Source organism: Nonomuraea cavernae, from assembly GCF_014646355.1.
Lineage (GTDB): Bacteria > Actinomycetota > Actinomycetes > Streptosporangiales > Streptosporangiaceae > Nonomuraea > Nonomuraea cavernae.
Genome location: NZ_BMNH01000036.1, coordinates 1 through 57,671 on the forward strand (window position 1 = coordinate 1; position 57,671 = coordinate 57,671).

Genomic DNA, 57,671 nt, shown 5'->3' on the forward strand with positions numbered 1-57,671 from the left:
CCGCTCGAAGTCCTCGATGAATGGTTCGATAATCGCGCGGTTGCGTGATAGAGTCGACTCTATAGTTCATTTGGGACGTGTCCGGAAAACGCCGGGCTCCTCACACCGCCACCTGCACCTATCTGGCCGCGCTTGCCACCTGCACCCCGCCCGCCACCTCAGGCAACCGGCCCGCAGACCGGACCCCGCTGTCCGGCCTGGCCGTGGACGGCAAGACCCTGCGCGGCAGTCGCACCGGCCAAGGCGTGACCCACCTGCTGGCCGCCACCCACCACAACACCCAGATCGTCATAGCCCAACGACAGGTCGAGGCCAAGAGCAACGAGATCCCCGCGTTCACACCCCTGCTGTCCGGGCTCGACCTGACCGGCGTGGTAGTCACCGCCGATGCCCTGCACACCCAGCAGGAACACGCCCGGTACATCGTCACCGCCGGCGGCCACTACCTGTTCATCGTCAAGGGCAACCAGCCCACACTCCAGCGCCGGCTCAAGGCCCTGCCCTGGCGCGAAGCGATTCTCAACGACCGCACCGACGAGACCGGCCACAGCCGCCGCGAGATCCGCCGCATGAAGATCTGCACCGCCCGCCCCGGACTGCCCTTCCCCCACGCCGCCCAGGCCATCCAGGTCAAACGCCGCCGCACCGACCACCGCACCGGCAAGACCACCATCGTCACGATCTACGCCATCACCAGCCTCCCACCAGGCCGCATCACCCACGCCCAGCTCGCCACCCTGATCCGCGGCCACTGGAGCATCGAGGCCCTGCACCACATCCGCGACGTCACCTACCGCGAAGACGCCTCCCGGATCCGCACCGGCACCGCACCCCGCATCATGGCCGGCCTGCGCAACCTGGCCATCGGCCTGGCCCGCCTGATCGGCTGGACCAACATCGCCGCAGCCACCGACCACTACCGCAGTCACCCCGCCGACGGACTCCAGCTACTCGGTTTCACAACATGAGAACGCATCGGCCCTGACGATGTACCGGGTCCTGCGCGCCCGCGGCCTGGTCCGCGAGCGGCGTGCCCAGGCCCGGCACGAGGCCAAGAAGAAACCACACCTGGTCGCCAGAAATCCCAACGAGGTGTGGAGTTGGGACATAACCAGACTGCCGTCCATCGAACGAGGGAAATACTTCGACCTGTACGTGATGATCGACATCTTCTCGCGGCACGTGGTGCACTGGGAGGTTCACCTCCGCGAATCAGGAGAGCTTGCCAAGCAGTTCATCGAGAACTGCATCCGGGCCAACGGCGGGCTCGCACCACGGACAATCCATTCCGACCGCGGAACGTCGATGACGTCGAAGTCGGTAGCGAGCCTGCTGTCCGACCTGGACATCATCAAGTCGCATTCCCGGCCGAGGGTGAGCAACGACAACCCCTACAGCGAGGCTAACTTTAAAACGATCAAGTACTGCCCGAGCGAGGCGCCGTTAGCCGGCTTCTAGAACGAAGAACAGGAAGCCTAGGAACCTCGTGCCGGTGATCTCGCGGAACTCCTCGGGGAACAGTTCGCGGGCTTCCGGCACAAACGGCGGTTCGCTGATGACGCTGATGCGAAAGCCAGCCGCGGTGAAGGCCTCGGTCATCGCGTGCAGCGGCCGGTCCCAGAAGCTCATCTGGGCGGTCTGCCCACCCATGGTCCATTCATCGATCCGGATACGGGTCTCGAAGTACTTGGGCTTTTTCCCGGCCATGTGCTGCCAGAGGGTGATGGAGAAAGGATGCTCGACCGAGACGAGGAGCCGGCCGCCAGGCTTCAGCACGCGTCGAAGCTCGGCCAGTGTCGGTCCCCAGTCTTCCAGGTAGTGCAGCACCAGCGACGCGATGACGTCGTCGAAGGTGTCGTCGGGGAAGGGCAGCGGGTCGGCCAGGTCGGCGACCCGCAGGTCTGCGTCGGTGCCCAGCCGCTGTCGGGCCATCTCCAGCATCCCGGCGCTCGCGTCGATGCCGGTGACGATGGCGCCTCGATCGCGCAGCTCGGCGAACAGGGGGCCTGAGCCGCAGCCGGCGTCGAGGATGCGCTGGCCGGTCACGTTCCCGGCGAGCTCCAGCATCGCGGGACGCTCGTAGTACGCGTTCAGGAGGCTGGTCTCGTTCTCGGCCGTATACCCCTCGGCGATCATGTCGTAGGCGTTGCATTCGGACGAATGTGCGGTCTTGACATGGTTCTCGGGCATAGTCGTCATGCGGGCCATTTTGGCCCACCCATCACGGGTTGCGCAGGCAGACGGCCCCTACAGCGATCTTGCGTCAAGTCTACTGAGAAACTGTCGAATGCGTCAGACCAGCTGAGACTGTGTCGGCTCAGTTGAGACGGGACACTGGCGATCGGATCGCGCGGCAGCCCGACACGAAGATCGTTATCTCATATTCGCAATAACGTGCCCGGTCGCCCTCACCGGCCCGACCGGGCAGACCCGCACCCTCGACCGGTTGGAGACCTTCCCGGCCGAAGGGGCCCTGCCGCTGGCCTTGGAAGAGATCGCGTTCAGGCTGAACGCGACCCAGGGCCTGGCCGGCATGGACAGGCGTGACCGGGCCGGCATCCTGCTGCGAGACCTGATGGCCGACCGCTCTGCCCTGGCGGCCGTGCTGGCCGAGCACGAGGCACGACTCGACCGCATCACCTGGGCGCTGTATCAGGTGCAGCGCGCCGTCATCAGCCCCCGGCAGGTGCCGCGCCGCATCGTCGCCGTCCGGACTGGTACTCGCAGCGCCATGGAAGCCGCCGTCCTCCAGCTTGGCACCTGCTGTGAGCTGGCCGAGCAGAAGAGGGTGCGGCGGGCCTGGCGCAAGCGGCGAGGCTCCGGCCAGCCCACCGCTGAGGAGTTCTTCGTGGCCGCGCCATTCATCGCAGCGGAGAAGCACCGGCCGGGGTTCTGGGCTCGGTGGGCCGAGGTGAATCCGGCCGGCTGATCTGGTGGCCGACAGCACGCCCCGCCGTCGCCATCGCCGCCCACCCGGGGCGGGCCGGAGGCCGGCGCAGCTCCAGAGAGCATGCCGCGGACCTGGATGCGGTGGCGGTACCCGCCTCGCCGAGCCGGTTCGGCGTCCGGCGACGGGCCAGGACGGGCGGGCCTTTCCCTTCCGGCTTCACAGCCTGCGGCGCGGGGCGCCGCCCGCTCAACCGCCCTCTCGCCCCGCGTTGCGAGGCTCTGAGGGGGCGAGGTCTGGCCTGGCCAGAGATCTTTTGCTGGCGCAAAACATCTTGACCAGCCCAGACACGGGCGGTGGCGCGGACAGCTTCCCGCGCCGCTGACGGCCGCCGCCGGAAGGGGAAGTCCCCGCCGCCTCGGCCCCCGGGCCAACGCCGAGCCTTCCTCTTCCGGCAGCCCCGTCAGTCACACGCCTCAGGAGCTGCCATGATTCCGCTCGCCCACCCTCACACCGCCTCGCCTACGGCCGACGGAGAGCCCTCGATCGCCATCGTCGGCGCCTCCATCACCGGCCCCACCCTGGCCTTATTACTCCGCCAGGCCGGCCTCACCAACGTCACCGTCCTGGACGCCTCCCCTTACCTGCACGCGCAGGCCGGCGGCGTCATCGGCCTGGAGCACGCCGCCTTGGACGTCCTGGACTCCGTCGGCGTCCCGCAGCACGAGTTCGTCCCCTTCACCAGCGAGCGCGTGGTCGCGGTCAAGGTCGCCGACCGTTGCGACGCGGGCCACACCCACACCTTCTACCCGGGCCGCTCCACCGCCTGGCACCTGATCAACACCGCGCTGCTGCAGCGCCTCCCCGAGGGGTGGCTGCGCCTGGGCAGCCGCGTCCAAGGCCTGGCCACCGACGTCGACGGTCGCGCCCAGCTGCAGATCGCCGACGCCGACCCGCTCAGCGCCGACCTGGTCGTCTTCGCTGACGGCCGCCGCTCGACCGGCCGCCGCCTGCTCGACCCAGGCCGCAAGCTCCGCTACGGCGGCTACGTGGCCTGGCGCGGCCAGTCGCCGACCGTCCTGCCGGACCTACACGACTACACCAGGCTGGAGCTCCCCGGCGCGGGCTTGCACCTGTTCCCGATCCTGCAGCGCGACGGCGCCGTCGTCACCGACTGGACCTTCTACCTCAACCACTCCGAGCAGGAGTTCCGCACCCTGCTGGACGCCGACCCCGTCCGACGCACCTACGTCCTGCCGCACCAGATCCCTGCGCAGGCGCGCCGGCACATCACCGACCACGCCCGGCAGCTACTGCCCAGCCAGGCGAGCGCGATCATCGAGGCCACCCCCAGCTGGAGCGCCGCCCCCATCGTCGACATCGCGCCACCCGAGCGCATGATCTACCCGATCGGCCACCGCGCCCACGCCGTCCTGCTGGGCGACGCGCTGGCCCCGGTCCGGCCCAACACCGCCCGCGGCGCCAACAACGGCATCGAACAGGCCACCTCCCTGGCTGCCACGCTGAGGCAGCACCTGCGCTACGGAGCTGACCTGCCGGTGGCACTGGAAGGCTGGCAGCGCCGCAACCTGCCCGCCGTATACGACGCGCTGGAGCTCGGCCCCAAGCTGGGCGCCACGCTCGGGCTCGGCCATCACCCGGTGTCGCCATGACCGGTGACTACCGGCCGGCCCGGACCATCGAGCCGGGCTGGCACGTCCACCTCGCCGCCGGCACAGGCGGCGGGTGGATGCCCGTCCTGGCCCGTATCGACACCATCAGCGCGACCGGCCAGCAGCGCGTCTGGCTCCTCGGCCAGAGCCAAGCCGCCAACGCCGGCGCCGACGATCTGGTCTTCAGCCGTACCCCGGATGAGGCAGGCGCCGCAGCCCAGAACGACCGTGACCCTCGGGAGTAACCGCCAAGGAAGCACCAGGGGCCCGGCCGTCGTCGACCGCCATGACGCTCATCGGGCCGGGCATCCGTGCCACCCTGGCCAGCTTCACAGCCGGGGTGGGCGACACACCTACCGCGCCTCGCCGTCGAGCAGGTAGCGCTTCATCAGTTGATCCGCCCTCTTTTGAAAGGAAACACGCCATGCCTTCGACCAGGCATTCCATGCACCTACCCACCCCATATGACGGTGCTGAGCACCGTCGACGCCTGACTGTCCGAGGCGCCACCGAGTTGTCGGCTCAGCTCCTCTCCCAGGCGGAACCACCGGTGGGTCAGATCGTCGAAGACGGCCTGGCCCGGCTGCGTCAGGCGATCGCCCTGTATCGCGAGGGCAAGACCCTGGACGACGTCACTGCGGTCCGACTCGCCTTCGACCTACAGATCATCCGCATCCGCGACGAAGCCTGGCTGACCCTGGAGACCGACCCGGCTACAGCGGCCGCCCTGACCGCGATGCTGGTCGACCTGGCCCGGCACGTGGACGATCCCTTCCTGGCTCCCGTCGGATCGTTGCTGGCCGTCTCCGCCTGGCTCAACGGCGAGGTCGGCCTGGCACGCCGCGCGGTGGCCACGGCCTTGGCGGTGGCACCCTCCTACTCGATGGCCCATCTCGTCGGGCATGCGCTGAACCACCATCTGCCCGCGCCCCGGCTCAGCGCCCAGTTGCCGACCATCGAGGAGATCGACGCGGCCATGGGTACCCCGCACGCCGGATGGTTGAGGCCGTTGCAGTGGCTGCTGGCCGTCTATCTCGAGTCTCACGGCTGACGCGAAGGCGGTGGTGGAGCCCCCAAGAGGCCCCACCACTCTCGGCCGCAGCAGAACCGCCCGGAGGCCGCCCTGCTGGACGGGTTGCGCCCCCTCCATGAGCGGATGCCATGCGGGTCACCCGGGCGCGAGGCGGGTTCTCGCCGTAGCGGGCTTCGTCGCGGAGGTGGCAGCGTACGCGTGCGGCTGAGGTGAGGCTCATGGCCGCCCCAACCTGCCGTAAGTCCTGCTGGGCACCCGCCCCGCATTTCGGATCAGTCAGCCTCGCAGGCACGTTCCTCCAGGCAACCCAGGCTTTCGCTGCGCTCACCCCGCCCGGCCAAGATCTTTTGACGCGAAAGCAGAAACGGGCGCCAAAACATCTTGGCCGGGCGGGGCCGCCTGGGTTGCCTTCCGTCTCTTCCGCCTGCGTGTCCTCCCTCACCGAAACACGGAACGGCCGCCCAGCAGGGGCACCGTACGGAAGGGAGCCAGCCATGAGCCTCACCCTCGACACCCCCCTCTACCGCACCGACATCACCGCCTGCACCCGCTGCGGCGACGAGGTCAGCTTCGAGCACAGCTACAGGACCCTCGACGGTGGCCGGATCTGCCTGGGGTGCGTGAGCGAGGCCGTCGAGGCCTACCGCGAGTCCACGGTCGCCGACCGCGACATCCCCTTCTAGCCCCTTCGCCGGTGGCGGGGGCTCCGGCCTCCGCCACCTTCCAGCGCCCCTGTTTCGGACTCGTCCCGTTTCACCTCACTACTCCCTTGGAGGACACCATGGCCGCAGGCGACACCGTCATCACCATCGTCGGCAACCTCGTCGACGACCCCGAGTTGCGCTTCACCCCCACAGGTCAGGCGGTGGCCCGATTCCGCGTCGCGTCCACCCCGCGGTTCATGGACCGCCAGTCCAACGAGTGGAAGGACGGCGACAGCCTCTTCCTGACCTGCAACGTGTGGCGGCAGCCGGGCGAGAACGCCGCCGAGAGCCTCACCCGTGGCATGCGCGTCATCCTCCAGGGCCGGCTCCGGCAGCGGTCTTACGAGACGAAGGAAGGCGACAAGCGCACCGTCTACGAGGTCGAGGTCGACGAGATCGGCCCGTCGCTGCGCCACGCCACCGCCAAGGTCACCAAGTTCCGGCGCAACCGGCCCAACACCCCGCCCCAGGAGAACCCGTGGGACGGCATGCCCACCGAGGGCCAGGAGGCCCCCGCCGAAGGTACGCCCGCCATGGCCACGGCCGGCGCGGCTGGTGACCAGCCGGACTTCTAACCCCTGGCCGGGGCCCGCCCAGCTCTCCGGGCGGGCCCCGGTGATCCCCCGTCCCCTCTCGCTCCGCCCTGCCACCGGCCTCCCTCTCCCCGGTGGCAGGGCGGCCCCACACCGACATGGAGAACGTCCCGATGATGTCGACGTCGGCACGCGCCGACCTGACCGAACTGCTCAGCTACGTCGGCTCCGAACTCAACGACCCCCGCGCGGACCTGCGGGCCACCCTGCTGCACGTGACCGCCGAACTGGCCCGCCTGCTGACCCAGGACATCGACGACCGCGAACTCGACTCGATGTTCGACCAGCCCCCGACGCTGCCCACCCCTGACGGTCCCGTGACACCTGGTGAGATCATCTCCCTTCCCGGCCGCGGCCCCGCCCTGGTGCTGGCCGTACGGGAAGAGGGCGCCCTGCTCAAGGTCCGCGACGAGACCGGAGTGCGTCACATCCAGCGCAAGCCGGACGGATGGGCCGACCTGTGAGCCGTTACGAGTTCGGCGAGTACGAACCGCTCCCGTTCGAGGGCCACCAGCTTCTGATCACCTCCTGCTGCCGCTGCGGGCTGCAACCGCTCATCATCGATCCCGAGACCGCCCTCTCCGTCCTGATCCACCGGGCCACCGGAACCCCCGTCGACCCGGATGGCAATCCGGCGCGCCGAGGTGATCCCTTCGTGCAGCGCGAAGCCTTGTGCCCGGGCTGTATCCGGCTGTGCCAGCGGGCTATCGCAGGGGGCAAGCTCGTGTCCTGGCCCCGGCCGCTCGCCGATCCGCCACCGGCTGCAGAATCCACATGACTCGCCATGTGGTCCAATTCTCCGGCGGAATCGGCAGCTGGGCCGCCGCTCAGCGCGTAGCCGCCGAGTACGGGACCGACCGGTTGACCCTGCTGTTCGCCGACACGCATGTCGAGGACGAGGACCTGTACCGGTTCAACCGGGACGCCGCCGACCAGCTTGGCGTCGACCTCACCGTGGTCAGCGACGGCCGCACCCCGTTCGAGGTGTTCCGCGACGTCCGTTTCCTGGGCAACGCCAGGATCGCCCCCTGCTCGTACTGGCTCAAGCAAAAGCCCTGCCGCGACTGGCTCACCACCCACGCCGACCCGCAGACCGCCATCGTCTACATCGGCATCGACTGGTCCGAAACGCACCGCATCCCCGGCATCCGGCGGGGCTGGTCACCCTGGCAGGTTCGCTTCCCGATGGCCGAACCTCCCTTCCTGACCAAGGACCAGATGCTCGATGCCGCCCGCGCCCTGGGTATCGAGCCGCCCCGCCTGTACGCCGAGGGCTACCGGCACAACAACTGCGGCGGGAGCTGCGTACGGGCCGGACAGCGGCAATGGCTTCACCAGTTGCGCACGCATCCCGACCGCTTCCTGCACGCTGAGCATGAAGAGAACCGGCTGCGCGCCGAACTCGGCGACGTCGCCATCCTCAAGCAACGACGATCCGGCGTGACGCGTCCGCTGCCGCTGGCCGAGCTACGCCGGCGAGCCCAAGCCGCCTGACGCCCTCACGCCGGTGGCCGGTGCGACCCCTTCCATGGGGCAGATCGGGGGCGCTGACCTCCTCGGCAACCTCGTCGGGAAGGTGGACACCGAGGGCCGAACACAGGGATTATCCGGACGGGCTGGCCGCCGTACCGCGGCCGGCCAGTTGCGGGGCGCAGAGGCTGCGCTCTTCCCTCGTCACTCAGTCGCTTCGCTCCCTCGCTCCTCAGTCCAGAGCACAGCCCGCCCCTTGAGGCCGGCCGCTTGAAACGCGCGCCGCCGTACCCCGGCCGGCGGGCGCCGTCGTCACTACTGGCCGACCCGGTGGTACCTCGCCGTAGCGGGTGCGGGAGCCAGCCTTTCCGCACACGGGGCGCTCGCTGCGCTCGCGTCGCAAGCGATCGGCCTGCGGCCGACCCCGTGCGCGGCGCGTTCACTTCGGCTGCACGTCGGCTCCGCTGGCGCTGCGCCTCCGTTTCGCCTCAGCTCACGCGCTCAGCTCACGCGCTCAGCTCTACGCCGAGCCGCTCCAGCCGGGAGCGGATGGCGCTGCGGCTGCGGCCGAAGGCCTGTGCCAAATCTCGGATGGTGGCGCCAGGAGCTGCGGCGAGGTCCTTGAGCCGCTGGTCGTCCTCGGCCGTCCAGGGCCGGTGCGAGTTGCTGTGCGTGCGCCGCCGCTCCTGCAGCGTTGGTGCCGGCCGGTTACCGGATAGTGCGGCCATGCCGCCGGTCAGTAGCTGGGCGAGCACCGGCACGTCGGCCGCGGGGACGGGCTGCGCGGTTTGCCAGTCGACCAGCAGTTGGCCGTCGGCGTCGTTCCCGCGCATCTCGATGTGCAGCCGGTCGTCATCGACGGTCAGGGTCAGCTCGTAGCGGTGGCCGTCGTGCTCGGCCTGCAGGCGTACCTGCGACATGGAGGGGGACACAGATTCTCCTTCAAAGGGGGGCATGAGGTCACTGGTCGAAGACGCGCTTCGGTAGCTGGCCTCGATCTGCGGACTCGGTCAGGGCGGGCCGGTCGCCGGTGGTGAGCTCGGGCACGTATTTATAGATGGTGGAGCGGCTGACGCCGAGGAGCCGGGCGATGCTGGAGACGCTGTTGCCCGGGTGGGTGAGCAGGTCGCGGGCGTGGCGGATCTGCTCGGGGGTCATCGCGGGCGGGCGGCCCAGGCGCTGACCGCGCATCCGGGCGGCCTCCAGGCCCTCGCGGGTGCCCTCGACGATGAGTTCGCGGATGAACTCGGCCAGCGCGGCGAAGACGTGGAAGACCAGCCGACCGCCGGGAGTAGTGGTGTCCAGCGCCTCGTGCAGGGAGCGGAAGCCGATACCGCGCTTGCGCAGTCCAGCGACGATCGAAATGAGATCTTGCAGGGAGCGGCCGAGCCGATCCAGGGAGGGCACCACGAGGGTGTCCCCTTCGTGAAGGTAGTCCAGTGCCTTCCACAGTTCTTCGCGTTCGGCGTTCTTACCAGACTTCTTGTCGGAGAAGATCCGCATGCAGCCGACCGCCTGGAGCGCGGTGATCTGGCGGTCCAGGAGTTGGCCGGCGGTGCTGACCCGGGCGTAGCCGATGAGGGCGCCGGTCGCCTTGGCGGGCACGGAGGCCAGAGGATCCTCGACGACGAGATCGGCAGCGGGGTTTTCGACGTCCTCGGCGGCGGGCGGGGTGATCGTCACCGCATCATTGTATGAGAAACGGTGCCGTCAGAGTTGTTAGACACTCGAACTTTTCGACACGTTTTTTGGACACCCGGGCGGGGTCGATCTTGGGATTCGAGTGTCGATTTCCGGAGTCCTCTGCACGGATGTCTGAAGTCGTGTGCACACACGGTTGGCGCAGTCTGACAGGATCGTGACCCGTGATCGACGATCTCGCGAAAGACAACCTGCACGGGAGACTGCGGCGGGACCGCAAGGCTCTGCTCTGGAAACTCGACGGCTTGTCCGAATACGACGCCCGCCGACCTTTGACAGCGACCGGGACCAATCTCCTCGGCCTGGTCAAACACGTGGCCACCGTCGAGGCCAGGTACTTCGGCGAGGTCTTCGACCGTCCTTCCCCGGAACCGCTGACCCGGTGGCAGGACTCCGACGGCAGCGATCAGTGGGCGGCCGAAGACGAGACCCGCGAACAGATCATCGGGTTCTACCGGCGCACGTGGGAACACTCGGACGCGACGATCAACGAGCTTCTCCTCGACGCCCCCGGCCACGTGCCGTGGTGGCCGGAGCCTTATCCGAACACGAACCTGTTCTCCATCATGCTCCATGTCCTCAGCGAGTCCGTCCGGCATGCCGGGCACGCCGACATCCTGCGCGAGGGCCTCGACGGCCGGACCGGGTTGCGCGCCGAACACGAGAAGCCAATCGACGAGGAAGCCCGCGCCGCCTACCGCGCGAAGATCGAGCAGGTCGCCAGGGCGGCCGCACAAATCAAGGGTTAACCACAATCGCGTCACCGTGGCCCCGTCAAGGACGGGGCTGCGTTCGGTCAACTTGGCGGCCTACGTGAAAGGAGAGAGATCATCGTCCTCTGAGCTGCTGAAAGGTCCTCCAACCCTAGACAACCATCGCCTCTAGGTGTCGGGCCACGGTCAGCAGGTCGCGGGTGCGGAAGTATTCCGCTGGGTCGTCGTGGTAGAGCGCGGGTTGGAGACGGGCAGCGAACTGGTCGATGCAGTCCGCCAGCAGCCGACGTTGCCCGGGTGGTAGATGACCGCCCGTATCGAGACATGTCTGCACGCATTCACAAAGGGTGTGTGCGGGCTTGTCGTCGTTGGTGAGCAGGATCGACAGCCTTCGTTGGTGCCAGAAGGACACGGCATGCAGCGCTGCCTCCCGGCGCGCTCCGTACCAATGCAGAGGGGTGTACGGATTGATGTCGTTGGGGTGAGGGCTTCGCTGACCGCGCTGCTTGGCCTCTCGTCGGGCGGCCGCGTAGGCATGCTTGGCTTCCTGCCAGGCCGAGCGGCTGGCCTCCAGCATGGCCAGGGCCCGCAGCAGGGCGGCCTCCTCGGTGCCGAACGGCCCGGCTTTGGCGTGCAGGAAACTCAAGGTCGCCTCGAAGCCGATCGGCCGGTAGAGCTGTACGCACGAGCGAAGCGCAGCTACCCGCCGCTGGTGGGGCAGGGCAGGGTCCCGCACCCGGCGGGCGAAGGTGCCGAAGCTCATCTGGTGGTGCTCTGCGTCCGCTCCAGCACCCGGTAGACGGTGGCGCGGCCGACAGCGAACACCTCCATCAGTTCGGCGATGGTGTAGTCGCCGGTGGCGTGCATGCGGACCAGTTCGGCCTGTTGCCGTGTGGTCAGCTTGGGGGCTCGGCCCTTGAGCCGGCCGCGTGAGCGGGCTATGGCCATGCCTTCGCGGGTGCGCATCTTGAGCAGGTCGGCCTCGAATTCGGCGAAGACGGCCAGCATGTTGAAGAACATCTTCGACATCGGGTCGGACGGGTCGTAGACGCTGCCGCCGAGCGACAGCCGCACCCCGCGGGTGACCAGGGTGTCGCCGATGTCGCGGGCGTCGGGGACGGAGCGGGCTAGCCGGTCAAGTTTTGGGACGACCAGGGTGTCGCCGGAGCGGACGGCCGCCAGGGCCTGGTCGAGTCCGGGCCGTTCGCGGTTGGTGCCGGTCAGGCCCTTGTCGAGGTAGATGCGGTCGTCGGCGACGCCGAGGGAAGCAAGGATCTCGCTCTGGGCGGTGAGATCTTGGGCGACGGTCGAGCATCTGGCGTAGCCGATGAGTTCTCCCATCCGCCCACCGTACCGTTTAGCCCCCCATCACCGGACAGTTTCGCGGACTACCTATCTGAGACGCGGGGGCCATGTGTCGAGCTGCGCTTCGATGATCTCTACGGCGGCATGTCCGGGTGTCCGGTTGAGGTTCCTCTAACGGACACGTTGGGAGGGGGCGAAACGGCCGGGCTCGGGGTCGGGAAAGAAGGAGGCGGGAGATGCCCTGGCCGATTTATGAAGGCGCGTTTCCGGTCATACGCCTCAGCGCGCGAGCGGCCCCGCCGCGTCACCAGCAGCGCATGTCCGTCCAGGTGTCGTCGTACATCCCGTCCAGGTCGATGATCACTGAGTTTGTGGCAGAGGTGCCATCCACGCGGGTGCCGGGCTCGTCGAATGGCGTCCAGCCCACGACCTCGTAGTCGCCGAGGTCTCCGTCGGGGTCCTCGATCTTCGCCTGGCGATAATGGTTCAGCACCTCTTGGATAGGCCGGTCGGTGGAGAGTTCGAAGCGGATGGTGTACCAGCAGTCGCCGGAGTCACCGCTCACCTCGACCTGCAGGGCGAAGTACCCGAAGTCCGTTCCGGGCGGCAGCGGATACTCCTGGATGCGGTCCACCATGCGCGCCAGCCGGTGGTCATTGATCCACACCGGCGCCATGACGATCGCCGCGAGCAGCAGGAGCGGCATTATCGGCAAGGCCAGGCAGCCGATCCGGCGAGCGATTCGTGAACGTCTGGACTCTTGCGGTGGTGTGGGTGCGGGCGGGTCCCGGGGGATCGACATGGATCACATGATCACGTACCCGTTCCCACTCGCATAAAGTCCCGCTCTGCTCGAGATGGATATCGCACCGTCGCGAGTTCGCGTCTTCTGCGATCTCGCGACGCTCAGGGATTCAAGACACTTCCTCACGGCTGCGGCAGTAGCAGGCGCAGCCCTGAGGCTGAGGTGCGGGCCGTCCGGCCCATCATCGTTGTACGTGCCGATGTGGAGCGGGCCGCAGCGCCGAGGCGAGCGTGCCGTAGGGAGTGATCCTCCCGTCTGCGGCCAGTTGCACTGCGGTGGCCGCCGCGTGCAACATCGCTTCCTGCCGGGGGCGGGCTCAGCCGCTCGTACGGCCGCCAGAAGGACAGGCCGGCCCGGAACGGCAGATCCGCGGCGTCCCAGATCTGGTGCAGGAGGGCGGCTCGAGCGCCGGGGAAGCAGGTCCGACACGACGCCTCACCCGCACGCCACCGGCCCAGCAGCACGTACACCTGACACCGCGAGATCCCCAGTTCGGACGCCACCGCATCCGCAGTGGCCAATCCCACCCGCGGCTCGGCAGCCTAGCCGGCCGATCACCTCGGCCTGGCATACCGCCACGTCCCACGACTCGTCCCAGGCGGTCAGCACGCCCCGCTCAATAATCTGCGCCTGCCCGCCGTCCATGCCGGGACCTCCGGACGGAAGGCGAAGTGCTCGGCCGCGACTGAGTCTTGCGGGTACGTCCTACGCGGTCGAGGACCCGACGATCCACCCGAGGTACGTGACCAGGCCCGCCGCATCCCGGGATGTCGCGCGGTGCCGCGCCGCTGTCAGCCCGTGGTGTTCCGCTCCGGTCGAAGCTCGCAGGCACCGGACTTCCGCACAACCCCGGCTTTCGCTGCGCTCACCCCGCCCGCCCACAGATCTTTTGCTGGCGCAAAACATCTTGGCCGGGCCCGGCCGCCGGGGATTGCGCTCCCGCCCTCCACGCCTGCGCTCACTTCCTCCGTCGGAACACAGACGGGCACCCAGCTGAGGGCGTCCCGCACAACAAGGGAGCGGCTATGACCCCGGACACCACCCCTGACCAGCCTCGCCGAATCACCCCCGGACGCAGGTTGCGCCAGCTGATCACCTTTCTCCTGCGCGCCTGGCAGGGCCACCGCCTGCCCCGGCCCACTCCGGTCGGCGCAGCCGACCTGGCGATCATCGATCAACTCGGCCTGGCCCTCATTCAGCTGGTGCAGACCTACCCGGCCAGCTTCGCTCCCGACGTCGAGGCGGTCCTGATCGTCGAACGGCCGGAGCGTGAGCACCGCTACATCATGCCGCTGCAGGTCAGCGAGACCATGCGGCTTCACCACCTGATCACCATGGAGCTGACCACCCTGCGCAACGCGGCCCCCGGAGGCAGTAACCAGTGCGCGCACTGCCGCGGCTCCGGCCTCGCGGCCCCGTTCTAAAGAAGTGCCCTGCCCGCGCCGGGCGAGCCTGGCGCGGGCAGGGCGCTCCGGAGCAGATGTTCCGGTTCAGGTGCGAGAAGTAGGCCGAACCGGCTGGTCGCCGTACCGCGGCCGGCCAGTGTCGGGGCGCTTGAGGCTGCGCTCTTCCCTCGTCGCTCAGTCGCTTCGCTCCCTCGTTCCTCAGTCCAGAGCACAGCCCGCCCCTCCGAGGCCGGCCGCTTGGAACGCGCGCCGCCGTAGATTGGGCCGCGGGGCGCCTCGTCACTACTCGCCGACCCGGATGTACCTCGCCGTAGCGGGCGCGGGAGCCGGTTTCCGCACCCAGGCGATCCTGTGCGCGATGAGTTCACTTCGGCTTCATGTCGGCTCCGCCGCTGTTTTCGCGATGCCTGCCGTCCCCCTTGCCTCCCGGCTTGGGCATTCCTCGAGCGTGACAGCGGCCTGCTTCTTAGCGGGACGGCAACCCAACCGCGCAGCGACGCATGGCCAGGGAGGGGTACCCCGTCGCCCATGACCCACGCACCGTGATCACAAAATCGCGACGTTGTTTACCCGTCGCGAACAGGCATGTCCTGCACGATGTCGAAGGGATACGTGGTCCGACTAACGTTCCTTGCCCTGGCTTCGTTACTCTCGCTCACCGCCTGCGCCGCCGACGCGGCCGCGCAAGATGCGCGAGAGCAGGTCGACCGAGTCGCCGAGCTGCTGAAGGGCGTCGACCCGTGGGTTTCCGAAGACGTCGGCCATCGCCTCACCCAGGACGGGAACCTCGCGGTTTTCGACGTCTCCGGTGATGGTCCGGACGACCCAGGCCGGGTTCGGATCAGAGTGCGCGGGACGGATCGCGCGTTTCACCCACCCGCGCCAGGTGTTTCGTCGCCCGCGGCGGTCGCGTTCCTGTGCTTCGACGTTGAGGTGATCTACCGATCGAAACTGGACCGTTCAAGGGCGGGGATAAGGGACCGGCGAGTCACTGTCACCGAGGTCGCCTGCCCTGAGGGCAGGCCGCGCAGCTTCCGGCCACCGGCTGAGCTCCCGGACCGAACCAGTACGTGGCTGAAGAAGCATCTGCCCACGACCCTCGACGTTGACGCCGCCCGCCAAGCGGTGCGTGGCCTGGATCTGGATCCGCGGATCCGCCAGGACATCACCGAGTTCGACGACAAGATAGGCATTGCCCTGCGCGAGCCGGACGGAGACTGCCTGCTCGCCCGGGTGTGGCCTAACGTCGTGCAAGTCTGGCGCCCCTGGACTTGGACGCCCCCCGTGCTGCCCGCCGAACGAGTCTGCAGTGCCGCTCAGGCCGCAAGCGGCTACTCCAACCGAGCCCGCTGAGGCGCTGCCATCCAGACGAGCGGTCACCCCCACGGGCAAGAACCTGTCGCTCAACATCTCTGACGTACTAACAACTCAACCGCAACCGGCGCAACCTTGACGATTTGTCCACTTTCTCCGCAACCTGATCATGTCGATGGACCAAGGTATCTGCGAAATACGCGCCCTGGTCCGCGGCCGTGCTGGTGGCGAAAGGAGGTGGATCGCGTTGGCTTGGGTGAGCGTGATCGGACCCTCCATGGAACAGGTGGAGTACCGGCTGCAGGACGGCGCCGGGTGCGGTGCGCATTGCGATGATGACCGGCCTCAGGGCCTGCCGGGGCAACCGCACGAACAGATCACCTACCGGCTGGCCGACGAACGCAGGCTGATGTGGATCGGCCAGGGCCTGCGCGAGTTCGGCATCGTCCCTCAGACCCGGCTCACCCCCGACCAACACGGGACCGCGCGCGCCCTGATGGACGGCGTACATCCCTGGAGCGGAGAGGTCCTGGTGCCCGCCAAACACGTGATCGACCCGCGAGCCAAGTTGTCCGCCGCACCGCTTTTGGCGGCCATGGAAGCGGCTGCGGCCGAGCAGGGCGCCACGGTCCAGACGCTGTTATCCGCCCGTCCCGCGGTGGCCAGGCGAGTGGCTCGCATGGCACGCGGTATCGCCCGGCAGGGCGAGGCATATCTCATGACCGTCACCGACATCGAGCAAGTCGCCCGTGCCGCTGGTATTGATCCGGAGCAGGCGTACACGGCTGACGAACTCGACACCGCACGTCGCTGGCGCAAGGCCCGAGTACGCATCGGCAACCGCGGCTACGACCTGACTTTGGACGTCACCAAGAGCATGTCGGTGCTGTACGGGTTGGCCGGGCGGGAGTTCGCCGCCGAGTTGGAGGCGGTGTTCGCTGACGCGGTGGTCGAGACCGTCACCGCCGTGGAGGGCTGGGCCGCCTACGGCCTTCGCGGTCACCAGGGCGACGGCCAGCTGGCCGAGCGGGCGGAGTCGACCGGCCTGCTCGGGTGGGTGATGTGGCACCGTACCGCCCGGCCGGTGGACGGAGCGGCGCCCGACCCGCACCTGCACGCACACGTGACGATCGCGAACATGGTGCGCGGTCGGGACGACGGCCGATGGTCGGCGATCGGCGCCGGCGGGCGAGACGTCCACCGGCACGCGCACGCCGCTGATGCTCTCCTCAAGGCGCGCATCCGCCGGGTGCTGACCGAGCGGTACGGCATCGCCTGGAGCCGGGACCAGCACACCGGCGCGTGGGAGATCTCGGCCATCCCGGAGCGGGTTCGCGTCCTGTTCTCCAAGCGGGACAGCCAGGTCAAGGCGTTGCTGGCGCGGCTGGGCAAGCCCTATGACGAGGCCTCGCGCGAGGCCCGCAAAGTGGCTTCGGCGGAGAGTCGGCAGCGCAAGCAGGACGATGTCGACGAAGTGGACCTGCGCGCCGACTGGCGCCGGCAGTTGGCGGCCGACGGTATCGACGCGGACGCGCTGGTGCAAGGCGCCCGGGAGGGCGCTGGGCTACCGCCATGGCCGGGCGCGGAGCAGATCGCCGCATGGATCTGGCGCGCTGAGGGTGGTCTGACCGCGCATCGCAAGGTGATCACCCGCGCTGACGTGCTAACCGCGGTCATCGACGCGCTGCCCGACGGAGTGGCGGATGTGGCCGAGGCCGAGGCGCTCACCGACGAGGTCCTGCAGCACGCGCCCGCCGTGGAACTGCCCGAGTCCGGGGCGAGCCACCTGAGCAACGCGGAACGTTTCACCTCCCAGGATGTCCTGGCCGCCGAGAACGCGATCTTGGCCAGTGTGCGGCGCAGATACGACAGCGGTGTGGCGGTGCTCGACGGTCAGACCGTGCGCATGGCCATCGATGCCTTCCAGGTCGGCAACGCCCTGGAACTTTCGGGCGAACAGCGCGGCGCCTTGGAGCGGGTGCTGACCGGCGGGCACGGCGTGGAAGCGGTCATCGGTGTGGCCGGCGCGGGCAAGACCACGCTCATGGCGGCCGTCAAGACCGCGTTCGAGGCGCGCGGCATGGTGGTGCGCGGCGCGGCCACCGCCGCGGTGGCGGCCGCCAACCTCACCGCCGAGTCCGGCATCGCCTCGCACACCATCGCCGGCTGGCTACGACGCATCCGCGATCCCGACCGGCCGGGACTGCGCGGGGTCGACGTGCTGGTGGTCGACGAGGGCGCGATGGTGGATGATCGCGAGCTGGCCGTGCTGCTGGAGGAGGCCGAACGTACCGGCACCAAGGTCGTGCTCGTGGGCGATCCGCTGCAACTGCGCGCGGTCGGCGTCGGCGGAGGCTTTGGCGCGGTGCACCGCCAGATCGGCGGGCTGACCCTGCGGGAGAACCGCCGCCAGCGGGATCCGCTGGAACGCAAGGCGCTGGAGCTGTGGCGGGCCCACCAGCGGCAGGAGGCCTTGGACGTGTGGAGCCAGGGCGGGCGGGTGCGTTCCGGGCGCGGCGCTGATGACACCATGGCTCAGCTCATCGCCGACTGGGCGGCGGCCAGGGTGCCCTATCTCGTGGGCAGTCGCGAGGCGATGCACGACGAGCTCGCCGGGGTGCTCGTACTGGCCAGCACCAACGAAGCCGTCGAACGGCTCAACCTGGCAGCTCGAGCGGTACGGCGCGAACTCGGCGAGATCACCGGTCCGGAGCGCACCTATCGAATCGCAGGCGGCCGCAGCATCACCCTGGCGGTCGGCGACCACGTGCGAGTACGGCGCAACGACTATCGGGTCCGGCGCGGCGAGGGCGAACTCAACGTGCTCAACGGATACCGCGGCAAGGTGGCTGCCGTCGACGAGCGCGGCCGGGTGCAGGTCGAGTGGCGTCACACCGGCCCGGACGGGCCCTCCCTGGTCACCGAGTGGATAAGCTCCCGCTACATCGCCGAGGGCGGCCTGTCGTACGGCACCGCCCTGACGGTGGCCGCCGCGCAGGGCCTTACTGCCGAGCACGCCCTGGTCTACGGCATGGGCCTGGACCCGCACACTCTGTATTCGGCGATGGCCCGCGACCGCGCCACCGCTCGCCTGTACCTGCCGCTGGAGCTGCTGGAAACCGAGGCGGACCGGGCGCGTCACGGCGAGGTCAGGGGAGAGGCGGACGAACTGCAGCGGGCGATGGCGGCCTACGCCGCTACCTTGCGGGGCGACCGTACCGACAAGCTCCTTACACTCGAGCCCGAGCCGCTCGCCCCGCGCGCGGCGAGTGCGTCGGAGCATGACATCAGCCGCCGCCGGGATGCGGAGCGCGAGACCGATCGAGAGGTGCCTCACGATGTCGGAATCACCCGGAGGTCTGCAACTGACGGGCAGTCGCGTGATGCCGAGCAGGAAGCCCGGATGGCCGTGCGCCGGGCGGCCGCTGCGCTGGCCTTGGCTCAGTCGGAGTACGGGGTCGGGTTGCTGCCGGACGTCGAACTCGAGGAGCGCCTTGACGAGCTGGGCCGGAAGATTTCCGCTGCGGAGGCCGAAATTCAGACGGCCGAGCAAGATAGGCAGCGCTACGCCGAAGTCGGTGGTGGGCCCTTCGAGCTTCGATTGATCGCCAAGCGTGACCACTTGACCGAGCAGATCCGCCGGATCGAGGCGGCGTCTTCGACTGCTGAGCGACTACATCAGGCTGTTGGCGCGGTGGAGGACAACCGAGAGCTCAACGAACTACGTCAGCGTGAACACGACCTCACCGGCGAGCTCGATGCGCTACGTCCGTGGGGTCGGGCGCGCCGTCGCGAGTTGGAGACTGAGCTGGGAGGCATACGGGAACGGCAAGCCCAACTGCAGCAGCGTCATCACGTCCTCGTCGAAAACATGACGCAGCTACAAAGGGATGCTCAGCAAGCGGCTGAACAGGCACCGCCAAGGGCCGCGTGGCCGCTGGTGCGGCGTCGCTATGACGACCTGAATCGCGACTTCGCCACCGCTCAACGCGGTGCCCGTACTCAGGACATCAGTGATGCCGTGCAGAGAGCGGAGGCCGCTCGCAGGAATCGCGCACTTCTTCAGCAGGAGCGCACTGTTGCTCAGCAGGAGGTCGTCCGACGTGCCGAAATGTCCCCTGAGCGGCGCGACATCGAACAGGCTGTGCGCGTGGAGTACGTCGAACTTGTCGAGCGAGGTACGGACCAGTCGCGTATTGCGCACCAGGTCGAACGGGAGCACACCGAGCAGTCCCGATTGCTCGATCGTGAAGGTGGGAGCCGCGATCAGGGGCACGGGAGATAGCCAGGCCGAGAAAATATCTGGCCTCAAGTCCAGATGGAGCATGCCGCCTCGGGCGTGGGGGAGCGGCTCTGACATCGGACACCATCATCCAAGCGATCTACGTGCTTTCGGCGCAGGTGGGGGTCTGGCTCCTCCCCCGTTCCCACGGGCGTGGGGACGGGACCAACTACTGGGCCACCTGCTCGCGCGACGATGGTTCACCCCCACGGGCGTGGGGACGGGAGCAGGATGTGGCGGTGCGCGGTCACGGTGGCCGGTTCACCCTCACGGGCGTGGGGACGGGGTCGTGGAGCTGCTCGACGGTGGCCGGGTCGACGGTTCACCCCCACGGGCGTGGGGACGGGGGTGGCCGCCAGGTCCTGGAGGGCGTCGATGCCGGTTCACCCCCACGGGCGTGGGGACGGGCGGCCCACGAGGGTGAGCAGCGTGTGGTCGTGCGGTTCACCCCCACGGGCGTGGGGACGGGCTCGTCCGGGCGGGCCTGGACGGGCCCGCCCTCGGTTCACCCCCACGGGCGTGGGGACGGGGCCTTGAGCCTGGCGCGCATCTCGTGCACCCACGGTTCACCCCCACGGGCGTGGGGACGGGAGGGTGACGCCGTCCTGCTCGTAGCCGAACGGCGGTTCACCCCCACGGGCGTGGGGACGGGAACACTACCCCCATTGACGTCCAATGGAAGTCCGGTTCACCCCCACGGGCGTGGGGACGGGCCTACGACCCAGGATCCGAGTGCGCCTACGACCGGTTCACCCCCACGGGCGTGGGGACGGGGTGCGCGGCCCACCGGGTCAGCCCCGGGCGCGCGGTTCACCCCCACGGGCGTGGGGACGGGGCCTCGTATTCACGGCCCTCGACGTCGAACATCGGTTCACCCCCACGGGCGTGGGGACGGGTCATCTTGAGATAGGGAGGGCGTCCTGTGGCGCGGTTCACCCCCACGGGCGTGGGGACGGGACCCTTCCACGCTCCCCACCGACTCCAGCCCACGGTTCACCCCCACGGGCGTGGGGACGGGTCCAGGGGCGATGACCTCGACGGCCGCGGCCGGCGGTTCACCCCCACGGGCGTGGGGACGGGGGGCGCAAGGCCAGGACGAGGGCGGTCTGATGCGGTTCACCCCCACGGGCGTGGGGACGGGCCAGAACCTCGTGCTCGGCCCGTTCGAAACCACGGTTCACCCCCACGGGCGTGGGGACGGGACGCTGGAAACATGAGTCATTGATCAATAATCCGGTTCACCCCCACGGGCGTGGGGACGGGGCCTTTTGTGCGTCGGCAATACGCCGGTTCGCAGGTTCACCCCCACGGGCGTGGGGACGGGGATGTAGACGACACAGGTCACGGTCTGGTCGGCGGTTCACCCCCACGGGCGTGGGGACGGGGCCCACATCAGTCCAGAGCTGCTCAAGGGGTACGGTTCACCCCCACGGGCGTGGGGACGGGCATACCGAGAGCGCCAGGCGCTAGCACGCCGGCGGTTCACCCCCACGGGCGTGGGGACGGGTCTCCACGCGACTCTCCCCCCGAAGGGGGAGGCGGTTCACCCCCACGGGCGTGGGGACGGGTGCCACAGCCACATGGCCGCCGTGCTGATCGCCGGTTCACCCCCACGGGCGTGGGGACGGGGGGGCCGGCCTGCGGCTCGCGGGGACGTGGCCCGGTTCACCCCCACGGGCGTGGGGACGGGGTTTTAATCGCGCTCATGGCGACGACGTACAGCGGTTCACCCCCACGGGCGTGGGGACGGGTGGCTGCCGCCCGTGCCGCCCTTGCCGGACGACGGTTCACCCCCACGGGCGTGGGGACGGGCACCTGCCCGCACCTGGTGCACTGAATGGAGCCGGTTCACCCCCACGGGCGTGGGGACGGGCGTATGCCCACCATACGAATTACCGCGCGGACCGGTTCACCCCCACGGGCGTGGGGACGGGGCCAGCGAGGGTAGCGGCGTCAGCTTCATGTCCGGTTCACCCCCACGGGCGTGGGGACGGGCGTGTTGTCGGCATCGGTCCAGGCGACGCAGTCGGTTCACCCCCACGGGCGTGGGGACGGGCCGTGGCCGCTGGTGGCCACGCGGACGATCAGCGGTTCACCCCCACGGGCGTGGGGACTGGAAGTTCTGGGGCGAAAGCGAAAGCCTGTTCACCGGTTCACCCCCACGGGCGTGGGGACGGGGAGCCGACCTTGTCCAGCATCGGATTGAGGAGCGGTTCACCCCCACGGGCGTGGGGACGGGTCCCAAACCGGGTGCTCTCCCTGCTGAGCTACAGGTTCACCCCCACGGGCGTGGGGACGGGCCGATGGGCCTGCCCTCGGCCATCGGCGACAGCGGTTCACCCCCACGGGCGTGGGGACGGGGTCTGAACCTCGACGGGAACGGTGAGTGTCACCGGTTCACCCCCACGGGCGTGGGGACGGGCGAGTTCAGCCTGACGAAATTGTCGATCGCCTCGGTTCACCCCCACGGGCGTGGGGACGGGCGCGAGCCGCCTCCGTTCCAGCCCCAGCTCTTGGTTCACCCCCACGGGCGTGGGGACGGGTGCGACGCGGACTTCCGGACCGCCACCCGCGTCGGTTCACCCCCACGGGCGTGGGGACGGGCTCTCTGGTGGCTCCGGGAGGGCCGGGCGGACCGGTTCACCCCCACGGGCGTGGGGACGGGGCCGGGCCGGTCGGCCGGCGACGCCGCGCCGCCGGTTCACCCCCACGGGCGTGGGGACGGGCGTGGCGGATGGCGTCGGCGGCCACGGTGGACGGTTCACCCCCACGGGCGTGGGGACGGGCACTGCCGCCACTCGTGCAGCAGGTGGTTCGACGGTTCACCCCCACGGGCGTGGGGACGGGTATCCAGCGCATGGCCGGTGCCGTCTGGGGTGCGGTTCACCCCCACGGGCGTGGGGACGGGGCGTTCTGCGTCAGGCCCGCACTCTTGGACACCGGTTCACCCCCACGGGCGTGGGGACGGGGGGGAGATCGCATGACCGACAAGCCGCTGACCCGGTTCACCCCCACGGGCGTGGGGACGGGTGGATATGGGTAGCACAGAGCGGGCCGATCATCGGTTCACCCCCACGGGCGTGGGGACGGGCAGATGAGCTGCACGCCGAGCTGGCCGCCGAGCGGTTCACCCCCACGGGCGTGGGGACGGGGGCAAGCTCGTCATCCCCGCAGACCGGGGCGTCGGTTCACCCCCACGGGCGTGGGGACGGGTGCCGTTGCAGCATCTCGCGCGTGGTGGTGATCGGTTCACCCCCACGGGCGTGGGGACGGGCGCTTCTCCAGTTTGGTGACCTTGAAGGCGAACGGTTCACCCCCACGGGCGTGGGGACGGGAGCCTCGTCTCCCGGCTGGAAGCCGGCCGTGACGGTTCACCCCCACGGGCGTGGGGACGGGGCCACCAGGCGCAAGGTCCGGGCGAGCACGACCGGTTCACCCCCACGGGCGTGGGGACGGGGCGCTGCACGGCTAGCGCCGCCAGACGTTGACCGGTTCACCCCCACGGGCGTGGGGACGGGCTGAGCTATCCGGGGCCAGATGACCCGGGCATCGGTTCACCCCCACGGGCGTGGGGACGGGGCTTACTGAGCTGGGGAAACTCTACTGACCTGGGCCTTTGCGGGTGTCGGTATTTGTCGTGCCCGTGACCTGGCCTTATGCAAGGCAGGACGGCAGCTCACGGCTGGGATGGAGGTTCGGGAAGAAAGCGTATGAGCTGCAGGCCGTCGAAGTCGGCGACGTGGCGGCGGCGTTCGCCTGCGGTGCGGATGGTGAAGCCTTGTTCGTTGTCGGTCGGGTGGAGGCATACGGCGGCGCCGTCGGCGATGCAGCCGCTGACGGCGGACCACAGTTCGTCCCGGACACGGGCGGAGACGGTGCCGACGTAGAGGCCGGGGGCGGGCTCGATGAGCCAGCGGGACAGGGCACCGCGGACGTGGTCGGGAACGGCGGTGGTCGATATGACGATCATGGATGCCATGGCTCACCTGGTCGATGGCGCGAAGAGGCTCCCGAGGTGACCGGGACTACCACGGGATCTCGATGTCGCCGGCGAGGTCGTCGCTGTAGTTGACGCCGGCGGGAAGGGAGCCGAGGTCAGGGTCCCAGAGGTGGACGATGTCGGCGGTTCGGCCGGCCGGGGATGACTGGGCGGTGTCTGGGGCGAGCATGTTCTGGACGTCGGAGATGATCGTGGGCATGAGTTTGATCAGCCGGAATTCTTCGCGGAGTTGGACCCGGGCGTCGCGCTCAGGTCGAGTGGATCCGGCGAGTGAGAACGCGAGCGGGATGGTGACCTTCGCCTTGTACAGGTTGGCGATGTCGTAGACGAAGGCCATCTGGGTGCCGGAGTGGATGAATCCCAGAGCGGGGGAGCAGCCCAGCGCGAGGACGGCGGCGTGGACCGTGCCGTAGAGGGCGGCGTTCGCGGCTGAGAGGGCGAGATTGACGGGGTCTTGTTCATCCCAGGCGGCGGGGTCGTAGTTGCGGCGGAAACGGGTGATCCCGTATTTGGTGGCCAGCATTCGGTACAGAGCCTTGATCCGCTGGCCCTCCAGACCGCGCAGTTGGGCCAGGCTCGCCCCGGTGGGGGCGTTGCCGAAGCGGTGTTCGTACATGCGGATGGCCACGCGGAGTCGTTCGTCCTCGTTGGCCCAGGCGCGTGCCTGGTGTTCCAGCCAGTCGGTGGTGAGTTGAGCGGGAAGTATCCCGGCGTAGGCCCGTACGCCACCGGCGCCGACGCAGACCAGGCTGGTGCCGTGCCGGGCGAAGGTGGCCATGGCCGGTTGGGTGATGGAGGTGCCGGGCCCCAGCAGGACGCAGGCCAGCGATGCGGTGGGCAGGTATACCCGCTCGATGCCGCGTGGTGATTCGACTTGGGCGCACACGCCGGTGTCATCCTGGACGATCCGCACGCTCTCCATGTAGAGGAAGGACAGCGAGTCGGCGATGCGCGGCAACATGGCCAGGGTTGGCTGCCCCAGCCGCCGCTTGGCGTCGGATGGACTGCTCATCAGGTGACCAGCGGCGCGAGGCTGAGCAGGCCGCAGCCGTAGGCCTTGCCTCGCCCGATGCCGTTGAGCACGGCCTGCCGGACAAGATCGGGGTCCTTGACCACGGCGAGGCCGTCGAATCGGGTGGCAGCATGACGCACTGCGCCCGGCCCTTTCCCGCGGACGTCGGGGAGCGGAGTGGAGGTCAGCGTCCGCAGGATCAGGCCGTTCGCCTCGGCGCGGGCGTGCCACCACTGGTCGGCCTCCGCGCCGCGCAGGGCGAGCAGCTTGCCGGCGCGTTCAGAGGTACGGCCGAGCCGTTTGGTCGTGTTGCCGACGATTCGGTACCGCACGGCCAGGTCCGAGTGCAGCAGATCGAGCAACAGAGTCAGGTCGCGTACGGCCAGCGAGCCGTACTGCTGGGGCAACCGGGCAGCGTCGATGGGCAGACCGCTCTGGACGAGCAGGTGCGGTCCGACCGCCCCGGTCTCGTCGTAGCGATACAGCACCCCGGCCTTGGCGCGGGCCTGTTCACCGAGACCGTCGGGGACCAGGGACATGACCCGCTTGTGCAGCGCCTCGGCGTCACGCAGGTCGCGTTGCGCGGTCTTGCTGCGAGGTTCGAGAACGATCCGGGTCAGCCACGCGGTCATGGTGTCCCTCCGGCGTAGGCGAACAGTGCGTCCTGGTAGAGGCGCCCCCAGCCCAGCCACAGACGCTCGGGGATGGGACAGGGCGTGATACTGACTGTCCGGTGGCGGTAGCGGCGCTCCAGCCCGGCGAAGCTGACCGGCACGTCCAGGAGTTCGGCGACCGAGGCGGCCCGAGCATCGCCATCCTCGCGGACGACGTCGAGTTGCCCGCCGGTGAAGCGGCACGGCACGGGTACCCGCTCGGTGAGCTCCTTGTAAGTGTCCTCGGTACGGCGTAGCAGGAACGGCGGGTCGGGCGGGCAGGAGCGACGGCCCAGGTACGGCTGCCAGCGGGGCCGGCCGAGCCGGTCGGCGAGTTCGCTGATCGCATCGTCGGGGCCGGTGACGCCGACGATGAAGACGGCGTCGGCGAGGTAGTGGCGGCGCGTGACGATCGTGGCCGTTTCGACGCTGCGTCTGCCGCCCTCGGATGTGGGCACCGTCTGCTGCCGGACCCGGCCACCACCGACCGTGTGGAAGTCGGCCATGGGAATGCCTGGCCGGTCGATGCGGATGGTGAACCTCAGATCGTCGAAGCGGGACAGATCCTCTCCGCGGCGCATGCCGTACGCGCTGGCGAACAGCCCGATCAGGCCTGACCGGGTAGGGAAGCGCTGGGTGTCGCGCTCGGCGAAGGCGCTGTGTTCACCCCACGACTGCAGCGGCCCGGCCAGGCGCAGTATGAGCCCGCTCACGCCCCTGACCCGGAGGGGTAGGCGGTGGCCACCGCGTGCTGGATGAGGCTGGCGTAGGAGGCGTCCTTGTCGCCGAGTCCCGACAGCTCCTTGGCGTCGATCGTGGCGTGCGCGTGCCGTAGGACACCCTCTTGGCCCCACAGCGTGTGGAGTCGCTGGGCGTAGGAGGCGAGCGCGTCACGGGAGCGTGCCGCGTAGCCGCCCTCGTCCGTGAGCTTGATCGGCGTTTCGAAGGCCGGTGCCAGCGAGACGGGCCGGTCGGACCGTACGGCGATGTAGGCCAGGTCGGGGATGGTGTTGGCGGCTGTGGAGTTCTGCTTGCCTGTGGGCAACGCGGAGATGAACGCCGTCAGGAACGCGCTGGTGAGCTCGGCCGCCGTGCTGTGGTCGTCCAGGTTCTCCAGCAGGCCGGTGACGTCGAGGCTGGCGTAGCGGTAGAAGACGCCGGAGGAGAACTCGGCGGAGTTCATGTGTCCGCTGCCCCGCATCTCGTTGGGGTTGAGGTCGTCCACCGCGGTGAAGAAGTCGACCTCGGTGCTGGTGCCATGGGTGGTGAACGCGTGAGCGACCTGAACGGATCCATCGACTTCAGCACTGGGCAGCTCGGCCAGCATCCGGCCGAACAGGTTGATCACGCCGTTGCGGCGCGACAGCAACTCGGCGATCCGCTCGGTGGGAAGCACCGGCGTCGGCTTCTTCTTGCCTGCCTGCTCCTGGATCTGCTCGCGGTGCTCGGCCGCCAGATCGGCCAGCTCGTCGAGAGCGGATGTGGGCAGGTACAGCAGCACCGAGGTGACACCGTCACTTTCCACCTTCAGCCCCTTACCGGCGGACAGCACCACCTGCTGCCCCGCGGCCGTAGCCACCTCCGATGGCCAGCCGCGCCCGGCCAGGCGTTGCGCGACCTGTTCCGGAATGCGCCGGGTTCGCGCGGCCGGGTCCCCCAGTGCCTGCTCCACGGCCAGCCGCACGGCGCGCTTCCAGCTCTGGCTGCTGACTCGGGTTCGGCTCACCCCGCCGTAGACCACGTTCTTGGGCGAACCGAGATCATCTCGGTTGATGTTGCTGTAGGGGAGCGTCTGCAGCAGGTGGATGTCGATGAATCGGGGGGTCGTCACTGGTCCTCGCCTTCGTTCTTCTGGCTGTTCTTCTCACGCATGGCTCGTACGGCGTGCAGCGTGCGGTAGTAGTCCTGTAGCCACCTCTTCGTCACCAGGTCACGCTCGCGGCCCCACCGGGACAGATCGACGGTGAGCCGTACCCAGCCGACCGGCAGCAGGTCAGCTCGTAGCGTCGCGATCAGGCGTGGCAGGTGACGGTGGATGCCGTCGACGTCCTGGCGGCACATCAGGTGCAGCCGAGACTCCGTGGTGTCCTCGCGCGCCTTGCCGTTCGCCACCGCACGGCCCAGGGTGGCCCCGAGGCTCTCCTGTTCATCGACCGCTGCGGGCGCATCGTGCTCCTGGCGATCCTGGGCGGATTCGTCCGCATCACCGTTGAGGCCGGCGGTGTCATCGCGTGCGTCGCGTGGCTGTGCGGCGATCATCGAGGCGACCGAGTAGAACGCTCTCTCCGTGGCCTTGTCGCCATGGGCGGGCAGAATGGGGGCAACGACCATGTGCGCGGCTCGTACGGTGGGATCCTCGGGTGATCTGCCGAGCGCTCTGCGCAGGGCCACTCGCCGGCGCTTGTCCGGATGGGTGAGCGTCTTGACGGCCGCATCCACCAGCCTGGCCGCCTGTTGCTGGAGGGCGTCATGATCAGGCATCTGTTCTCCTGGGCTGTGATGGCTTACGGGCAGCGAAGATGACTCCTCGGGCACGTTCGATCGCCCGTCTCGCTCGGGGCGCGCTGCCGGCCTTGTCAGTTACTTCGTCGTAGATCTGCAGGGCGACCTTGATGAAGTCCATCGCCGGGTCTTCGTAGTCACGGCCCGACACCTTTCGCCAGAACGTCTGCTCGGCGCGTGGCCAGTAGCGTGCGTCTCCTTGACCGCGCCAGGGACCGGGCGGGATGTCGCTACGCACGGGCGGGCCATGGCCGTTGGACGGATCGTTGATCGCCACCCACGCACTGCGCAACGCCGTGCGAAGATGCCGCCCGACCCGCTCCGCGGCGATCCTGACCGTGCTCACACCGGAAGCGCTCTCGAAATCCTGGAGCAGCGACAGAACCGGGGGAGTGGTCGCGGTGAACCACTGCCGGTCACGGGTCTGCCCGTCCTGGTCGAAGCCGAAGGCCCGCACCCGAAGGGCATCCAGCAGTTCGAAAGGCAAGTTCTGGGCCTTGTCCAGGACGTCCGGGCGGCGCGCGTGCTCCTCGCCGACGTCATGCAGGACAAGCGCGTCCACGTCACGCCACAACGCCCGCTCGGTGCGCGCCCCTCTGGCGTATCGATCGCCGGTCTTGTTCTCCTGGTAGATCAGGTACGGATCGCGGGTGGCGGGCGTCGGCTGCCGCCAGGCCCACGTGATCCACGCATCGTTGACCATGCCGTTCTCCTGCGACAGCAGGACAGCGTGCCGGAAGCGCCCGGTCAGAACTCCGGCCACGCCGGCAGGTTTCGGGGGGATGCCGAAGGGATCATTGAGGTCGTCCCGCTCCCACGGGGCCAGGTCGTCGCCGGTGGCCTCACTGCCCGGATAGGGGATGCCGACCACAAGGGACTCGAAAACGGTACGGCCCAGCGGATGGAAAGAGATCGTTCCACGCAGCGGCCCGGCCGTACTGTTCGCCTCGCTCCGCCCCTTGACCGTCCGGCTCGTACACCGGCCGGACGGGCCGTAGTACAACTGCGCGAACAGATACCAGACGGCTTCCTCAGGCGGGATCGGCCGGGCGTCCAGATCCGTGTGGTGGTCGAACCAGACCTGGTTGTTCCCCGCCGGTCGCGACAGGATCAGCTTGTTGATCCCCGACGTCTTACCGCACTGCTCAGCCAGTCGCGGATCCTGAAGGAAAGGGCTTTCGGGATGGAAAAGATCGAAGCGATCTCGATACCGGTCGAAGTAGGAACGGGCCGCGATCGGGTCGAACCGGCCGGCAGCCAGGACGCTCTCCCGGCGCCTCTCCCACGTCGGGAAGTCGGCCGCCTCGTCCAGACCGGTCACTCGAGCAGCGACCACGGTGAGGAAGCGCCACAGACCCGATGCGGCCGGCGCGATGGAGACCACGACATCATCGAGATCGTGTGCTCGCGCGAACAGGTCGTGAATCCCCACGACCTGTCCGGAGTGCGAGGGAATCCAGCCGCCGGTAAGGAGGTCGAAGCCGTCGCGCATGGATGCTCCCTTTCGCTGCAGCTCAGGCATGAGTGGTGATCCTCAGGCCCAGATCGGAACGGAGCTGGAACTCTCGCTGGCCGATCCATCCGGTGGCGCGTCCATCCGCTTGCTTCTGAAGGGGGATGACGACCAGGTCGCGAAGCCAGGCATTCTTCAGCCAAGACGCAGGCGGCTCGTTGATGGTGTCGCGCCCTCGAAGGAGGGTGGACCGCAAGGGGATGGTCTCCGCGAGGATCGCCTTGACCATCCGCCGGGAAAGCTTGGCGGCATCCGGCAGCTTCATGGAGTGCTCGGCATCGAGGAAGAGCGACCCATCAGGTCCCTGGTAGGCGCACAGCACTCTCGTGGAATCGGCGCCGAGGCGTGTGGAGACCATCTCCTCGCTCACATCTGATGACGTCAGCAGGTGCAACCCGGCGAGTTCCTCCGGGCGAGGGATCGCGACCATCTCCGCCAGACTCGACTCGGCGATCTCCTTACCGATCCACTCCAGGTCCTCCTCGCTCATCTCCCCGTCGGTGAAGGCGTCGTCGTAGACCGTCTCCACCAGCCTCTGAACGTCGCCGGGGATGGCGATCACACCATCAGTGATCAGCACATCAGTACGGCGGAGCAGAGAGGGGGAGTAGACGAAGGGCCACGAACGCGGCAAGGCCAGCTCGCCGTCAGCACCGCTTGGACGAAGAACGGCCAGCTTCGGCTCGGCCGCCCATGACGGTCGCAATCTGCTCTCATGGCGGTGGCACCGTCCGGACCGTTGCAGGAGCAACGCGATCGGAGCCAGATCGCTGATCATCAGATCGAAGTCGAGGTCGAGAGATTGCTCGATCACTTGGGTGGCGACCAGGACCGCGGCTTTCGGACGATGTTCACATTCGGCGAGGACGGGACACAGCTTGCACTTGCCGAACTGCCTGGTGATCTCAGTGGTGATCTCTTCACGGCGGCGTGCCGGGAAGCGGGCGTGCAGCAAGGTCAGTTCGGGAGCGTTCGGCAGGCTCTCGAACCAGTCGCGCAAGAACAGGTAGGTCTCCTGAGCCTCGGCGACCGTGTTGCAGACGATGCCGGCACACCCGCCTTCGTCGACCAAGGGGCTGAGGAGAGAGCGCAAGGCTTCGGAACGATCCAGGGTCGACGCCTTCACCGGTGCGAGACGTCGCTCGATGCACAGGTCGCGAGGCTTGCTCCGGACCTCGAAGGTGGAGATCTTGCCGGAGCCGGCATCGGCGTACGCCCATCCCGGATATTGAATTGGGGCGAGAGTCTTTTCTGGATGACCGGCACCCCGCAGGTAGGACGCGACAAGACGTCCCGCGATCCGCGTCGGCAAAGTCGCCGACATCAGAACCACCGGCACCCCGAGCCGGCCCAACCAGGTCAGCGCCTTACTCAGCAGTTCCTGCATGTAGGCGTCGTACGCGTGCACCTCGTCGACGATCAAAACCTTGCCGGCCAGTCCGAGCATGCGTAGCGGCATGTGCTTGAGCGGTAGTACGGCCAGCAGCACCTGGTCGATCGTCCCCACCGACATCGGCGCCAGCAGTCCGCGCTTCCTGCCGTGCAACCAGTCTGGCGCTGTGACGTTCGCGTCTTCCGTGATCACGGTGGAGTCGACGCCCTCGCCCACGTAGGCGTCGTTGAGCCACGACATGCTGTGCAGCAAGGTCAGCGCGGCGTCGTCCTCGGCTTGGCTTTCGCCGTACGTCTTGGTTCTGCCGTACATCTGATCCGCTGTCGCCATCGTTGGCAGGGCGAACAGGAAGCCTGGCGTGCCGCTGGCCTGACCGAGCAGACGAGCGGCGTGGAACGCGACCTCGGTCTTGCCTACGCCCATGGGCGCCGTCACCATCAGCAGGCCGGGGCCGATGGTGAGAAGCGCGGGCAACTGCGCGGAGACGGAGAGTTGCAGCTCATTGGGTTGTTTGATCTGGGGAAACTCCTCGGCGAAGCTCGCGTCGCGGAGCCGTACCGGAGTGAGACCCGCCTCCTGGATCAGCTGGGGTGCCAGATGCAACGAGTGCTGGTAGTGCCGCTTCAGGTCCTTGACGCCCGTCGGAAGGTTCGGGAGTCGCCGTGTCAGGTAATCTTCCTGACTCACCAGCCAGTCGGCCAGAATGGTGATCCCGCACGCCAACGCCGCCGCTTCGAGACTCAGACCGGTGGGCGGAGGGGGAGGGGCCAAGATGTCGGCGACGGTGGCCATGATGGCCTCTCGCTGCTCTTCCCACTTTTCCTCGCCCAGTTCACGAAGCACGGCTGTGGCCGGATAACGGCACTCGCGGTGATCTCTGACGCGGAAGCGGCCATGATGTCCGCCCAGCAATTGAGCTACCAGGAAAGCGATGCTTTGAGGGGACCGTGCGTCATATCCCATGAGAGAGAGCGGGCGGCCGAGCCATACATGCGCAGCATGCTCGTGACGACGCTTTTCGCCGTTCGCTTCTGAGTAATCATGGAGACGCTTGAATTCATCGGGATTCATGGCTTGAAAGCACGGCATGCACTTGCCGATATCATGCAGGCCCGCCCAGAAGGCAACGAGGCGTCCAGCCTCTTCTACTCCCACCCCGAGTGCGGCGGCGATAAAACGCTTGACGTTCGGTGATAGATACTGCTTCCACAGAACGTCCACCATGGCGGCCGTGTCCAGCAAGTGGCAGATCAGCGGGTACGGGCGCTCCAGACCGTACGATTTGCCCCAAAGGAGTAAATCTACATCTATTTGTCCGACTTGATTTGCGTGCACCCATCTCCCTGTCGCTGGGTGTGAATGAAGCGCCACGAAGTGGTGCGCGAGGGAGCATATGGCGCATGGTGTTGATCCGCCAGGCTTCTGAGATTTCTTCCGTATGGAATTTTATTCCGTACGTGTTTGTGGAGCTTGATGATCACCGACAATAGCCGACATTTGCATCATCGCAGGTCGCGTCTATCCTGACTGCTCAGGAAGTGTGGTCCCCACGCCCGTGGGGGTGAACCGGACGCGCTCATAGAGGAATGGGGAGGCGAGGAGTGGTCCCCACGCCCGTGGGGGTGAACCGAGGCCGAACGGGAGCGCATCCGCCAGCAGTACGTGGTCCCCACGCCCGTGGGGGTGAACCGTACCGTGATCACGAGGTGGAAGAGGCCACGCTGTGGTCCCCACGCCCGTGGGGGTGAACCGGCATCTACGCCCGCGTCACCACCCTCAAATCCGTGGTCCCCACGCCCGTGGGGGTGAACCAATCCGGTTAGGCAAAGTCGTGCGATAAAGGTAGTGCTCCCCACGCCCGTGGGGGTGAACCGTCTCCGTCACCTGGACACGCGGCGGCCAAGCTGTGCTCCCCACGCCCGTGGGGGTGAACCGGTCTGCAGGACGCTGTCAGAGAACCCGCCGACGTGCTCCCCACGCCCGTGGGGGTGAACCGGTGCCGAAACTGATCAGGACCACCTCGCCGCCGTGATCCCCAGGCCCGTGGGGGTGAACCGAAGCCAGCGGCGACGTACTGGGGCGGGCGCGAGTGATCCCCACGCCCGTGGGGTGAACCGGTGCGGAGGTAGCGAGCGCGGACGGTGCAACCGTGATCCCCACGCCTGTGAGGGTGAACCGGTCGCCATCAGAACAGCCGCTCGAACATGGGGGTGATCCCCACGCCCGTGGGGGTGAATCGAAGAAGGCCGGCAGCAGCGACACCGCCAAGACGTGCTCCCCACGCCCGTGGGGGTGAACCGCGCGACGACCTCATCGCTGCTCTCCGAGAGGAGTGCTCCCTACGCCCGTGGGGGTGAACCGCAGAACAACGCGATGGGCGCTATCAACCGGTAGCCGTCCCCACGTCCGTGGGGGTGAACCGTCGAAATCGGGCCCGGCCCCGACGATGTGGGCGTGGTCCCCATGCCCGTGGGGGTGAACCGTGGGTACGCCTCACCGACCGAGGCCGCTTCTAGGGCGTGTTTCGAAAGTGGGGTTGAGCAATGGCGTGCGGGATTCTGGAGGGCCGTATGCTGCATTCGCATGAAGGATCTTGGTAGTCAGGTCGCGTACTGGGATAGCGTCGGCGTCACGAAGACATTCACCCACCCGGTGAACCCCGACTGGCTGGAAGGGGTGAGCCGGACCGCTCGGATTTTGGACTACGGCTGCGGGTACGGCCGTGTCATGGCTGAGCTGGGCGAACACGGCTTCACCGATGTGTCCGGCGTGGACCTGTCTCCCGGGCTGATCGCGCGGGGCCGCCAGTTGATGCCTGACCTGCGCTTCGCGGTCCTGAAGTCTCCGCCGGAACTGACTTACCCACCGGCGAGTTTCGACATGGTTCTGCTATTTGCGGTGCTGACGTGTGTCCCCGACGATGACGCCCAGCGGGCGTTGGTCGCCGAGCTGAGCCGTGTCCTGGCGCCCGGCGGGCTGCTCTACGTCAGCGACATGATCCTGCAGGACGACGAGCGAAACCAGGGCCGCTACGCCGCGCATGCCCAGCAGTTTGGCACTCCATACGGGGTGTTCGCTACTGACGACGGTGCGGTGTGCCGACACCACGACATCGCCGAGCTGCGCGCTCTGCTGCTGGGCTTCGACGTGGTAGACGAGCGCCAGATCGACATTGTCACGATGAATGGCCATCGATCACAGGCGGTGCAACTTCTGGCCCGCAAGCGGTGAGGTCACAGCCATTCGTTGATGGCGGCGATGGTCACGGTGGCTTCATAGCGGACGGCGAGCTTGTCGTACCTGGTCGTGACGGCCCGGTGGCGTTTGAGTCGGTTGATGCCGGTTTCCACGGCGCGCCGCTCGCGGTAGTCGATCTTGCAGAACTGGCAGCAACGGCTCCAGCGGCGCCCACTGCGCGGCGGTCAAATTACCACGACCCACGCAAAGATCATCCAAAAGTGGGATCACCATGTGATCCACTTCTGAAACACGCCCTAGTGGTCCCCACGCCCGTGGGGGTGAACCGTCATACACGTCGATTAGTGCCTGGCCATCAGGAGTGACTCAATTGGCCCCTCATCCGGAGCCTGTCGTGGCCGTATGCCGGTTCAGCCGCCGAGAGACTCCCGTCGGTCAGATGCGTCCAAGGTTTGAGCGTAAGGCGGCAGGAGCGTGCTGGCGGCCGTGCTCAGCACCGACACCCCGGCTGCATCATAGAGGTGAGGGCGACGAGTGATCCAACCGACGAGGCGTGCCGCCCGTAGCAGAGTCGCTCCACGGTTGGTGATGACCCGGTGGCGAGACAGGCGGGAGCCGTGTACCGAGATGACCGCCGCGACCTGGACGCGTCGCCCCGCTGCCTGGCTGAGTACCTCGCCCGCCCGGCGGGCCTCGAAGAGGACCGGCCGCACCACCTTGTCGAGCGGCGTCCGGCCGATCCACAGCGTCCCGGCGGCCGCTCGCACGGTGGTGCGGCGGTGCCACTTCTTGGAGTCGATGACGAACACGCCGGTCGGTCCGATAACCAGATGGTCGATGTTCGCGTTGCTGCGCGGCACTGCCAGGTCGTGCAGCACGGTGTAGCCGGCCAACTCGAGTTTGCGCAGGCGGCGGGCCGTGGCGCGTTCTCCCGCCGCACCCTTGCGCCAGGCTGCCGCCGGCGAGTGCGTACGGAACTGATGGGCCATGGTGATCAGTGAAGCGAGGACGGCGGTGATCAGCCCCAGCCAGATGGTGCTCATCCACGCCACCAGCCCACCGGCAGCGATCGCGACGGCCAGGCGGACCAGCAGGCGGCGGGGGCGGCCCGCGGTCCAGAGGGCATGGTAGCGGGCACGGGCCGACGCGCCGGCGGATGAATGTGGACGCGGCATCGCAAAGCCCTCCTCGGCGTCGCCGACAGGACCCTTCAGGGTACGGACGGCGACTGACAGTCTCGCCCTCGCCGAGGGCGCTACAGCAGTCTTAGCTCGGTGAGGGTGCGGTCGACGGTGTCGGCGTCATCGCGTGGCGGGCCATCCGGCTGGTGGCTCTGGCTGCAGGGCCGCATCCGGATCTGGAGGCGTTCGACGGTGCTGGGCCGGACCCGGTCGAGGTAGTAGGCGGCGTCGCTGGATGTGGCGCCGTCCCAGGTGTACGCGGTGCGCCAGGCGCAGTACAGCATGGAGAGCTCTTCGATGACGTCCCAATGGCGTGGCCAGCAGCTCAGGATGGCCCGCTGCGCGTCCGGCCAGGCGAACAACACGTCGCGGACCCAGTCCGCCAGCTCGGCCAGACGATCGGCCTTCTCCTCGTGCGGCATGCGGGGCCAGCACCAGGGGCGCGGGGCGCTTCCAGCCGATGGCTTGCCGCTGGAGGGCTTGGGCGGGCTGGAGGACGCCTTCAGCTGGGCGACGGTGTGGGCGAGCTCTTCCAACTCGGCGGCCAGGCCGGTGATGATCTCGGGACGGGCGTTGTCTCCGCCGTCGTCACGATGGCCGGTCACTGGTGGTCGTCGTCCGGATTGGTGTGGCGGACGTGCCAGGGCCGGGCAAGACGGGGGCCACGCCTGATGGCGGGCAGTTCGAGAGGGGTGCTGGAAGACGCCGTGGTAGGGGCCGACGGTTTCTGAGGTGGCAGGGGCACCTCGCCGTTCTTGCGCCAGCGCTTGTAGTCGGCGCGCTTCCAGATCTGCTCGATGCGGACGATGGTCGGCGTGGCGTTGCGGCGCAGGACCAGGGCACGCCAGGTGGGAAGCCTGCGAGCCTGCTCGGGCGGCAGCACGGGGACGTTCTCCCAGCGGCGGGTGCGCAGCCGCCTGCCCGAGCCGTCGACCGAGGTTTCCCAGTACGGCAGCGCGATCTCGCCGCACAATTCGGACATCGTCTTCAGGTCCTCCGGGTCGGAGGTGGCGCCGAACAGCATCTTGGCCTTGGCGTTGTTCCAGATGGTCCTGGCCCCTTCCGGACCCCATTTCTGACGGAACTGCGCATGGGACTGGCCCGCGACGACGAAGACCAGGCCGGAGCCGGCGGCGGTGGCCAGCCAGCCGGGCAGCCGTGGGATCGGGCACACCTCGGGCGCCTCGTCCAGGACGAAGAGCACGGGCGGGTCCATCCGACGGCCGGGGCGGCGGGAGGCGAGCTGGCGGGCGCGGTGGTGGATCTCGGCGACCAGCGTGGTGAACAGCACGGGGATGGCCGGGCTCACGTCATCGCCGGCGATCAGGTACAGGGTTTCGCGGCGGCGCAGCAGATCGTCCAGATCGAGGCCCTCGCCGGGGGCGGGGCAGATCATCCGGGCGATCGCCGGGTCGTCCATGCAGCGCAGGACCTGCCGCAGCGTCAGGAAGATGCTGTCGCGCGTACGGACGTGCAGGGTGTGGTAGCGGCGCACCAGGGCGGCGGCGCGGTCGGTGTCGAGCCCTGGCCGGGGCCGGGCGAGGATCTTCAGCGGGGTGGGATCTTCGTCCAGCGCCCAGGCGTAGACCTGCTCCATCGTCAGCCGTTCGAGGGCGGCGGCGTGCATGAGGGAGGCCAGTACCATGGCCGCTTGGTTGGTCCAGAATCCCTCATCGGACACGCCGCCGGTCTCTGCCGCGGCGACCATGTGCGCGGCTCGCCGGAGGGCGGTGGCCTGGTCGTGGCAGCCGTCGACGGGCGACCAGCGGACGGTGGAGGCCCAGGTGCCGAACCCATCAGGGTTGAACAGGTGGACGCGCCGGTGCTCGCCCCGAAGGCCCGCGGTCAGTCCGACGATGTCGTCGCGGATGCTTGTGACGATCACCGCGCCTGGGGCGTCCAGGATGCGCCCGGCGAGGTGGGCGGTCTTGCCCTCTTTCTGCGGAGCCAGGCACAGCACACCGTCCTCGAAGGTGGCGTAGGTGCGCATGCGGAAGATCCAGCCTTGCGCCCAGCCGAGGAACAGGGCGATCTCGTGGTGCGGGACCAGGTGGCGCTTCCACCAGCCGCGCAGGGAAGGACGCGCGTGGCGGACGACCTTGCGAGCGGCGGGCAGCCCGTAGTGCAGGTAGAGCTCCAGGCGACGAGCGAAGCCCGCGCCTGGATACAGCCGCAGGCGTAGCCGCCACCAGAGCGCCAGCCCGTGGCGTCGGCGGGGATTCCGCAGGCGATGGACGGCTACGGTGGCCACCGATGCGGCCAGCAGGACGACGGCCGCGGCGATGAGCGGCCCCGCTTGCAGTGACTGCTGCCAGCCGTCGCCGGCGGACCCAGTAGTCATCGGTTTCCCTGCGGAGGCTCGTCGTGGCAGTCGGCCCAGGTCAGGCAGTTGGGAGACAGAGGAGGCTCTTCCGGCCCACCGTGTCGGGGCGTACGAGCACGAGTGCGGGTGGGCGTGGTCGTGGTGCGCACCGTCTTGGTGGCGGTCACGGTGGGCTCGGCGGATGCCCGCCTTTCGGGCGTCTTGGCCGACGGGCTGGGGGATGCGTGCGGCTTGGTGGAGGCGGTCCTACGGGGCAATGCCGAGGTGAGAGTCGGTCTGGGACGGGGCTCGGCGGTGATGGGCGGTGGCTGGCGTGTCGGTGACGTGCGCTGCGCGTACGGGGAAGGTTCTTCGGGTTCGGTGACCTGCTGTCCCGTCGGGATGATGGCCAGCCAGACGCCGATACCGATGGCTGCGGCCAGGGTGACTACCAAAGGGATGATCTTGCGCCAGTCGGTGCGGGCCGGTTCGAACTCGTCCCAGTCGTCGTCTCTGGCTGGTGCCGGTGATGGCAGGGGGTGCAGGCGGCGCGTGTTGACCGGTGTGGGAGGTGTATCGGCGTCTCCATCGTCGGCGGGCGAGCCGGGGGCGGAATCCTGCTGGTCTGGGCCGAGCTCGACGGGGTAGCCGTCGCCGACGTCAGCGAATGCGCTCGGGCCTTCGTAGCCGTCGTAGGGGCGGTCAACGGGCAGGTCTGGGGGGTCGGACGGCATGAGGTGTCGCACCCTTCACACGACGATGAAGATCTCGCTGGCTGCCTTGCCGAGGGCGGCGATGTCCTGGTGGATGCCGAGCTCGGTCGAGCGCGGATCGAACACCACCGAAAGCCTCTCGCGCAGCTGCTGGCGGATCAGCTGTGACCACATCGGGTTCATCGCCAAGTCGGCGTCGAGCAACCGGTAGGTGCGGCCGCCGTCGACGGCGTTGTGCCCCCACAGAGTCACCGTGGGCGCGCCGACTCCGATCACCGTGCCGATGTAGGCATTGATTTGAGCCGTGGCCTGGGCGTCGTCCCAGGGGGCAGCGGGGCCGCTGTGGGCCAGGCCGTACTCTCGCGAGCTGATCTGGGCCAGGGTGTCCCAGCCGAGGGCCTTGATGCTCAGCCATTGGGCGCGGGTGGCGACCGCGGGTGTGACGGGCTGCTGCTTACCTGTCTTCGGGTCGCGCAGCTGGTGTTGGCGATAAGCGGAGGCGAACAACCCGTTGGAGACATATACCTGCTCGACGGCGCTCGTCTTGATGTAGCGCTCGACGAGCTTCTTGGTGGCCAGCGGCGCCTTGGCGCGCATGGCCGCGACGCAGCCTGCGGCGGCGCCGCAGCCCAGCTCGGGCACCACCACGCCGATGGCCAGCCGCTTGCCCGGCAGAGCGGCACGAAGTGCGCCGCTCGCCTGCCGCAGGAAGTCCTTGATCTCGTCTTCGGAGGTGAAGGAGGTGTAGCCGAGGTTGTCGGCGAATTTGATGCCGATCACTCCTGGCCGCGATGCCGCGTTGATCAGCGTGCGCAGGGCTGCGCGGAACTGCGCCTGGCCGGCTTTGAAGTCGTCGGCCAGGTCCGATTCGATCCAGATGCGCAGGCGTGCCGTCCGGGCGGCCGTGATCGCTGCGGCGACCGGGTCGCCGGCCTGGTCGCTGGGCGGAGCTGCCCCGCTTGATGTTGGTGTGGCCGACGGGGTGGTCGCCGTGGTTGGCTGCTGGTCGGGCCTGGGAGCCTGGCTCTGGTCCGGTCGCGTGCTCGGCTGGCCCGGGGAGGTGTCGGAGGCCGGCGGCGCGATCGCGGACGGCGCGATGGTGAGCGTGGCCGGCGGGGAGGATGTGGAGCTCATCTTGGTCGGCCTGGCACGGGGAGTGACCGAGGAGCTGGGGCCTGTCGAGGCTGTGGGCGCTGTGGTGCGGATCTGGCGTTCGCCGTTCACGGTCCGTTCGAAGGTGATGGTGCCGGTGGCCATGTTGCGGCACTTGTACCAGCCATCCGGCTGCTGAGCGCAGTTGGTCTGCCCGCCCTTGCAGGCGGTGGTCTTGGACAGGTCGGTCGGCTGGTTGCAGCGCACGTAGCGGGGCGGAAGCGGCTGTGCCTGTTCCAGGCGGGCCCCGTCGTCGGTCATCCAGAACGAGGCCACATCGGCGGCGTCCTGCGGCGCCGACAGCCACCGGCACACCACGAACGTGGGAGTGTCGTCCGGCAGCATGTCGCGGCAAGAATCACCGCGTTCGACGGCCAGGGCCTGCTCGACGCCGGGATCGACCGGCTCGCCGGGCGCGGATCCGTGCACCAGGCCGGGCTCGGCGACGGCCATGACCGGCACGCAGACCACCAGAGCCACGACGATGCCCGCGGCGGCGAACCGCTTCTCGCGGCGGGTCATCGCCTGGAAGAATTTTCGGACCTTGTTCATCTCGACACTCTCTTCTCGGGTCAGCCGTTCGGGCAGTTCGACCAGTGCCCCTGGCGATCGGAGTAGACGGGGCCGCTGGAGATCCAGTAACCCTGGTCGGCCTCCACCGTCCAGGTCACGGTCACCGTCAGCGTTCCGACGCCGGTGGTCGTGCCGGCGGTGATGCGGCCGTCGCCCGTGCTGGTGCCGCTCCAGGTGAGGGTGACCGTCCCGGACTCGGTGAAGCGGGCACAGCCTGGCTTCTCCCGGGGAGCAGACACCGTGATGCGGGTGCCGTTGATCGAGATGCCGGAGCTTCCTGAGGCGGACACCACTTGGCCGGTACCGGGCGAAACGTCCAGCGACACCGATCCGGTGCGGCCGGAGCCGAGGTTGAGGCTGGCGGGAGAGACTCGCGCGGAGGGGGCGGCGGGTTGGGGCAGCTGCGACTTGGTCGTAGAGGCGCTCGGCTTGGTGGTGGGCTGGCGCGGCGGGTCGTGGGGGCCGGTGGGCGTGGTTGGACCGCCGGTCTTGGAGGGGCGGATCCGGGCCGAGGGAGTACCGGCCATCTGGACGGTGGGGTGCGTGCTCGGCTTGGTCGCGGTCCGGGAGGTGGCCGGCCTGCTGGTCGGCGTTTGGGTGGGTGCGAGCGAGGGCGGCTCTTGTAGGACCGGGTCGACCTCCGGCGGCTGCTCCGTGGTGATCAGGGTGATCGTGCCCACCGGCTGGGGAGCGGCGACCCGGGCGGCCGTTTCCGGCCGGGGGTCGGGTCTGAGGACTGACCAGGCCGTCCCGATCAGGGCAACGGCCCCGACCACCGCGATGATGAGCGCGGCTACCCGTATCGCCGGTAACAGCGGCCGTAGCGACAGGCACGCCTCGGGATCGGACTCATCGGAGCGTTTGTGCCAGAACTCGGAGACCGAGTTGCTGCGCCGGTCCCAGGCGCGGAATTGCTCATCTTCTCGCTGCCGGCCGTCCTGCTGTTCGTCGTGTGGGTCGTGGTCTTCGGGAGGCGGGCTTTGCCCTGCGGATGGGGCGTGCTCGTCAGCCGGTTGCGCTGCAGGCGCTGCGATCGAGCCCGGCGCGGCCATCACCTCGCCGGGCGCCCGCCCCGGTGTCGGCGGGGTGGCGTGCAGCGGGTCGGCAGAAGGGCCCCGCTCGGGCTGGGCAGGGAAGCCGTTTGCCCGCCACAGCCGCTCATCGTGCGACAACGGTTCGGCCACGGTGAACTGGTCGGCCAGATCGTCCGGGGCGTCGCCGATTGGCAGGAGGTCGAGTAACTCGGCCGTCGGAGCGCTGCGGGGGGCCTGCCGACAGATCGAGCAGTCGGCGATGTGGCGGCTGATCTGCGTGCGGGTGAGCTCGCTCAGCGAGGCGATCTCCTGACTGCGGATCAAGCCCGCCAACTGCTCGCAGCCGCCGCCCTTCCGTCCCGCTCCCGCCAGGCCAACGGTGTTCGGAGAGCTTGGCGGGCCCACGTCGGACAGCGCGGCCACCCACGCGTGAAGCTGGTCTGCCGCTCCGGCGGCGAGCAGGTCGACCTGGCCGGGCTCGACGTCGAGAATCAGCGCGATCTCAGCAGCGGTCATCCCGTGCCGCGCCGACAAGTCGAGCACCTCCCGATGGTCGGCCCGCAGACCGGCCAGGGCCTGGCCGACCAGGGCCGCCCGCGGGCCGGGGCGTGACCACACTCTGCTGCCGGCCGGTCTGGCGGCGGCCGCGGTGGCGCGGTGGACCCTGGCCACCGCGTACAGCCAGGCGCGCAGATACTCGTCGCTGACCGGGCGTCCGGCGTGCACGCAGGCCGAGACCAGGGCGCTGGCCAGGGCGAGCTCGGCTTCAGCTGGGAGCAGCGCGGTGCGTAGGTAGTCATACAGCCGGTCGCCGTAGCGGCGCCGCAGGTCCTCGATGACCTCGCGGGCGTCGTGCGGGAGTGAGTGCCACATCGGCTCTCCTACGGAGTGGGAAGGGCGAAGGGGGTCACCGGCGGGCCGTCAGCGTCGCGATGCTCGTAAGGGTGATCGCGGCGCCGAGCAGGTGGTGCACGGCGAGCGCGTTGTCCAGCCAGATCACGGCGATGATCGCGCCGAAGATGGGGGATCAGGTGGAGGACCACGCCGGCGTGGGCGATGGGCACCTGGCCGATGGCGGGCGGTCGGCGCCAGCAGCGCGCCCGGCGACAGCTGGATCAGCGACTCGGTGCCGGACAGCAGCCACAGGCCGGGCACGCACATCAACAGGGCCGCCCAGCCGGAGCGGGAGTGATGTCCGGGGCTCGGAGCAGGTCGCCGGGGGGTTGAAGAGCCGTGCGCTCGCCGTTCACCCATGGCCTGCCAGCGGGCGGGCCGCCTCCGCGTACAGGTCGGTGGCGAGCTGGATCAGGTCGATCCTGCGGCCGTGCTCGTCAACCGCCCATCGTCCGGGGTCGTGGGTGTGCAGGTTGAGCCGGATGCCGCCGTCGGCATCGCGTACCCAGAGTCGACCCAGCGGGTAGAGCCCGACCAGGTGAAACCGGACGTCGGGCAACTCCGCGCGCAAGATGCGGGCCAGGGCGCCGGACCGCTGCTGAATCTTGGTCTCGTAGACGTTCTCCACCGCGATCGCCAGCCGGGAAGCGTGGCGCGTGGAGACGGCGGCGCGCATCTGGGCGGCGACGTAACTGAGCTCGGCCAGCTCGACCGGCGTCGTAGGAGGTGCGACCTGCGAGAGTAGCCGCCAGAGCCGGTCCTGGGTGGCGACAAGATCGACCAGCTCCTCGGTCGCCGGTACCCGGCCGCATGACAGGGCATGCCGCAGGTAGGCGCCGACGGTTTCGAGCTCGGCCGAGACCTCCACCTGCATCGGCCGGATCAGTGGTGTGGAGCTGAGGGCAGCCCGCCAGTTTTCGGCGTGCAGCCTGGCCAGGCGGGGATGGCGGGCTGCGACCGCGTCGCACCACTGCAGCAGCAGCCTCGGGGAGACCTCACCGCGCTGGGCGGCTCGCAGCAGGATCAGGGTGGTAGCGGTGTGCGGCACATCCAGCACCACACGTACCGGCACCCCGGGCGGGATGCGTGACAGTACTCCCGCCCCCACGGTGGGGAGCCGGGCCGCGGTCTCGGTCTCGGAGATCGTCAGTTCGTCGTCCAGCCGCAGACCCACGACTCGTTCGCCGACCTGGCCGTGGCGCAGGGATGTGATGGGGACTCGGCGGCCGCTCTCGGTGATCAATTGGGCGGCGCGGGTGCTGAAGTGGCATCCGCCCGAGATTAAGGTCACCTCGTGCAGATCATCGACGGCCACGTCGGCGGGCGGGGCGCCGCCGATGAAGACGTGGTGGGTGGCATCCTGCAGGCGGAGCCCGCTGTAGGCGGTGACGGTCTCATGGCCGGGGCGCAGGTCGCGCTCGCACACCATGTCGGTCACCGACACGTCGGTGTTCCACAGGTAGCCGAGCAGGTGCTGGTGGCGTCGGGCGGCCCGCGCGGTGGCCTTGCGCAGTGGATGTGGAGCGCCCTCGGCGGATGCATGCCACCAGCCGTCCGTCAGATGGCGCGCCGGAAGCCCTCCTGGGGCGAGATCGATCCGGCTCAGCCGGGGCGTGGACGACATACCGAGCTGATCCAGCACATGGAGGGTCGTCATGACGCCTCCCTGTAGGTGCGGCCGGTGGCGGTGTCGGACAGCCGGACGGAGGCGATGCGTGCGTCGATCAGCAGTGGCCCGAGGCGCGGCCCGGCCAGCCAGTTGCCAATCGCCTTGAGATCGCGGCCCTGCCGGACGACGGTCGCCGTACACCCGTAGCCGGTCGCGAGCGCCGCCAGGTCGACCAGGCCGTAGGGGCCGTCATCGCTGGTGTTGTAGACGACGATCAGAAGGGGGAGTTCGAGCCGTACGGCGGTCTCCAGCTCGGCAGCCGCTCTCAGCGCGCCCGCGTCGCCGAGTGCGGCCACGGCCAGCCGGCCCGGGTTGGCCAGCGCCGCGCCGATGCCACTGGCCAGTCCGAGCCCGGCTTCCTCGAAGGCCTGTGAGTAACAGAAACCCTGCGCGTTGGGGATCCGCACCAGGCCGATCGGGTAGCTCATGAAGTCGCCGCGGTCGACGGCGAGTGTCCGTTCCGCTGGCAGCAGCGCATCCAGCAGTTGTGACAGTGTCCGGGGATCGATGCGGCCGTCGATGTGGATCGGGTGGTAGCTGACGTCGTGCCAGCTGGACTGTTCGTCGATGCGGCGGCGGATCTCGTCGGTGCGGTAGCCCGTACGGGTCGTGGGCAGCTTCTGCAGCAGGGCGCGGGCCGTCGCCGAGGCGTCGCCGGCCACGCCGAAGTCGATGCTGCGGTGGACGCCGAGCATGCCCGGATCGAGGTCGACCTGCGTTACGTGAGTGCCTGAACCGATGAGGTCGCCGCGGCGGGTGGTCCGCTCGTGCAGCGAGCATCCCCAGCCGATCAGGACGTCCGCATCGTGGATCAGCTCGGCGACCGCCGGAGTGGACCAATCGCCGGCTATCCCCAGATTCCAGTGGCTGGAGGCGAACAGGCCGTGCGCCGCGGCGGACGTGGCGAGCAACGCGCCTGTGCGCCCGGCCAATTCCTCCAGTTCCTGCCCGGCATGGCGGGCTCCACGGCCGGCGATGAACACCGGCCGGCGCGCGCCGGTGAGCAGGTCCGTCAGGCGCGTCATGGCCTCGGCGTCAGGCACCGGAGGGGCGGGGGCGCGTAAGTCGCCGAGGGCGGCGAGCAGGTTGTCCGGTGGTGGCGGGCAGGAGGTCGCCAGCACCTGCCGCGCCAGCGTCAGCACCAGCGGGCGGCGCTGGGTGCGTGTCGCGTGCAGGGCCCAGGCGACGATGCTGACCGTCTCGGCCGCGTCGGTAACCGGTTCGATGAGCGCTCCGGCGGCGGTGAGCAGTGCCGTTTGCCGGGTGATGCCGCTGTGGTCGCCACCCGCGGGTTCGCATGCGAGCACCAGCAGAGGGGTACGGCTGTGGGCCGCTTCCATGATGCCGGTGATGGCGCTTGTCAGGACCGATCCTTGGGAGGCGGTCAGCACGGCGGGCTGGTCGCCGGTACGCGTGTAGGCCTCGGCCATGGTTGTCGCCGCACTCGGGTGCCGGGCGGCGATCACGCGCACGCCCTGCGCGGCCAGGGCAGTGGTGAGCGGGCAGTCGTCTACTGCGGCGCCGAAGACGGTGCGGACACCGAGTGCGGTCAGCACCTGGCTGACCGTCTCGGCGACCGAGATCACAACCGCTCCCCGAGGGTCCGAACCGCACGGACGGACAGGCACGGTGCGCCAGCCGGCAGCGCATGAGAAACGAACACGAGCATCGCCTTCCGAGTCAGGCCGAACGGGGGATAGGGGAGGAGGCTGTGCAGCGGCTCAGCGTGCGGATCACCTCGCTGGTGGCTTCCACACGAGCGCAGTGCCTGGCCATGTAATCCACCGCCGCCCGGTGGTCATCGGCGCTGAAGGCGGCGATCGCGTCGCCGATGACGAAGGGTTTGATGTCGTTGCTGAAGGCGTCCACAGCCGTGGCCTGAATGCCGATGTGGGCGTAGACGCCGCCGATCAGTAGGTGGTCCCGGCCGGAGGCACGCATCAGGTTGGCCAGCGGGCTGCGGAGGAGAGCGCTGTAGCGGTGCTTCGCCAGCACGATCTCGCTGGGTGCGGGCATGAGCGGGGCGCAGATGTCGGTGTCTTCGGCGGCGTCGGTAAGGCCGGGACCCCATAGATCGGCCAGCAGGCCACGATCGGCTGAAACTTGAGAACCCGGCTGGGCGGTGTAGACGATGGGAACTCCCTGCTCGGTGCAGCGCTGGCGGATGGCCACCAGGTTGGACAGCACGTCGGCGATGGGGGAGGCGTCCATCTGGTAGGGCCGTAGGAAGTAGTGCTGCATGTCGTGGATGAGCAGCACGGCGCGATCCGCCTCGAACGTCCAGTTCAGCCGGTTGTCGGGCAGGGCGGGCAGCATGTAGGGGGCAATGGCGGGGATCGCCACGACAGGTCCTTTCTTGTCCATTTCACGCGCCGACCCGCGATGGCGGGGGCGGTCGCGCCGGGGATTTCACAGATCGGTGTGGACGCGCAGAGCGCGCAGCAGGGTGGAGAACTTCGCGCTGGTCTCTGCCAGCTCTGCCTCCGGGTCGGAGTCGGCGACGATGCCCGCTCCCGCGTACAGGCGCAGGCTGGTGCCGGACACGACGCCGCAGCGCAGCGCCAGCGCCCACTCGCCGTCGCCGGCCGCGTCCTGCCAGCCGACGAGCCCGGCGTAGAAGCCGCGATCGACGGGTTCCAGCGCGTCGATGACCTCGCGGGCCAGGCTTTCGGGGCTGCCACATACCGCCGGTGTGGGATGCAGGGCGGCGGCCAACGTCAGGCTGCACGCGCTCGGGTCGCGTAGTCGTCCGGTGATCGGCGTGCTGAGATGCCACATGGTGGGCGTGGCGGTGACCTGCGGCCGGGTCGGGACGTACAGATGCTCGCAGAACGGAGCGAGCGCCTGAGCGACGGCGTCGACCACCAGCCGGTGCTCGTGCAGGTCCTTACCTGAGGTCTGTAGGGCCAGCGCGCGGGCTTGATCAACGGTCGGATCGAAACTACGCCGCGCCGAGCCGGCCATCGGGGTGGTGGCCACCATCCGGCCGTGGCGGGAGACGAGCAACTCGGGGCTGGCGCCGATCAGCGAAGCGTCCTCGCTGGTCGGCGCGGCGTATATGTACCGTGCGTTGGGGCTCGGTAGATGCGCTAACAGCTCCTTGATCGTCAGTGGCCGGTCTGCCTCCAGACGGAGGCTGCGCGCCAGCACCACCTTGCGCAGTGGACCGGTGGCGATCATGTCCTGGGCTCGCCGTACCGCCGCCAGGTAGGCGGCCGGCTCGGGATCGGGAGTGATCGTCCAGGACGGGTGGCGGCAGCGGAAGCAGTACGGGGCCAGCAGCGGAGCTGACCAGCGGGGAGTGCTGCTCAGCGCCAGGCGGGAGTGCTCGGCGTCGAAGGTGATCAGACCGGCGGCGACCATGCCGGGCTGGTGCAGGGCGTCAGCGACTTGGTCCGGCAGAGCCGTCAGCGGGCTGGTCAGCGGCGTCTGCTCATCGTCGCCGTCGGCCAGTAGCGTGTGGGTAGGGGTGCCGATCACGACGGTTGCGGGGGTGCAGCCGTTGGGCAGTGGTACGGGGACGTCGCCCGGCAGCGGAGCGCGCATCGGGATCGGCGGTGGTGTGGACACGGTCACGGTGGAGCTTCCTTTCGAAAGGAGGGGGGTATGGGCGTCATCCGGTCAAGCTGGCGCCGCCGTCGATGACGAGGTCCTGCATGGTGATGTGGCGGGCCTGCTCGGAGGCCAGCCACAGCACGGCTTCGGCGATGTCGGCGGGCTGTGCGACGCGGCCCAGGGGGACGCCCAGCCGGAACCGGGCGGCATCGCCCGCGATCGCCCGGTCGGCATCGGTGAGCGCGGACAGCATGGCCGTGTCGGTCGAGCCGGGCGAGACGCTGTTGCAGCGGATACCGGCGTGAGCCAGTTCCAGTGCCAGGTGACGGGTGAAGGCGATGACGGCGGCTTTGGACGCGCCGTAGGCGGTCAGGCCGATGCGCGGTACGTGGCCGGCGTTGGAGGCGATGTTGACGATCGAGCCCTGCCGGCGTCGTACCATCGGTTCGGCCACCGCTCGGCAGATCCGGATCACGCCGAAGGTGTTGACCTCGAACAGTTCGCGCAGGTCGTGCTCGCTCAGCTGGGCCAGCGGGCCCTGGCGGAGCACACCTGCGACGTTGACCGCGATGGCTACCGGGCCGAGTTCGTGCTCGATGGATGTGACCGCGGTCTCGACCGCTTCCGGATCGCGCACGTCGCAGGGGAAGGCGGCTACGTCGGGCAGGTCCGGTAGCTCGTTGTAGTGAACATCCAGGGCGCCGACTCGGGCGCCGGCGGTAGTGAGCCGGGCGCAGATCGCCGCGCCGATGCCCCTCGCGGCCCCGGTCACCAAGGCGACGCGGCCGGTGATCCCGGCGACCTGCTCGGCGGATGAGGTGGTCATTGCATGCCGTCCTGGCGGTGACCGTCGAGCGCCGCATCGATGGCGGTGATGGCGTTCTGACAGACACCGCGGACGCGGTGCAGCCGACACAGCCTGTCGGCGGACGCCACGTTGAGCACAGGGATGTGCGCCGTAGTCACTTCGTCGACGTGGGGTGCCGTACGGGCGTCAGAGGATCGGCGGGGGAGGGGGACCAGGAGGTCGTCGCGATGTTGGCGGTAAGGCATCAAGCTCTCCTTACGCGTGCAGGAAGGACGCAGACGGTATGGGTGTGGGGCGGATGCCGGAGGTAAGGCGGGCCAGCTCGTAGTCGGCTTCGCTGCGCACCTGGACGAGGGCGGCGCGCAGTTCGGCCAGCAAGCGGTGCAGCTCCTGTACTTCCTGCTCGGGTGGGATGCGCCGGGTGTCCGCCTGGGAATGAGTTCCCCGGGCGGCGCGCAGCGCGTTGAAGGCGGCGGCGCCCGCCAGGAGCGTGGCACCGGCGATGACAGCGGCCAGCACCGTGGTGAAGCCGGCGTGTGTGCCGGACAGTACGGGTTGCTCCAGCAGGATGGATGAGCCGGCGACCCCCAGCGCCCCGCCGACCATACGAGCTGCGGTCACCGCACCGACCGCTGCGGCGAATCGCGGCGGCTCGGCCGCCAGGGTGCCCGCCGTGAACGTTCCCGTGGCCAGCGCACCGATCCCGGCACCGATGATCGCCAGCGCGAGCACCATCCAAGCCGACAGCTCGCCGACGCTCAGCAACAGCGTGCATCCGGCCACCACTGCGATCGCCCCCGTATAGACCACCGCAGTGGTGCCGTGCCGCCGGCCCAGCCGACCGGCCAGCGGCGCGGCCGCGATGACCGCCAGCGAGATCGGAGTCAGCCACCAGCCCGCCCCCGCGGCGTTCAGCCCATGGATCTGCTGCAGGTACAGCGGCGTCATCACCAGCACTGTGTACTGCACCGACCCGAACAGCGCCGACGCGATCGCGCTGAGGGCCACCCTCGGATGGCGCCACAGCGCTTGCTCGTCTCCGGTGGCGCGGCGCGAGATCGCCAGTTTGATGGCCGCGGTCGCCATGGCGACCGCCATGCAGCCCACGGTCTGGGGCGAGGTCCAGCCCCACTGGCCGCCGTGCCAGATGGCCAGCACCGCGGCCGCGATCCCGACGGCGGGCACGAGTGTGCCGGCAACCTCGGGGCGGGGCGCCTTGGTCTGGCCGTTCGGCAGCAGCGGGACGACCGCCAGGAGCGTGATCGCCAACGCCGCACTGCACAGGTAGGCGGCACGCCACCCGTGAGCCGCGATCAACGCACCCCCACCGGCCTGCGCCACCGCCACTCCCAGCCCGGAGCAGCCGCTCCAGATCGCGAGCGCACCGCGACGGCGGGCAGGAGGCAGCTCGGCCAGCAGCAGCGCCAGCGAGGTCGGCAACATCAGCGCCGCGCCCACCCCTTGGATGAGCCGGCCACCGAGCAGCACGGGCCAGCCGGCTGTCGACGCGACCGCGACGGCGCCCAGGCTGAACAGCACCACGCCCACCGCGAGCACACTGCGACGGCCCAGTGCATCGGCCCATCGGCCGGCGGGCACCAGCAACGCCGCGATGGTCGCGAAGTTGACGACGTTGACCCAGGCGAGCTGGGACGCCGTCACCTCATCGGTCAGCGGATCGGCGGTCAGTTCGCCGACCACCAGCGTGGTCGACGCCGCATCGGCCATGATCACCGCCATCGCCGTACAGGACACCACCATCAGCAGCCCGCGGCGGTTACGGGCACGGTGGCGCGGAAGACCTGCAGTGCGCTTGGCAGGCCCGCCCCGGGCGAGGCGAGGACCGGGACGGGCCTGGCTCATGCGGCGGCCGGTCGATCTCGGCCGCCCTTGGTGGACAGCTGGGGACGTACTGGCGGCCACGTAGCGTGTTCGGTGGGGCAAGCGCAGCCGGGTGTGCGAGTAGGCGACGGGGGATGGACTACTTGCTGCCTCGATGGTCACCCGCGGCAACATAGGAAGATCCGGTGTTGAGCCGGTTGCCACGGGGTCTTGATCTGGGCGCCGATCAGTCGCGAACCGCCCATCGGCGTGTCGGATCGATAAATTCGATCACGAGCCCGATTGCGGAAGATCTTCTCGCCAGGGCGTACGGGAGCTGACTATGATCTTGATGGCCCGGTGTCAGAGAAGATCACCTGTGACTCGAGGAGCGGCGTGCGCACGCAACAGCCCGACGAAGAGATGTCCTCTCCCTCTCCCGCCCGGATGTACGACTATTTTCTCGGCGGCACCACCAACTACCAGGTCGACAGGGATGCAGCCGAACGTGGGCTGGCCTACGCGCCGGAGATCAAGACCATCGCGACGGCCAACCGGCAGTTCCTGATCCGCGCCATCCGCTTCCTCGCCGAACAGGGCGTGAGCCAGTTCCTGGACATCGGCTCCGGGCTGCCCACCCAGGAGAACGTGCACGAGATCGCCCAGTCGGTCACCCCGTCCGCGCGGACCGTCTATGTCGACAACGACCCCAGCGTGCTGCCACAGGCTCAGGCGTTGATCATCGGCGATGACCGGACCCGTTACATCGAGGCCGATGTTCGCGATCCGCACGGCATCCTCAACCACCCGGAGACTCTGCAGCATCTGGACCCGGCCCAGCCGTGGGCGGTGGTCTTGTGCTCGGTGCTGCACTTCGTTCCCGACACCGACGACCCTTACGGCGTGGTCTACCGGCTGATGGATGCGATGCCGTCCGGCAGCTTCCTGATCTTCTCCCACGTCAGCAGGACCGATATTGACCCCGAGCTCTACAAGATCCTGATGGCGACCAACTCCAACAACCTCAGCAACCCGATCACTTACCGGGCGGTGGAGGAGATCGCCCGCTTCTTCGACCAGCCCGGCTGGGAACTGCTGCCGCCAGGCATGGTAGATGTGCAGCGATGGCAGCCGGACAGCGCCGTTGACGACTTCATGCCCGGTCGGGTACGCGTCGTCGGTGGTGTGGCCCGCAAACGCTGAAGTGGCTGTCGTTGCCCACCCGGCGCCTATGCGTCACCCAGTGTGGGGGTCTTCTGAATGCGGCTTGGGCTGTCGCCCTGACGCTGCCGGTGCAGTAGCACGGAAGTAGCAGCCACCGAGCTGAGGGTCTCACAACGTGAGGTGTACGCAGCCGCTAACCTTGCCCGCGCGCTCCACGACCGGACGGTCGATCACCTCGGCCCGATGTACCGCGATGTCCCATGTCTTCCAGGGCGGTCAGCACTCCCCACTCGATGATCTGGGCTCGTCTGTCGTCCATGCCAGGACCTCACCGCCGCCTCCCGCGACCCCCACGTCGCAGACCCTAACCAGCGGATCCCTGCTGGGTCCTGGGCCGCTGCTCCGGTGCGGGCGGTGTAGACATACAGCAATCGGTCATCATCGTCGTCGGCGACCCGCGCGGGGGTCTCGTCGTGGTGCAGCTCCGGCGCGCGCAACGCGTTCTGCAACGCGGTCTCGAAGCCGGCCAGCCGACCGGCGACGCGCTTGACCAGCCCGCCGGTGAATCCGGTGGAGACGGGTGCGTCTAGCAGCACGCCCATCAGGTCAGCGGCGCGGATGATGCATGTGTCCGTTGCAGGCCAGGAGCGCGGTGGCCGCGCGGACGTTCGGGCCGTAGCAGCAGGAGCCCGCCAGGCTCGCCGGGGTGGCTGCCCGGGTCGTCCGCCGGGATCCCGGGCAGGCGACCTTGACCATCCGGTACTCGATGACCTGGAGTTTCACCGGTGGCGTGTCGAACATCTGTACTTGAGCTGCGACCGTGCCCTCGATGTCGTCGAGTCTGCCGCCGCACCCGCCGCACTCGGTAGGCGACACGATGGTGATCTGGAACGCCCTCAGCGGATGCCGGATTGTACGCCTTCTGCTCTCAGGTGAGCTGGGCCTTCTTGGGCTTTGAGCAACTGTTGCTCGACGCTCGTTGTGTACGAGATTACTCCATTGCATGTTCGAGATGACCAATCATCTCTTCCAGATCTTCCATAGAATCTTGAGAGAAATCCGGGCGAGTCGCTGCAATATGTAGAATGAGTTCCGTATCTGTCCGCCAACCTCCCTCTCTAAGCGCAACCGACACTTCTCTTGGCATTAGCACCCAATTTCGGGAAGTGCGATCTAGTAGCCAGTCAATCCTGCCGTGGAAGGAGTTAACGGCGAGGGCGAACTGCTCTTCGAGGGGCTTATTTCTCTCTTTGAAGCGCCACACTATTAGAGGGGGTCGCGCTTTTCCTTCGAGTGTCGGACCGACTGCAATTCTCGCCCACTCTACTTCACCCACGAGGCGAAGGAGAGTCATGATTCGCCGAGCACTTACACGATCATCTAGATTCATTTTATTATGATACCAGGGTTCAGTCGGCGCATCATGCGATCATAATCGCTCATAGGAACCGGGCTGCTACTAAATCTTGGATCATAGACATACTTTCCATCTGTGTATACCACATGGAAAACATATTCTTCGACGCTCTTTCCTCCAGCCTCGGGCGTCTGCAACATAGATCCCATTTTCGGCTCATAGCGTTTGAGTCTGCCTTCTCCTCCGGCCACCTCTAGAAGATCCTCCGCTATCTCGTCGCAATCCATATTCGGGTGGCAAACGCGCTTCATTGCTTCAGTAACATCCGAACGTGGCGGATGCAGCTTGTTTGGCGCCCTCATACCGAAGAGCCCTGGTCGAACCTCACCCATCAGCAGGTCGGTGCCCATACAGTATGCGGCATCAAGCGACCTGGTCTGCCAGTCGGCGGAGTTGCATGGGTCGTAATGCCAGAAATCTCGTCCAGAGTTGAAGGCATCGGTATTCGGATTCCAAAACAAAGGATTGACCGAGCAGTCCTCTATTATCCGACCTTCAAGACTCATAGATGTAGTGCAAGTGTTTCCAGCGAGATCGTTGAGACCTGTGATAAATCCAGCCATCCAATCCAGAGGGTTATCCCAGAAATCGTCAGGCGTTTCTTTTGGCGCTTCGTTCGGTCCATCGGCCGTGTTGTCGTCCGGATTATTGATTGGCGCTACACCTGAATCAGTTCCATCGTCTGGGTCAAAGCTGTACGAATAGGGGTCGACAATCTGGCTAATATGAATCGTTATAGGTTCGACTGGTTCTTCTCTCTTGCGCTTCCCGGGATCCCCGGACTGCTTCTTGGGGTCCCTGGGCTCCTTGGGCTCTCGTTTCTTTTTGTCTCCCGGGTTGTTGGGATTACTAGTTTGCTTCTTCTGGGCAGGGCCGTTATTGGTTGGACCGTTGTTGTTTTTGGCTGGGCTACGAGACTCAGATCTTGCAGTCTTGCTGACTGTGCCGGAATCACCCCTCCCTGGAATGCCGCTGCAGGCGGGTGGATTATAGTTGGGGTCATCCCAACGCATGGGGTCGTTGTTATAATAATCTACGTTTCGGCAGGGCTCGTGGCCGTTCAAGTCTAGGTAGACGAGCGGGTTGGCGTTGCCGTAGGTGTAACGGTTGGCTTGAACCGATGGCCGGGGGCGGAGAGTCCAAGTGTCCCGTGACGCAAAGCTGCCTGTGCCGGGTTGGTACCAGCGGGCGTGCATGTTGACCTTGCCGGTGTCCGGGTCGGTGTATTCGCCTTGGTAGCCCAGCTTGGTCGGGGCGCCGGTCTGCGCGGTGACGGCTCCGAAGGGGTCGTAGGCGGTGGTGGTGGCCAGCGCGGTGGAGCTGAAGGTGGCGACCAGGTCTCCGTGCAGGTCGGTCATGGTGGCGAGGGCGGGGTTGGTGCCTTCCTGCTGGCCGAGCAGGGCACCGGACGGGTCGCGGCCGTATCTGGCTTGGACGCCGGCGCTGGTGTCGGTGATGGTGGCCAGGTCATTGTCGAGCCCGGAGTAGGCGAAGGTCTGGTGGGTGGTGCCGCGGATGCGGGAGGTGAGGCGGTCGAGGGCGTCGTAGCTGTAGAGGCTGTCGCCGTCGGCGATCAGCCGGTCGAAGGCGTCGAAGGTCAGCGCGGTGGTGGTGCCGTTCTTGGTCTCGCTGGCCAGGGTGCCGCGCGCGGTGTAGGAGTAGGTGCTGCCGTCGCCGCTGGTGAGGCGGTTGCGTTCATCGTAGGTGTAGGTCTTGGCGTCGGCCTTGGTGCGGTTGCCGGAGGCGTCCCATTCGTAGGCGGTGACCGTTCCGCCGGGGGCGGTCCAGGAGGTGAGGCGGCCGGCGTGGTCGTAGGCGTAGGTGTTGGTGCCGGCTCCGGCGGTGCCTGCGGTGGTCTTGGTGGTGAGGTTGTCGTCCTTGTCCCACCCGTAGGTGACCTTCGCCAGCTGCGCGCCGGTGTTCCGCTTGAGGGTGTGGGTTTCCAGCCGGTCCATCGCGTCGTAGGTGAAGGCCTGGCTGTCGGTGGCCGTGGCGCCGACCGCCGCGTTCATGGAGGTCAGGCGGTTGGCGGCGTCGTAGCCGTAGGTCAGTTTACGGCCGGTGACCGGATCCGTGGCGGTCGCGAGCCGGTTGGCGTTGTCCCAGGTGAACGCGGCCGTGCCGGCGGCGTCGATGCGTTGGGTGGGGCTGCCGAGCGCGTCGTAGGCGTAGCTGGTCTGCACCGCGCTGCCGCGCGTGATGCTGAGCGGCAGACTGCGGTCGTTGTAGTCGACGGCCAGATCCCCGATGGTTGTCGCTCGTCCGGCCAGGTCGTAGCCGAAGGTCCGCTCGGCGGTGGTGGCGGTGCCTCCGGCGCCGGTTTCGGCGGTGAGGCGGCCGAGGTGGTCGAAGGTGCGGTCGATGCGCACCCCGCCCGGCTGTAGCTCGGCCACTGGGTTGCCTGCCTGGTCGTAGACGGCGGTCCAGGTGCGGTCGGCCGGGTCGGGGTGGGTGGTGGTGGCTGGTTCGGTCACCGTCTCGGCCAGGCCGAGGCTGTTGTAGCCGGTCCAGGTGGCATTGCCGCGGCCGTCGGTTAAGCGGGTGCGGGCGCCGGTGGCGTCGTAGCCGAAGGCGGTGGTGATCGACTGGCCGGTGGAGACCGGCTCGACCAACGAGGTGACCCGGCCCAGGGCGTCGAAGGCCTGGGTGGTGACGTGGCCTTCGGGCGAGGTCGCGCTGATCGGGTTACCGGCCGGGTCGTAGCCCGTGCTGGTGGTGCGCAGCACGGTGCTGGAGGCGTTCAGGTCCTTGACGGCGGTCTTGCGGCCGGCCAGGTCGTATTCGGCGCTGGTGGCGTTGCCGAGCGGGTCGGTGACCTTGACGAGGCGTCCGGCCAGGTCGTAGGCCAGCGTGGTGGTGTTGGTGGCCGGGTCGGTCAGTGCGGTGGTCTCACCGGCGGCGTTGACCGTGTAGTTGGTGGTCTTATTGCCCGGCGCCACCGTCTTGGTCAGATACCCGGCGTTGTTGTAGGTCAGCGTCGTGGTGTAGGCGGTCGCGCTCGGCTTGCGCTCGACCACAGTTTCGGTGATCTTCCGGCCCAGGTCGTCGAAGGTGACCTCGGCCCGCGCGCCGGTCGGGTCCACGCCGGCCAGCTGCTCACCGACCAGGTCGTACTCGGCCACCCAACGACCGGCCGTCTGACCGGATGGGGCCGGGTCGGTGACGCGCACCTGACGGCCGAGCTGGTCATATTCGAAGGTACTGGTGTTGCCGCGCGGGTCGGTGGAGGAGATCAGTTGCCCGGCCGGATCGTAGGCGTGCGAGGTGGTGGGGGTGACGGCGGTGCCGCCGGGCGGGGTGTAGCTGGGGGCGCTCTTGCTGGTCAGCCGCCCGGCCTTGTCGAAGACCGAGGTGACCGTGCGGCCTTCGGCGTCGGTCTCATGGGTTTGGGCGCCGAAGGTGTCGTAGCCATATCGGGCCGATGGTCGTGCGGTATTTGCCGTGCCGGCCTTGTCGACCTGCACTTCGGGTGCGGTCACTTCCACCAGGCGGCCGAGCAGGTCGTAGCGCATGGTTGTGGTGAAGTCCGCCGGGTCGGCCCCGCTGGTGTTACCGCGTGGGTCGGTGGAGGCGGTGACCAGGCCGCGGTCGTCGTAGGTGGAGGTGGAGACGAGATCCTCGGCGCCGTTCTCCACCATGGTCCGGGTGACTTGGTTGACCTTGTTGTAGGCGTAGTCGGTGACCTCCGTGCGCGTGGCCCCGGCGCCGGTGCGCGTGCTCCTAATGACGTTGCCGTTGGCGTCGTAGACGTACGCGGTCTTGCGGTCCAGCACGCCGGGGTCGAACGTCTGGGAGGTGAGCTGGCCGACCGCGTCGTAGACGAACTGCGTGGTCGCTGTGCCGCCGCCGGTCACGAGCTTGGTCTGGTTGCCCGCCGCGTCATAGGTGTGGTCCTCCAGTACGACGTCCTTGGTGGTGGCCGAGCCGTTCAGCTTGACCTCGTCGGCGATCTTCGCGGCGAGCAGGTTGTCGGTGAAGTAGGTGTAGGAGGTCTTGCGGCCCATGGCGTCCACCCGGGCGGCCAGCCGACCGGCCGGGTCGTAGGCGAAAGACTCCAACACCACATCGGCTGGCGCCTGCAGGTTCACCGGGCTGCCGGTCCAGCCTTTCAACGTGCGCGTCGCCAACTCGCCGCGCGCGCTGTATCCGTGCTCCACGACCGTGCCCCGGGCATCGGTCACCCTGGACAGCTGGCCAAGGCTGTTCCACTGCTGCTGGACGACGCCGCCCTCCGCGCCGGTGATCGTGGCTAACCGGCCCAGGCCGTCGTAGGTGTAGGCGGTGACCCGCTCGGCATCCCCGCCGGTCAGGTCGGAGATCTTCTCGCTGAGCTTGTTGCCGTCCGCGTCGTAGGCCAGCGTAGTGCGCTTGGTGTGTGTGACGTCGGAGACCTCGTTTTCCACCCCGGGCTCGGTCTGGGCCAGCAGGCGACCGAGCGCGTCGTAGGTGAATGTGGTCGTCACTCCGTTTGGGTGCGCCTGAGACACCTGGCTCGTGCTGGTCAGCCGGCCGAGCGGGTCGTAGGCCAGCCGGACTACCAGGCCCGCCGGGTCGATCTGTTCGGCCAGGTCGCCGGCTGCGGAGTACCGGTAGGTCCACGTGTTTCCCCGCGCGTCGGTCTGCGACGCGACCAGACCTGCGAGGGTGGTCCCGCCGCCGATGGCCGCTTCGCTGCCATCGGTGTAGGCCAGGGCGATCGAGCGGCCGTTGGGGAAATCGGGCGTTGCCGGGATGGTCTGCTTGGTCTGCTCACCGTAGGTGTTGTACTCCCAGGTGGTGGCATAAATGTTGCTGGTCTCGTCGGGGGAGCGGGCATCACGGAAGGCCAGCAGTTTGTCATTGCGGGGGTCGAGGTCGTCGTCCTCGTTGAGGTGGTAGCTGCTGTAGACGTACTGGCAGTTGTTGGCCTGGCGGCATGTTTTGCCCTTGATGCGGTTGCCGCGCTTGTCGTTCCACCGGCGAAACACGTTGCCGTTGGGGTCGGTCTGCTTGGTGGAAAAACCGCCGGTGTCGTACTCGAAGCGGGTCTCCGCCGAGAGCTGGTCCTTGACGGACACCAGTCGCGCGTTGCGTAGCCCGTCGAAGGCGTAGTCCAGTGTGCCGCCGCGCGGATCGGTCAGCCTGATGGTGTCGAGCCGCTCCACCCAGTCGATGTCGGGCTCGCCGAGCTGCCAGGTGCCGCCATGCTCGTCGGCGTGCGTCACAAGCCGGTCGGTGGCCTGGTGGTAGGT

At 68.3% G+C, this 57,671-nt stretch carries 45 protein-coding genes, 1 pseudogene and 2 CRISPR repeat arrays (1 of these 48 running past the window's edge); of the genes and pseudogenes, 17 read left to right on the top strand and 29 right to left on the bottom strand.

Features of this window, described 5'->3' with window-relative positions:
• The first annotated feature begins 77 nt into the window (after nucleotides 1–77).
• Both IEY82_RS34595 and IEY82_RS34600 read left to right on the top strand, forming a co-directional pair.
• Nucleotides 78–968, top strand: a complete 891-nt coding sequence (locus IEY82_RS34595) for an ISAs1 family transposase (RefSeq protein WP_189128496.1) — start codon at nucleotides 78–80, stop codon at nucleotides 966–968.
• Nucleotides 969–975: 7 nt separating this feature from the next.
• Nucleotides 976–1,434: pseudogene (locus IEY82_RS34600) on the top strand (transposase); the annotation flags it as partial.
• Between the two features lie 9 nt (nucleotides 1,435–1,443).
• Here IEY82_RS34600 and IEY82_RS34605 read toward each other — a convergent pair.
• Complete coding sequence (locus tag IEY82_RS34605) at nucleotides 1,444–2,208, bottom strand: class I SAM-dependent methyltransferase (RefSeq protein ID WP_189128498.1); 765 nt, start codon at nucleotides 2,206–2,208, stop codon at nucleotides 1,444–1,446.
• 238 nt (nucleotides 2,209–2,446) lie between these two features.
• On the opposite strand from IEY82_RS34605, the gene IEY82_RS34610 reads away from it, so the two are divergent.
• The 9 genes from IEY82_RS34610 (at nucleotide 2,447) to IEY82_RS34650 (ending at nucleotide 8,384) form a co-directional block, all read left to right on the top strand.
• Nucleotides 2,447–2,929, top strand: a complete 483-nt coding sequence (locus IEY82_RS34610) for a hypothetical protein (RefSeq protein WP_189128499.1) — start codon at nucleotides 2,447–2,449, stop codon at nucleotides 2,927–2,929.
• A 446-nt stretch (nucleotides 2,930–3,375) separates the two neighbouring features.
• Nucleotides 3,376–4,560 carry an FAD-dependent monooxygenase gene (locus IEY82_RS34615; protein ID WP_189128500.1) on the top strand — a complete coding sequence of 395 codons (1,185 nt, stop codon included), beginning with the start codon at nucleotides 3,376–3,378 and terminating at the stop codon, nucleotides 4,558–4,560.
• On the top strand, nucleotides 4,557–4,805 hold the full coding sequence (locus IEY82_RS34620; RefSeq protein WP_189128501.1) for a hypothetical protein: 249 nt from the start codon (nucleotides 4,557–4,559) through the stop codon (nucleotides 4,803–4,805). Before IEY82_RS34615 ends, IEY82_RS34620 begins: the two co-directional genes overlap by 4 nt.
• 200 nt (nucleotides 4,806–5,005) lie before the next feature.
• Nucleotides 5,006–5,611, top strand: a complete 606-nt coding sequence (locus IEY82_RS34625) for a DUF4192 family protein (protein WP_225264274.1) — start codon at nucleotides 5,006–5,008, stop codon at nucleotides 5,609–5,611.
• A gap of 476 nt (nucleotides 5,612–6,087) precedes the next feature.
• Nucleotides 6,088–6,276: a hypothetical protein gene (locus tag IEY82_RS34630; protein WP_189128503.1), complete on the top strand. Its 189-nt coding sequence runs from the start codon at nucleotides 6,088–6,090 to the stop codon at nucleotides 6,274–6,276.
• Nucleotides 6,277–6,374: 98 nt separating this feature from the next.
• On the top strand, nucleotides 6,375–6,872 hold the full coding sequence (locus IEY82_RS34635) for a single-stranded DNA-binding protein (RefSeq protein ID WP_225264268.1): 498 nt from the start codon (nucleotides 6,375–6,377) through the stop codon (nucleotides 6,870–6,872).
• A gap of 92 nt (nucleotides 6,873–6,964) precedes the next feature.
• Nucleotides 6,965–7,354, top strand: coding sequence for a hypothetical protein (locus IEY82_RS34640; protein ID WP_189128504.1), 390 nt, complete (start codon nucleotides 6,965–6,967; stop codon nucleotides 7,352–7,354).
• A complete protein-coding gene (locus tag IEY82_RS34645) occupies nucleotides 7,351–7,668 on the top strand; it encodes a hypothetical protein (protein ID WP_189128505.1) in 318 nt (105 codons plus the stop codon). The genes IEY82_RS34640 and IEY82_RS34645 overlap by 4 nt, the downstream gene beginning before the upstream one ends.
• Nucleotides 7,665–8,384: a hypothetical protein gene (locus IEY82_RS34650; RefSeq protein ID WP_189128506.1), complete on the top strand. Its 720-nt coding sequence runs from the start codon at nucleotides 7,665–7,667 to the stop codon at nucleotides 8,382–8,384. The genes IEY82_RS34645 and IEY82_RS34650 overlap by 4 nt, the downstream gene beginning before the upstream one ends.
• A 482-nt stretch (nucleotides 8,385–8,866) precedes the next feature.
• Here IEY82_RS34650 and IEY82_RS34655 read toward each other — a convergent pair whose 3' ends face one another.
• Both IEY82_RS34655 and IEY82_RS34660 read right to left on the bottom strand, forming a co-directional pair.
• A complete protein-coding gene (locus IEY82_RS34655) occupies nucleotides 8,867–9,292 on the bottom strand; it encodes a winged helix-turn-helix domain-containing protein (RefSeq protein ID WP_189128507.1) in 426 nt (141 codons plus the stop codon).
• 28 nt (nucleotides 9,293–9,320) lie between these two features.
• Nucleotides 9,321–10,043, bottom strand: coding sequence for a recombinase family protein (locus IEY82_RS34660; protein ID WP_443686590.1), 723 nt, complete (start codon nucleotides 10,041–10,043; stop codon nucleotides 9,321–9,323).
• Between the two features lie 182 nt (nucleotides 10,044–10,225).
• Between IEY82_RS34660 and IEY82_RS34665 the strand changes: the two genes are divergently transcribed.
• Nucleotides 10,226–10,810: a DinB family protein gene (locus IEY82_RS34665; protein WP_189128508.1), complete on the top strand. Its 585-nt coding sequence runs from the start codon at nucleotides 10,226–10,228 to the stop codon at nucleotides 10,808–10,810.
• Between the two features lie 115 nt (nucleotides 10,811–10,925).
• Here IEY82_RS34665 and IEY82_RS34670 read toward each other — a convergent pair whose 3' ends face one another.
• From IEY82_RS34670 to IEY82_RS34680, 3 genes are all read right to left on the bottom strand, one after another.
• Entirely contained in the window at nucleotides 10,926–11,537 is a 612-nt protein-coding gene (locus IEY82_RS34670; RefSeq protein WP_189128509.1) for a hypothetical protein, read from the bottom strand.
• On the bottom strand, nucleotides 11,534–12,115 hold the full coding sequence (locus IEY82_RS34675) for a recombinase family protein (RefSeq protein WP_189128510.1): 582 nt from the start codon (nucleotides 12,113–12,115) through the stop codon (nucleotides 11,534–11,536). Before IEY82_RS34675 ends, IEY82_RS34670 begins: the two co-directional genes overlap by 4 nt.
• 268 nt (nucleotides 12,116–12,383) lie before the next feature.
• A complete protein-coding gene (locus tag IEY82_RS34680) occupies nucleotides 12,384–12,785 on the bottom strand; it encodes a hypothetical protein (protein ID WP_189128511.1) in 402 nt (133 codons plus the stop codon).
• 1,124 nt (nucleotides 12,786–13,909) lie between these two features.
• Here IEY82_RS34680 and IEY82_RS34685 point away from each other — a divergent pair.
• The 3 genes from IEY82_RS34685 to mobF all read left to right on the top strand — a co-directional run bounded on the left by IEY82_RS34685 (nucleotide 13,910) and on the right by mobF (nucleotide 19,889).
• Complete coding sequence (locus IEY82_RS34685) at nucleotides 13,910–14,308, top strand: hypothetical protein (protein WP_189128512.1); 399 nt, start codon at nucleotides 13,910–13,912, stop codon at nucleotides 14,306–14,308.
• Nucleotides 14,309–14,887: 579 nt separating this feature from the next.
• Nucleotides 14,888–15,643 carry a hypothetical protein gene (locus tag IEY82_RS34690; protein ID WP_189128513.1) on the top strand — a complete coding sequence of 252 codons (756 nt, stop codon included), beginning with the start codon at nucleotides 14,888–14,890 and terminating at the stop codon, nucleotides 15,641–15,643.
• 238 nt (nucleotides 15,644–15,881) lie between these two features.
• Complete coding sequence (gene mobF / locus IEY82_RS34695; protein ID WP_189128514.1) at nucleotides 15,882–19,889, top strand: MobF family relaxase; 4,008 nt, start codon at nucleotides 15,882–15,884, stop codon at nucleotides 19,887–19,889.
• 193 nt (nucleotides 19,890–20,082) lie between these two features.
• Nucleotides 20,083–23,465: a CRISPR direct-repeat array (repeat unit 29 nt; unit sequence CGGTTCACCCCCACGGGCGTGGGGACGGG).
• A 97-nt stretch (nucleotides 23,466–23,562) separates the two neighbouring features.
• Here the strand turns inward: mobF and cas2e are convergent.
• The 8 genes from cas2e to cas3 are packed head-to-tail and all read right to left on the bottom strand — an operon-like array spanning nucleotide 23,563 to nucleotide 32,330.
• On the bottom strand, nucleotides 23,563–23,865 hold the full coding sequence (gene cas2e, locus IEY82_RS34700) for a type I-E CRISPR-associated endoribonuclease Cas2e (protein ID WP_189128515.1): 303 nt from the start codon (nucleotides 23,863–23,865) through the stop codon (nucleotides 23,563–23,565).
• 46 nt (nucleotides 23,866–23,911) lie between these two features.
• A complete protein-coding gene (cas1e, locus tag IEY82_RS34705) occupies nucleotides 23,912–24,898 on the bottom strand; it encodes a type I-E CRISPR-associated endonuclease Cas1e (protein WP_189128516.1) in 987 nt (328 codons plus the stop codon).
• Entirely contained in the window at nucleotides 24,898–25,530 is a 633-nt protein-coding gene (gene cas6e / locus IEY82_RS34710; RefSeq protein WP_189128517.1) for a type I-E CRISPR-associated protein Cas6/Cse3/CasE, read from the bottom strand. Before cas6e ends, cas1e begins: the two co-directional genes overlap by 1 nt.
• Nucleotides 25,527–26,264 (bottom strand): type I-E CRISPR-associated protein Cas5/CasD, encoded by a 738-nt coding sequence (gene cas5e / locus IEY82_RS34715; protein ID WP_189128518.1) that lies wholly within the window; start codon nucleotides 26,262–26,264, stop codon nucleotides 25,527–25,529. The genes cas6e and cas5e overlap by 4 nt, the downstream gene beginning before the upstream one ends.
• Complete coding sequence (gene cas7e, locus IEY82_RS34720) at nucleotides 26,261–27,382, bottom strand: type I-E CRISPR-associated protein Cas7/Cse4/CasC (RefSeq protein WP_189128519.1); 1,122 nt, start codon at nucleotides 27,380–27,382, stop codon at nucleotides 26,261–26,263. Before cas7e ends, cas5e begins: the two co-directional genes overlap by 4 nt.
• Entirely contained in the window at nucleotides 27,379–28,032 is a 654-nt protein-coding gene (gene casB / locus IEY82_RS34725; RefSeq protein WP_189128520.1) for a type I-E CRISPR-associated protein Cse2/CasB, read from the bottom strand. The genes cas7e and casB overlap by 4 nt, the downstream gene beginning before the upstream one ends.
• Nucleotides 28,025–29,545: a type I-E CRISPR-associated protein Cse1/CasA gene (gene casA, locus IEY82_RS34730; RefSeq protein ID WP_189128521.1), complete on the bottom strand. Its 1,521-nt coding sequence runs from the start codon at nucleotides 29,543–29,545 to the stop codon at nucleotides 28,025–28,027. The genes casB and casA overlap by 8 nt, the downstream gene beginning before the upstream one ends.
• A 22-nt stretch (nucleotides 29,546–29,567) precedes the next feature.
• The gene (gene cas3, locus IEY82_RS34735; RefSeq protein ID WP_308425895.1) at nucleotides 29,568–32,330 is read right to left on the bottom strand and encodes a CRISPR-associated helicase Cas3'; all 2,763 of its coding nucleotides are present in this window, start codon (nucleotides 32,328–32,330) and stop codon (nucleotides 29,568–29,570) included.
• Between the two features lie 169 nt (nucleotides 32,331–32,499).
• Nucleotides 32,500–33,017: a CRISPR direct-repeat array (repeat unit 29 nt; unit sequence GTGGTCCCCACGCCCGTGGGGGTGAACCG).
• A gap of 525 nt (nucleotides 33,018–33,542) precedes the next feature.
• Here cas3 and IEY82_RS34740 point away from each other — a divergent pair.
• Nucleotides 33,543–34,190: a class I SAM-dependent methyltransferase gene (locus IEY82_RS34740; RefSeq protein ID WP_189128523.1), complete on the top strand. Its 648-nt coding sequence runs from the start codon at nucleotides 33,543–33,545 to the stop codon at nucleotides 34,188–34,190.
• A gap of 377 nt (nucleotides 34,191–34,567) precedes the next feature.
• On the opposite strand, the gene IEY82_RS34750 is transcribed toward IEY82_RS34740, so the two are convergent.
• The 12 genes from IEY82_RS34750 to IEY82_RS34805 form a co-directional block, all read right to left on the bottom strand.
• Entirely contained in the window at nucleotides 34,568–35,200 is a 633-nt protein-coding gene (locus IEY82_RS34750; RefSeq protein ID WP_189128524.1) for a nuclease-related domain-containing protein, read from the bottom strand.
• 212 nt (nucleotides 35,201–35,412) lie between these two features.
• A complete protein-coding gene (locus IEY82_RS34755; protein ID WP_189128525.1) occupies nucleotides 35,413–35,943 on the bottom strand; it encodes a hypothetical protein in 531 nt (176 codons plus the stop codon).
• On the bottom strand, nucleotides 35,940–37,679 hold the full coding sequence (locus IEY82_RS34760) for a type IV secretory system conjugative DNA transfer family protein (protein WP_189128526.1): 1,740 nt from the start codon (nucleotides 37,677–37,679) through the stop codon (nucleotides 35,940–35,942). Before IEY82_RS34760 ends, IEY82_RS34755 begins: the two co-directional genes overlap by 4 nt.
• Entirely contained in the window at nucleotides 37,676–38,374 is a 699-nt protein-coding gene (locus tag IEY82_RS34765) for a hypothetical protein (RefSeq protein ID WP_189128527.1), read from the bottom strand. Before IEY82_RS34765 ends, IEY82_RS34760 begins: the two co-directional genes overlap by 4 nt.
• A gap of 15 nt (nucleotides 38,375–38,389) precedes the next feature.
• Nucleotides 38,390–40,057 (bottom strand): hypothetical protein, encoded by a 1,668-nt coding sequence (locus IEY82_RS34770; RefSeq protein ID WP_189128528.1) that lies wholly within the window; start codon nucleotides 40,055–40,057, stop codon nucleotides 38,390–38,392.
• 20 nt (nucleotides 40,058–40,077) lie between these two features.
• Nucleotides 40,078–41,985 carry an RNA polymerase sigma factor sigma-70 region 4 domain-containing protein gene (locus IEY82_RS34775; protein ID WP_189128529.1) on the bottom strand — a complete coding sequence of 636 codons (1,908 nt, stop codon included), beginning with the start codon at nucleotides 41,983–41,985 and terminating at the stop codon, nucleotides 40,078–40,080.
• 373 nt (nucleotides 41,986–42,358) lie between these two features.
• Entirely contained in the window at nucleotides 42,359–43,663 is a 1,305-nt protein-coding gene (locus tag IEY82_RS34780; protein WP_189128530.1) for a hypothetical protein, read from the bottom strand.
• Complete coding sequence (locus IEY82_RS34785) at nucleotides 43,660–45,261, bottom strand: thiamine pyrophosphate-binding protein (protein ID WP_225264266.1); 1,602 nt, start codon at nucleotides 45,259–45,261, stop codon at nucleotides 43,660–43,662. The genes IEY82_RS34780 and IEY82_RS34785 overlap by 4 nt, the downstream gene beginning before the upstream one ends.
• A 94-nt stretch (nucleotides 45,262–45,355) precedes the next feature.
• Nucleotides 45,356–46,018, bottom strand: a complete 663-nt coding sequence (locus IEY82_RS34790; RefSeq protein WP_189128531.1) for an isochorismatase family protein — start codon at nucleotides 46,016–46,018, stop codon at nucleotides 45,356–45,358.
• A 66-nt stretch (nucleotides 46,019–46,084) separates the two neighbouring features.
• Nucleotides 46,085–47,251, bottom strand: a complete 1,167-nt coding sequence (locus tag IEY82_RS34795) for an isochorismate synthase (protein WP_189128532.1) — start codon at nucleotides 47,249–47,251, stop codon at nucleotides 46,085–46,087.
• Nucleotides 47,252–47,288: 37 nt separating this feature from the next.
• Entirely contained in the window at nucleotides 47,289–48,056 is a 768-nt protein-coding gene (locus IEY82_RS34800) for an SDR family oxidoreductase (protein WP_189128533.1), read from the bottom strand.
• Nucleotides 48,057–48,293: 237 nt separating this feature from the next.
• Nucleotides 48,294–49,778 carry an MFS transporter gene (locus IEY82_RS34805; protein WP_189128534.1) on the bottom strand — a complete coding sequence of 495 codons (1,485 nt, stop codon included), beginning with the start codon at nucleotides 49,776–49,778 and terminating at the stop codon, nucleotides 48,294–48,296.
• 384 nt (nucleotides 49,779–50,162) lie between these two features.
• Here IEY82_RS34805 and IEY82_RS34810 point away from each other — a divergent pair, with 384 nt between their 5' ends.
• Nucleotides 50,163–51,062 carry an SAM-dependent methyltransferase gene (locus IEY82_RS34810; RefSeq protein WP_189128535.1) on the top strand — a complete coding sequence of 300 codons (900 nt, stop codon included), beginning with the start codon at nucleotides 50,163–50,165 and terminating at the stop codon, nucleotides 51,060–51,062.
• A 567-nt stretch (nucleotides 51,063–51,629) separates the two neighbouring features.
• Here IEY82_RS34810 and IEY82_RS34815 read toward each other — a convergent pair.
• The 3 genes from IEY82_RS34815 to IEY82_RS34825 all read right to left on the bottom strand — a co-directional run.
• Nucleotides 51,630–51,899, bottom strand: a complete 270-nt coding sequence (locus IEY82_RS34815; RefSeq protein WP_189128536.1) for an IS66 family transposase zinc-finger binding domain-containing protein — start codon at nucleotides 51,897–51,899, stop codon at nucleotides 51,630–51,632.
• A 115-nt stretch (nucleotides 51,900–52,014) separates the two neighbouring features.
• Entirely contained in the window at nucleotides 52,015–52,359 is a 345-nt protein-coding gene (locus IEY82_RS34820) for a hypothetical protein (protein ID WP_189128537.1), read from the bottom strand.
• 50 nt (nucleotides 52,360–52,409) lie between these two features.
• Nucleotides 52,410–57,671, bottom strand: partial view of an RHS repeat-associated core domain-containing protein gene (locus tag IEY82_RS34825; RefSeq protein WP_189128538.1) — the 3' portion only. Its footprint extends 2,028 nt past the window's final position; the window shows 5,262 of its 7,290 coding nt (coding positions 2,029–7,290); its start codon lies off the right edge, out of view; the stop codon is at nucleotides 52,410–52,412.

Excerpts from the sequence above, each read along its gene's own strand:
- IEY82_RS34605 (WP_189128498.1), bottom strand. The coding sequence starts at position 2,208 with ATGGCCCGCATGACGACTATGCCCGAGAACCATGTCAAGACCGCACAT.
- IEY82_RS34615 (WP_189128500.1), top strand. The coding sequence starts at position 3,376 with ATGATTCCGCTCGCCCACCCTCACACCGCCTCGCCTACGGCCGACGGA.
- IEY82_RS34620 (WP_189128501.1), top strand. The coding sequence starts at position 4,557 with ATGACCGGTGACTACCGGCCGGCCCGGACCATCGAGCCGGGCTGGCAC.
- IEY82_RS34625 (WP_225264274.1), top strand. The coding sequence starts at position 5,006 with ATGCACCTACCCACCCCATATGACGGTGCTGAGCACCGTCGACGCCTG.
- IEY82_RS34630 (WP_189128503.1), top strand. The coding sequence starts at position 6,088 with ATGAGCCTCACCCTCGACACCCCCCTCTACCGCACCGACATCACCGCC.
- IEY82_RS34635 (WP_225264268.1), top strand. The coding sequence starts at position 6,375 with ATGGCCGCAGGCGACACCGTCATCACCATCGTCGGCAACCTCGTCGAC.
- IEY82_RS34650 (WP_189128506.1), top strand. The coding sequence starts at position 7,665 with ATGACTCGCCATGTGGTCCAATTCTCCGGCGGAATCGGCAGCTGGGCC.
- IEY82_RS34670 (WP_189128509.1), bottom strand. The coding sequence starts at position 11,537 with ATGAGCTTCGGCACCTTCGCCCGCCGGGTGCGGGACCCTGCCCTGCCC.
- IEY82_RS34675 (WP_189128510.1), bottom strand. The coding sequence starts at position 12,115 with ATGGGAGAACTCATCGGCTACGCCAGATGCTCGACCGTCGCCCAAGAT.
- IEY82_RS34680 (WP_189128511.1), bottom strand. The coding sequence starts at position 12,785 with ATGCCGCTCCTGCTGCTCGCGGCGATCGTCATGGCGCCGGTGTGGATC.
- IEY82_RS34685 (WP_189128512.1), top strand. The coding sequence starts at position 13,910 with ATGACCCCGGACACCACCCCTGACCAGCCTCGCCGAATCACCCCCGGA.
- IEY82_RS34690 (WP_189128513.1), top strand. The coding sequence starts at position 14,888 with ATGTCGAAGGGATACGTGGTCCGACTAACGTTCCTTGCCCTGGCTTCG.
- mobF (WP_189128514.1), top strand. The coding sequence starts at position 15,882 with ATGGAACAGGTGGAGTACCGGCTGCAGGACGGCGCCGGGTGCGGTGCG.
- cas2e (WP_189128515.1), bottom strand. The coding sequence starts at position 23,865 with ATGGCATCCATGATCGTCATATCGACCACCGCCGTTCCCGACCACGTC.
- cas1e (WP_189128516.1), bottom strand. The coding sequence starts at position 24,898 with ATGAGCAGTCCATCCGACGCCAAGCGGCGGCTGGGGCAGCCAACCCTG.
- cas6e (WP_189128517.1), bottom strand. The coding sequence starts at position 25,530 with ATGACCGCGTGGCTGACCCGGATCGTTCTCGAACCTCGCAGCAAGACC.
- casB (WP_189128520.1), bottom strand. The coding sequence starts at position 28,032 with ATGCCTGATCATGACGCCCTCCAGCAACAGGCGGCCAGGCTGGTGGAT.
- casA (WP_189128521.1), bottom strand. The coding sequence starts at position 29,545 with ATGCGCGACGGCTTCGACCTCCTTACCGGCGGCTGGATTCCCTCGCAC.
- IEY82_RS34740 (WP_189128523.1), top strand. The coding sequence starts at position 33,543 with ATGAAGGATCTTGGTAGTCAGGTCGCGTACTGGGATAGCGTCGGCGTC.
- IEY82_RS34750 (WP_189128524.1), bottom strand. The coding sequence starts at position 35,200 with ATGAGCACCATCTGGCTGGGGCTGATCACCGCCGTCCTCGCTTCACTG.
- IEY82_RS34760 (WP_189128526.1), bottom strand. The coding sequence starts at position 37,679 with ATGACTACTGGGTCCGCCGGCGACGGCTGGCAGCAGTCACTGCAAGCG.
- IEY82_RS34765 (WP_189128527.1), bottom strand. The coding sequence starts at position 38,374 with ATGCCGTCCGACCCCCCAGACCTGCCCGTTGACCGCCCCTACGACGGC.
- IEY82_RS34770 (WP_189128528.1), bottom strand. The coding sequence starts at position 40,057 with ATGAACAAGGTCCGAAAATTCTTCCAGGCGATGACCCGCCGCGAGAAG.
- IEY82_RS34775 (WP_189128529.1), bottom strand. The coding sequence starts at position 41,985 with ATGTGGCACTCACTCCCGCACGACGCCCGCGAGGTCATCGAGGACCTG.
- IEY82_RS34780 (WP_189128530.1), bottom strand. The coding sequence starts at position 43,663 with ATGACGACCCTCCATGTGCTGGATCAGCTCGGTATGTCGTCCACGCCC.
- IEY82_RS34800 (WP_189128533.1), bottom strand. The coding sequence starts at position 48,056 with ATGACCACCTCATCCGCCGAGCAGGTCGCCGGGATCACCGGCCGCGTC.
- IEY82_RS34805 (WP_189128534.1), bottom strand. The coding sequence starts at position 49,778 with ATGGCGGTGATCATGGCCGATGCGGCGTCGACCACGCTGGTGGTCGGC.